This window comes from Sphingomonas sp. FW306-1B-B10E (genome assembly GCF_058782005.1).
This window is the reverse complement of sequence record NZ_JBYSXG010000005.1, coordinates 56,541-114,211: the sequence shown is the minus strand read 5'-3', so window position 1 is coordinate 114,211 and position 57,671 is coordinate 56,541. Positions and strand designations below refer to the sequence as shown.

Annotated in this window: 46 protein-coding genes (2 of these 46 cut by a window edge); 25 read left to right on the top strand and 21 right to left on the bottom strand. The window is 66.3% G+C overall.

What is annotated here, in order from left to right; translation table 11 throughout:
* From AC3WJI_RS03625 to AC3WJI_RS03595, 7 genes are all read right to left on the bottom strand, one after another.
* A protein-coding gene (locus AC3WJI_RS03625) for a TonB-dependent receptor domain-containing protein (protein ID WP_492755879.1) crosses the window boundary here: on the bottom strand, positions 1-2,283 show its 5' portion. 756 nt of this gene lie to the left of the window's left edge; the window shows 2,283 of its 3,039 coding nt (coding positions 1-2,283); the start codon lies at positions 2,281-2,283; its stop codon lies beyond the left edge, outside the window.
* 25 nt (positions 2,284-2,308) lie between these two features.
* Positions 2,309-3,307: a glycosylasparaginase gene (locus AC3WJI_RS03620; protein WP_492755878.1), complete on the bottom strand. Its 999-nt coding sequence runs from the start codon at positions 3,305-3,307 to the stop codon at positions 2,309-2,311.
* Positions 3,308-3,533: 226 nt separating this feature from the next.
* Positions 3,534-5,447 carry an alpha-L-fucosidase gene (locus AC3WJI_RS03615; protein WP_492755877.1) on the bottom strand — a complete coding sequence of 638 codons (1,914 nt, stop codon included), beginning with the start codon at positions 5,445-5,447 and terminating at the stop codon, positions 3,534-3,536.
* A 10-nt stretch (positions 5,448-5,457) separates the two neighbouring features.
* Positions 5,458-7,728 carry a GH92 family glycosyl hydrolase gene (locus tag AC3WJI_RS03610; RefSeq protein WP_492755891.1) on the bottom strand — a complete coding sequence of 757 codons (2,271 nt, stop codon included), beginning with the start codon at positions 7,726-7,728 and terminating at the stop codon, positions 5,458-5,460.
* Between the two features lie 38 nt (positions 7,729-7,766).
* Complete coding sequence (locus tag AC3WJI_RS03605) at positions 7,767-10,328, bottom strand: glycoside hydrolase family 3 C-terminal domain-containing protein (RefSeq protein ID WP_492755876.1); 2,562 nt, start codon at positions 10,326-10,328, stop codon at positions 7,767-7,769.
* Positions 10,325-11,155 (bottom strand): glycoside hydrolase family 2 protein, encoded by an 831-nt coding sequence (locus AC3WJI_RS03600; RefSeq protein WP_492755875.1) that lies wholly within the window; start codon positions 11,153-11,155, stop codon positions 10,325-10,327. Before AC3WJI_RS03600 ends, AC3WJI_RS03605 begins: the two co-directional genes overlap by 4 nt.
* Entirely contained in the window at positions 11,044-12,903 is a 1,860-nt protein-coding gene (locus AC3WJI_RS03595; RefSeq protein WP_492755874.1) for a glycoside hydrolase family 2 protein, read from the bottom strand. The genes AC3WJI_RS03600 and AC3WJI_RS03595 overlap by 112 nt, the downstream gene beginning before the upstream one ends.
* Positions 12,904-13,219: 316 nt before the next feature.
* Between AC3WJI_RS03595 and AC3WJI_RS03590 the strand changes: the two genes are divergently transcribed.
* From AC3WJI_RS03590 to nusG, 6 genes are all read left to right on the top strand, one after another.
* On the top strand, positions 13,220-13,957 hold the full coding sequence (locus AC3WJI_RS03590) for a GntR family transcriptional regulator (RefSeq protein WP_492755873.1): 738 nt from the start codon (positions 13,220-13,222) through the stop codon (positions 13,955-13,957).
* A gap of 20 nt (positions 13,958-13,977) precedes the next feature.
* Positions 13,978-16,884, top strand: a complete 2,907-nt coding sequence (galA, locus tag AC3WJI_RS03585; protein WP_492755872.1) for a beta-galactosidase GalA — start codon at positions 13,978-13,980, stop codon at positions 16,882-16,884.
* 105 nt (positions 16,885-16,989) lie between these two features.
* Positions 16,990-17,571, top strand: a complete 582-nt coding sequence (locus AC3WJI_RS03580; protein WP_492755871.1) for a YqaA family protein — start codon at positions 16,990-16,992, stop codon at positions 17,569-17,571.
* A 97-nt stretch (positions 17,572-17,668) separates the two neighbouring features.
* Positions 17,669-17,935, top strand: a complete 267-nt coding sequence (locus AC3WJI_RS03575) for a hypothetical protein (protein ID WP_492755870.1) — start codon at positions 17,669-17,671, stop codon at positions 17,933-17,935.
* Positions 17,936-18,181: 246 nt separating this feature from the next.
* A complete protein-coding gene (gene secE, locus AC3WJI_RS03570; RefSeq protein WP_492755869.1) occupies positions 18,182-18,379 on the top strand; it encodes a preprotein translocase subunit SecE in 198 nt (65 codons plus the stop codon).
* Positions 18,380-18,393: 14 nt separating this feature from the next.
* Positions 18,394-18,933: a transcription termination/antitermination protein NusG gene (nusG, locus tag AC3WJI_RS03565; protein ID WP_492755868.1), complete on the top strand. Its 540-nt coding sequence runs from the start codon at positions 18,394-18,396 to the stop codon at positions 18,931-18,933.
* A 71-nt stretch (positions 18,934-19,004) separates the two neighbouring features.
* Here nusG and AC3WJI_RS03560 read toward each other — a convergent pair whose 3' ends face one another.
* Both AC3WJI_RS03560 and AC3WJI_RS03555 read right to left on the bottom strand, forming a co-directional pair.
* Positions 19,005-19,229 (bottom strand): hypothetical protein, encoded by a 225-nt coding sequence (locus AC3WJI_RS03560; protein WP_492755867.1) that lies wholly within the window; start codon positions 19,227-19,229, stop codon positions 19,005-19,007.
* A gap of 154 nt (positions 19,230-19,383) precedes the next feature.
* Positions 19,384-21,894, bottom strand: coding sequence for a TonB-dependent receptor domain-containing protein (locus AC3WJI_RS03555; protein ID WP_492755866.1), 2,511 nt, complete (start codon positions 21,892-21,894; stop codon positions 19,384-19,386).
* A 272-nt stretch (positions 21,895-22,166) separates the two neighbouring features.
* Here AC3WJI_RS03555 and rplK point away from each other — a divergent pair, with 272 nt between their 5' ends.
* From rplK to AC3WJI_RS03535, 4 genes are all read left to right on the top strand, one after another.
* A complete protein-coding gene (gene rplK / locus AC3WJI_RS03550; RefSeq protein WP_492755865.1) occupies positions 22,167-22,598 on the top strand; it encodes a 50S ribosomal protein L11 in 432 nt (143 codons plus the stop codon).
* A gap of 4 nt (positions 22,599-22,602) precedes the next feature.
* Entirely contained in the window at positions 22,603-23,295 is a 693-nt protein-coding gene (gene rplA / locus AC3WJI_RS03545; protein WP_492755864.1) for a 50S ribosomal protein L1, read from the top strand.
* A 149-nt stretch (positions 23,296-23,444) separates the two neighbouring features.
* Entirely contained in the window at positions 23,445-24,119 is a 675-nt protein-coding gene (locus tag AC3WJI_RS03540) for a PilZ domain-containing protein (RefSeq protein WP_492755863.1), read from the top strand.
* A gap of 44 nt (positions 24,120-24,163) precedes the next feature.
* Positions 24,164-24,568: a GFA family protein gene (locus tag AC3WJI_RS03535; protein WP_492755862.1), complete on the top strand. Its 405-nt coding sequence runs from the start codon at positions 24,164-24,166 to the stop codon at positions 24,566-24,568.
* Between the two features lie 7 nt (positions 24,569-24,575).
* Here AC3WJI_RS03535 and AC3WJI_RS03530 read toward each other — a convergent pair whose 3' ends face one another.
* On the bottom strand, positions 24,576-25,088 hold the full coding sequence (locus AC3WJI_RS03530; RefSeq protein ID WP_492755861.1) for a L,D-transpeptidase family protein: 513 nt from the start codon (positions 25,086-25,088) through the stop codon (positions 24,576-24,578).
* 175 nt (positions 25,089-25,263) lie between these two features.
* Here AC3WJI_RS03530 and AC3WJI_RS03525 point away from each other — a divergent pair, with 175 nt between their 5' ends.
* The 5 genes from AC3WJI_RS03525 to AC3WJI_RS03505 all read left to right on the top strand — a co-directional run bounded on the left by AC3WJI_RS03525 (position 25,264) and on the right by AC3WJI_RS03505 (position 29,300).
* Positions 25,264-26,484 carry a pectate lyase gene (locus AC3WJI_RS03525; protein WP_492755860.1) on the top strand — a complete coding sequence of 407 codons (1,221 nt, stop codon included), beginning with the start codon at positions 25,264-25,266 and terminating at the stop codon, positions 26,482-26,484.
* Positions 26,485-26,736: 252 nt separating this feature from the next.
* Positions 26,737-27,252 carry a 50S ribosomal protein L10 gene (gene rplJ / locus AC3WJI_RS03520; protein ID WP_492755859.1) on the top strand — a complete coding sequence of 172 codons (516 nt, stop codon included), beginning with the start codon at positions 26,737-26,739 and terminating at the stop codon, positions 27,250-27,252.
* Positions 27,253-27,308: 56 nt separating this feature from the next.
* Positions 27,309-27,686, top strand: a complete 378-nt coding sequence (gene rplL / locus AC3WJI_RS03515; protein ID WP_492755858.1) for a 50S ribosomal protein L7/L12 — start codon at positions 27,309-27,311, stop codon at positions 27,684-27,686.
* Positions 27,687-27,873: 187 nt separating this feature from the next.
* On the top strand, positions 27,874-28,224 hold the full coding sequence (locus AC3WJI_RS03510; RefSeq protein ID WP_492755857.1) for a DUF3060 domain-containing protein: 351 nt from the start codon (positions 27,874-27,876) through the stop codon (positions 28,222-28,224).
* A 143-nt stretch (positions 28,225-28,367) separates the two neighbouring features.
* Positions 28,368-29,300 carry a DUF808 domain-containing protein gene (locus AC3WJI_RS03505; RefSeq protein WP_492755856.1) on the top strand — a complete coding sequence of 311 codons (933 nt, stop codon included), beginning with the start codon at positions 28,368-28,370 and terminating at the stop codon, positions 29,298-29,300.
* Between the two features lie 13 nt (positions 29,301-29,313).
* Here AC3WJI_RS03505 and AC3WJI_RS03500 read toward each other — a convergent pair whose 3' ends face one another.
* Complete coding sequence (locus AC3WJI_RS03500; RefSeq protein ID WP_492755855.1) at positions 29,314-30,039, bottom strand: hypothetical protein; 726 nt, start codon at positions 30,037-30,039, stop codon at positions 29,314-29,316.
* Positions 30,040-30,094: 55 nt separating this feature from the next.
* Between AC3WJI_RS03500 and AC3WJI_RS03495 the strand changes: the two genes are divergently transcribed.
* Positions 30,095-30,493, top strand: a complete 399-nt coding sequence (locus AC3WJI_RS03495) for a hypothetical protein (protein ID WP_492755854.1) — start codon at positions 30,095-30,097, stop codon at positions 30,491-30,493.
* A gap of 138 nt (positions 30,494-30,631) precedes the next feature.
* On the opposite strand, the gene AC3WJI_RS03490 is transcribed toward AC3WJI_RS03495, so the two are convergent.
* The 4 genes from AC3WJI_RS03490 to AC3WJI_RS03475 all read right to left on the bottom strand — a co-directional run bounded on the left by AC3WJI_RS03490 (position 30,632) and on the right by AC3WJI_RS03475 (position 36,974).
* Complete coding sequence (locus AC3WJI_RS03490; RefSeq protein ID WP_492755853.1) at positions 30,632-32,041, bottom strand: M16 family metallopeptidase; 1,410 nt, start codon at positions 32,039-32,041, stop codon at positions 30,632-30,634.
* Positions 32,041-33,435 (bottom strand): M16 family metallopeptidase, encoded by a 1,395-nt coding sequence (locus AC3WJI_RS03485; RefSeq protein ID WP_492755852.1) that lies wholly within the window; start codon positions 33,433-33,435, stop codon positions 32,041-32,043. The genes AC3WJI_RS03490 and AC3WJI_RS03485 overlap by 1 nt, the downstream gene beginning before the upstream one ends.
* 105 nt (positions 33,436-33,540) lie before the next feature.
* Positions 33,541-35,463: a CocE/NonD family hydrolase gene (locus AC3WJI_RS03480; RefSeq protein WP_492755851.1), complete on the bottom strand. Its 1,923-nt coding sequence runs from the start codon at positions 35,461-35,463 to the stop codon at positions 33,541-33,543.
* Positions 35,464-35,630: 167 nt separating this feature from the next.
* The gene (locus AC3WJI_RS03475; protein WP_492755850.1) at positions 35,631-36,974 is read right to left on the bottom strand and encodes a hypothetical protein; all 1,344 of its coding nucleotides are present in this window, start codon (positions 36,972-36,974) and stop codon (positions 35,631-35,633) included.
* A gap of 371 nt (positions 36,975-37,345) precedes the next feature.
* On the opposite strand from AC3WJI_RS03475, the gene rpoB reads away from it, so the two are divergent.
* The 4 genes from rpoB to map all read left to right on the top strand — a co-directional run bounded on the left by rpoB (position 37,346) and on the right by map (position 46,964).
* Entirely contained in the window at positions 37,346-41,500 is a 4,155-nt protein-coding gene (gene rpoB / locus AC3WJI_RS03470) for a DNA-directed RNA polymerase subunit beta (protein ID WP_492755849.1), read from the top strand.
* A gap of 74 nt (positions 41,501-41,574) precedes the next feature.
* Positions 41,575-45,855 (top strand): DNA-directed RNA polymerase subunit beta', encoded by a 4,281-nt coding sequence (gene rpoC / locus AC3WJI_RS03465; RefSeq protein WP_492755848.1) that lies wholly within the window; start codon positions 41,575-41,577, stop codon positions 45,853-45,855.
* Positions 45,856-45,987: 132 nt separating this feature from the next.
* Positions 45,988-46,200 (top strand): ParD-like family protein, encoded by a 213-nt coding sequence (locus AC3WJI_RS03460; protein WP_492755847.1) that lies wholly within the window; start codon positions 45,988-45,990, stop codon positions 46,198-46,200.
* Positions 46,197-46,964, top strand: a complete 768-nt coding sequence (gene map / locus AC3WJI_RS03455) for a type I methionyl aminopeptidase (RefSeq protein WP_492755846.1) — start codon at positions 46,197-46,199, stop codon at positions 46,962-46,964. Before AC3WJI_RS03460 ends, map begins: the two co-directional genes overlap by 4 nt.
* 8 nt (positions 46,965-46,972) lie before the next feature.
* Here map and AC3WJI_RS03450 read toward each other — a convergent pair whose 3' ends face one another.
* Positions 46,973-47,791 carry a Crp/Fnr family transcriptional regulator gene (locus tag AC3WJI_RS03450; protein ID WP_492755845.1) on the bottom strand — a complete coding sequence of 273 codons (819 nt, stop codon included), beginning with the start codon at positions 47,789-47,791 and terminating at the stop codon, positions 46,973-46,975.
* A 263-nt stretch (positions 47,792-48,054) separates the two neighbouring features.
* Here AC3WJI_RS03450 and AC3WJI_RS03445 point away from each other — a divergent pair, with 263 nt between their 5' ends.
* Both AC3WJI_RS03445 and AC3WJI_RS03440 read left to right on the top strand, forming a co-directional pair.
* Positions 48,055-48,561, top strand: coding sequence for a DUF1993 domain-containing protein (locus AC3WJI_RS03445; protein WP_492755844.1), 507 nt, complete (start codon positions 48,055-48,057; stop codon positions 48,559-48,561).
* Positions 48,561-49,424, top strand: coding sequence for a 2-dehydropantoate 2-reductase (locus AC3WJI_RS03440; protein WP_492755843.1), 864 nt, complete (start codon positions 48,561-48,563; stop codon positions 49,422-49,424). Before AC3WJI_RS03445 ends, AC3WJI_RS03440 begins: the two co-directional genes overlap by 1 nt.
* Positions 49,425-49,460: 36 nt before the next feature.
* On the opposite strand, the gene AC3WJI_RS03435 is transcribed toward AC3WJI_RS03440, so the two are convergent.
* From AC3WJI_RS03435 to modA, 3 genes are read right to left on the bottom strand one after another with little or no spacing between them, the layout of a single operon-like run.
* Positions 49,461-50,072 (bottom strand): ATP-binding cassette domain-containing protein, encoded by a 612-nt coding sequence (locus tag AC3WJI_RS03435; protein ID WP_492755842.1) that lies wholly within the window; start codon positions 50,070-50,072, stop codon positions 49,461-49,463.
* Complete coding sequence (gene modB / locus AC3WJI_RS03430; RefSeq protein ID WP_492755841.1) at positions 50,062-50,751, bottom strand: molybdate ABC transporter permease subunit; 690 nt, start codon at positions 50,749-50,751, stop codon at positions 50,062-50,064. Before modB ends, AC3WJI_RS03435 begins: the two co-directional genes overlap by 11 nt.
* 25 nt (positions 50,752-50,776) lie before the next feature.
* Positions 50,777-51,532, bottom strand: a complete 756-nt coding sequence (gene modA / locus AC3WJI_RS03425) for a molybdate ABC transporter substrate-binding protein (protein WP_492755840.1) — start codon at positions 51,530-51,532, stop codon at positions 50,777-50,779.
* Positions 51,533-51,629: 97 nt separating this feature from the next.
* Here modA and AC3WJI_RS03420 point away from each other — a divergent pair, with 97 nt between their 5' ends.
* Positions 51,630-52,409, top strand: coding sequence for an SDR family NAD(P)-dependent oxidoreductase (locus AC3WJI_RS03420; RefSeq protein WP_492755839.1), 780 nt, complete (start codon positions 51,630-51,632; stop codon positions 52,407-52,409).
* 18 nt (positions 52,410-52,427) lie between these two features.
* Here the strand turns inward: AC3WJI_RS03420 and AC3WJI_RS03415 are convergent, their stop codons facing one another.
* Positions 52,428-54,935, bottom strand: a complete 2,508-nt coding sequence (locus AC3WJI_RS03415) for a DegT/DnrJ/EryC1/StrS family aminotransferase (RefSeq protein ID WP_492755838.1) — start codon at positions 54,933-54,935, stop codon at positions 52,428-52,430.
* A 144-nt stretch (positions 54,936-55,079) separates the two neighbouring features.
* Between AC3WJI_RS03415 and AC3WJI_RS03410 the strand changes: the two genes are divergently transcribed.
* Positions 55,080-55,616, top strand: a complete 537-nt coding sequence (locus AC3WJI_RS03410) for a hypothetical protein (protein ID WP_492755837.1) — start codon at positions 55,080-55,082, stop codon at positions 55,614-55,616.
* A 26-nt stretch (positions 55,617-55,642) separates the two neighbouring features.
* Here the strand turns inward: AC3WJI_RS03410 and lepA are convergent, their stop codons facing one another.
* On the bottom strand, positions 55,643-57,436 hold the full coding sequence (gene lepA / locus AC3WJI_RS03405) for a translation elongation factor 4 (protein ID WP_492755836.1): 1,794 nt from the start codon (positions 57,434-57,436) through the stop codon (positions 55,643-55,645).
* A gap of 31 nt (positions 57,437-57,467) precedes the next feature.
* Between lepA and AC3WJI_RS03400 the strand changes: the two genes are divergently transcribed.
* On the top strand, positions 57,468-57,671 hold the 5' portion of the coding sequence (locus AC3WJI_RS03400) for a hypothetical protein (protein ID WP_492755835.1). Its footprint extends 159 nt past the window's final position; the window shows 204 of its 363 coding nt (coding positions 1-204); its start codon is at positions 57,468-57,470; its stop codon lies beyond the right edge, outside the window.

The window sequence follows — 57,671 nt, the reverse complement described above, 5'->3', positions numbered from 1 at the left end:
GACCAGCCCCGGCAGGAAGCGCGGCTTGAGCACGACACCGAAGGTCTTGGTGTATGCAGTCTCGGGATCGACGGTAAAGCCGCCGGCCCGATAGGTGCAGCCGACATCGGTCGGGCAAAGCAGGGTCGCGCTGCCGTACAGATTGCTGGCCAGACCGGTGGCGGCGCATGCCTCGCGCGATGCGGTCGGGGCGCCATAGACGTTGACCGGACGCCCGGTCACCGGATCGATCGACGTGCTGACGATCGTCGGTGCGCAGATGTCGTTATACGCGGTGGTGATCCGGCCATAGCTCGAGTTCGAGCCCTGGAACGCCTCGACCACGGTCGGTGCGCGCTGGGCGCGGTTGATCGAGCCGCGGAAGGTGATGTCCGGGATCGGCGCCCAGATCGCCTCGGCCTTCCAGGTCGAGAACTTGTCCGGGTTGCTGCTGTACTTCGACAGGCGATAGGCGCCGTTGAGCTGGAGCAGATCGGCGAACGGCTTGTGCTGGACGATCGGCGCCTGGAGCTCGACGCTGCCTTCCCAGACATGCTGGGAGAGATAGCGATCGGCGTCGTCGCTGATCGTCGTGCGCCAGATCTCGTCGGCGTGGCTCTTGAGCTGATCCTCGCGATATTCGGCGTTGAGCGCGATCGCGAGGCCCTCCTCCGCCCACGGGCTCTTGATGCCGTAGGTGCCGAGGTCGCCCTGGACGGTGAGGATCCCGTTGTAGAGCGTGTTGGTCGTGGTCGACGTGCCGTAGGTGTTCTGAATCAGATAGTTGAACAACGTGGTGTTGTTGACCGTCGAGCCTGCGCTGAACGGATCGAAGGGCACGCAGCCATTCGCGACATCGTTGACGCAAGAGATCACGCCGCCGTTGTTGACCGTGTTGAGCGCGTTGTTGACCCGGGCATAGGTCGGGCCCGCCGACCAGCTGGTGTCCATCTTGTTGCGGGCATAGACGCCGCCCAAATCGTAGCTCCAGCCCTGCGCGAACTGGCCGCGGACGCCGCCGGTGATGCGGGTGCCCTGGTTGAGATAACGGTCCTCGAGATCGGGAACCCCGGTCAGGCGCGTGCGCAGCTCGATCGGTACGGTGGTGGCGGTGCCCGCGTTCGCGCCGCAGATCGTCGTCGCCTGCGATGCCGACAGGAACGGATTGGCGCAGCTTACCAAATACGGGCCATTGTCATAGTTGGTCGAGCTGAAGACGCGTGCCGGATAAACGTTGGCCGACTTGTCGCGGAACCACATCACGCTCGAATAGAGTTCGGCAGCGTCCGAGATCTCGAACGAGGCAAAGCCGCCGGCATTCCAGCGCTCGTCCCGGCGCTGGAACGAATAGCCGTCATACGGATTCTCGGCAACGCCGGTCGAATAGGGCACAAAGCTGCGCGTGCCGTCCGGGTTGTTGACGTAAACGTTGCCGTTGTTCGGACCGCTGCGCGGCGAGACATAGCCCGTGCGGGTATAGGTCGAGACCGTGCAGCTCAGCGGGCCGTCCTTGACGGTCTCGGTCAGCTGGCAGCCCGAGGTCTCGCGCGCGCCGAACGGCACGAGATCCGCCTTGCGATAATTGACATAGCCCGAGATGTGGAAGCGATCGTCGAACAGCTTCTTGCCGGCGGTCAGCGAGAGATCGACGCGGCCGCCATCGGTGACGAAATTGTGGTTCGGCTGGGCGAAGCCGTACTGGCTGGCGACCTGCGAGATCAGGCCCGGCTTGTTCTGGTGCGCGTAGAAATTGTAGTTCGCGTTCGCCTGAAAGCCTTCGAAATTATTGTCCAGGATGAAGTTGACGACGCCGGCGACGGCGTCCGAGCCGTAGACTGCCGAGGCGCCGCCGGTGAGGACGTCGACGCGCGAGATCAGCGACGTCGGGATCATGTTGGCGTCGAGGCCGTTCATCGTGCCGAGGCGCTTGCCGTCGACGAGGATCAGGGTACGCTCGAAGCCGAGGTTGCGCAGCTTGATGCGCTGGCGGCCGTCCGAATCCTGGTAGTTCTGCTGGCTGTCCGGTGCGATCGACGGGATGCGGTTGAGCACTTCCTCGATGTTGACTGCGGCCTGGGCGCGGATCGAATCCGAAGTGACCGAAGTGATCGGCGATGCTGCCGCAGCATTGGGACGCGTAATGCGGCTGCCGGTGACCACGACTTCGCCGCTGTCGGCGTTGTCGTCCGCGGGCGTCGCGGCGGCGGCCGTTACCTGATTGCCTTCATCCTGGGCCATGGCAGGCATCGCAAAGACCCCCGCCACGCAGGTCGACGCCAACAGCAACGCATTCAACTTCTTCATGTGCATTTCCTTGTGACCCTGAACCTTATTTCGTGCCGCGTGGCCCTTTGAGGCTCTCCGCGGCGCGTACTTCCGTGCGGCCTTCGAGGTCGGTGACCGCGAAGGTAAATCCTGGCTGGAGCGCGAAGGCGCCGACTTCGCCGCGCGTGTCGATCGCGAGAAAGCCGACCTGCGCGTCCTTGACCGCGTCGCCGCGCAGTTGCGCGATGTGGAGCACCGCTTCGCGGCAGGCGGCGGCAGGCGACATGCCGGCGCGCATCGACGCGACGACGCGCGCGGTGCCGGCGATGCGGGTGACTTCCTCGCCGACGCCGGTCGCGGTGGCGCCGCCGACGCCCTTCTCGACAAACAGTCCGCAGCCCGCCTGGGGCGAATCGCCGATCCGGCCGCGCAGCTTGAACGCCATTCCCGAAGTCGTGCAGGCGCCCGCGAGGCGGCCGTCCGGCCCGCAGGCGAGCATGCCGATCGTATCGTGATCGAGCGCCGAGCCACGCTGGTTCTCGCTATTGGCGATCGGCTGGTATTTTGCGGTCTTGAGCCACTCGCGCCACGCCGCCTCGGCCTCGGGGGTGAGCAGCTTCACCGCCTTGAAGCCCTCGGCAAGCGCGAACTGGCGCGCGCCCTCGCCCACCAGCATCGTGTGCGGGGTCTTTTCCATCACCCGGCGCGCGACCGAGATCGGGTGCATCATGTCCTCGAGCGCGGCGACCGCGCCCATGTTGCCGGCATCGTCCATCAGGATCGCGTCGAGCGTCACATGGCCGTCGCGATCGGGATAGCCGCCATAGCCGACCGAATGGTTGGTCGGATCGGATTCGGGAACCTGGGCGCCGGCTTCGAGCGCGTCGAGCAACGTGCCCCGCGCCTTCCAGCGCGCATAGGCCGCAGCGTTGGCGGCGGCGCCGAAATCCCAGGTGGAGACGAACAAGGCGCGCGAAGCAGCCTTGGGTTCGGCGATCGCAGGCGCGGCGGCAGTCAAGCCGGCAAGGCCCAGTCCGATCGCTCCTCGACGCGAAGTCTCCATCCCCGATCCCTTTCGATCGCCGCTTCCGGCGGCGCCCGTTGGCAGACGTGGCGGGTGCCACATTGCTGAAACACAATTCTCACAGGTGAAACATAATTTCAATACCAAAAACAAAATTGGTTTTATGAAAATGTGACTGCGATAGGACCAATGGTTTGCACGCAACGCAGATCGCCGCGACCCCACAGGGGGTCACGGACGTATCCTTCGATCAGCAGCTGTGCGGCTATGGCTTGACGGTGAATCCGCCGATCCCAGCGATCGCCAGGCGTGGCTCAGGCAACGCGGTCTCGTCGAAGCTGAGGCGCAGATAGCGTGCGGCGCGTGGCGTCGCGAAGGGAACGCGCTGAGTCGACAGCGCATAAGCGATGTTGCTGAATTCGCCCGTCGCCGCGGGCTGCCAGCTGTTCCCGTCGGCGCTGGTCTCGGCGATATAGTGCTTAGGCGGCGACGCCTTGGACATCACGTGCCGCGACGGCGTGAGGCTGAACCCGGCGAGTCGCTCGGACTTGCCGAGGTCGATCGTGACGCTGGCCGGTGTGGATGCGCTCGGCGCGGGCAGCACCCAGACGCTCGCCGCGTCGTTATCGAGCAGCTTTTCCGCGCCGGTTGCGCTCGCCTTGACGATCCGCCAGCGCGTCACGTCGAGCACCGAGGAATCGCTCGACACGATCGCCGGCACCGGCACCGGCGCGACCGAGCGGAACAAGGCGAATTCGCTGATCGCCGGAGTCGCCGGGGCCTCGATGATGCGCAGCCGCACGCGCCGCGCCGCGACCGGCGCGAGCAGCCGGATGATCCGCTGCGCCGAGATGCATTCCTGCTCGGCGAGCGTCCGCCATGTGCCGTCGATCTCGGCATCGACCGCGAAGCGGGTGACGCGCACCCCGAGCGGCAGATATTCGCGGAGACGGATCACGTCGAAGCGCGTCCCCGGCTTGAGATCGAGCGTCAGCACCGGCGCGGTCACTCCCTCGGGACTGGTCCAATAGGTCTCGCGATCGCCGTCGAGCACGCGCGCCGGCGCGAAGCCCGGGCGGCTGTGGCTGGCATGGGCGACGGCGCCCTTTGCGAGGTCGCGGGCGAAGGTCGCGCGGATCGCATCGCCGAACGATTTGAGGACGCGCACGTCCTGATCGGGGATGCGGCCGCGGCGATCGGGGGGAATATTGAGGTTGAGATTGGTCCCCCGCCCCACCGATTCGTCGTACAGCCGGATCAGCCGCTCGGGGCTCTTGACCTTTGAATCCTCGTCGGAATGGTAGAACCAGCCCGGGCGGATCGAGACGTCGGTTTCCGCCGGCCACCACAAGGCACCGCCGCGCACCCCCGAATTGCCCTCGCTCTGAACATAGGGGTGGTTCGGCATCGTCGGCCAGCACGGGTCGCCGGCGACGCCGTCCTCATTGCCCACCCAGCGAATGTCGGCGCCGAGCGGATCGAAGGTGCAGGCGTTCGGCTGGAGCTTGTGGACCAGCGCCACGATCGACGGCCAGTCATAGTAACGCGGCGCATCGATCTTCCGCGCCTCGCGCGCGCCGCCATAATAGCCGTCGCCGCCATTGGCGCCGTCGAACCAGACCTCGAACAGCTCGCCGTAGCGCGTGCAGAGCTCGGTCAGCTGCGCACGGTAGTAATCGACATAGGCGGGCCGGCCATATTCGGCATGATTGCGGTCCCAGGGCGAGAGATAGAGCCCGAAGGGCAGCTTCGCGCGCTTGCACGCGTCGGCCATCTCGCGGACGATATCGCCCTTGCCCTGCTTGTACGGGCTGTTGCGGATGCAATGCTCGGTGAGCCGGGTCGGCCACAGGCAGAAGCCGTCATGATGCTTGGCGGTGAGGATCAGCCCTTCGAGCCCGCCCGCCTTGACCGCCGCGACGATCTGGTCGGCATCGAAGTCGCTGGGATCGAACAGCTTGGGGCTCTCGTCGCCATAGCCCCATTCCTTGTCGGTGAAGGTGTTGATCGAGAAATGGACGAAGGCGTAGCGCTCGCGGCCGTGCCAGCGCCACTGGCGCGGGCTCGGCACCGCGCCGAACGGCCTGGGCGCCGCGGCCTGGGCGAACGAGGGCGTGGCGGGGAGCGCGCTCGCGGCGAGCCCGGTTGCGATCAATGTGCGCCGCGAAAGCTCGGTCATTTGGTCCTCATCAAGCGGGAGTGCGGCCGAACGACGGCGGCCGGTCGGCAGCCGCGCGGCCAAAGGCGCGATTGGGCGTGCGCGACATGGTGAAGCGCAAGGTGCCGCCCTTGATCAGCTCGGCATGCGGGATCCAGCTGCGCGTCCAGGGGCGGCCGTTCCAGCGCACCGCAGCGACATAGGGCGTGTCGGGGCGGTTGCCCGGCGCCTCGATCACCAGCCGGCGCCCTTCCCCGACGCGCAGCTCGGCACGCTCGAACAAGGGTGAGCCGAAAACATAGGCGGCCTCGACCGGGTCGACCGGGTACAGCCCGAGCGCCGAGAAAACGAACCAGGCGCTCATCTGGCCGCAATCGTCATTGCCGATGATCCCGTCGGGATCGTTCTTGTACATCTCGACGCACAGCCGCCGCACCATCGCCTGGGTCTTCCACGGCGCGCCGGCATAGGCATAGAGATAGGGCGCATGCTGGTCGGGCTCGTTGCCATGCGCATATTGGCCGACCAGCCCGGAAATGTCGGGCGGTGCGTTGGCGGGCAGGGTCGAGGGCGCGTTGAAGAGGGCGTCGAGCTTGGCCTCGAACTTGGCGTCGCCGCCGAGATGCGCGATCAGGCCGTAGATATCGTGCTGGTTGAGCACGGTCGCCTGCCAGCCATTCGCCTCGGTATAATCACGCCAGTCAGGCGTGGGCATATGGCCGAGCTGGATCGGATCGTAGTTCTTCCACCAACTGCCATCGGCGAAGCGCGGACGGGCGAAGCCGATCCCGGCATCGATGACATTGCGCCAATTGCCCGAGCGCTTGCGCAGCCTCTCGGCGTCTGCGCCCGCCCCTGCCGCGCGCGCAAGCCGTGCCGATGCCCAATCGTCATAGGCATATTCCTGCGTCCGGCTGACGCTCTCGTTGACCTTGTCCGCGGGGACATAGCCGAGCCGGTCGTAAAGATCGCGGCCACGGCTATTCTCCTTGTCGGGCGCGGCGAAGTCGAAGCTGCGCTTGCGGATCGCCGGCCAGGCGGCGGCGTAATCCGCCTCGATGCCCTTGGCATGCGCCTCGGCCAGCGGCACCACGCCATGCCAGCCGATCATCGTGCCGGTCTCCTTGCCCTGCAGCGGCCATACCAAGGGCCCGAATGGCGATTGCGCGGTCTGGCGGATCAGGTCGTCGATCAATTGCTTGGTTCGCTCAGGCGCGACCAGGGTGAGCAGCGGGTGCAGCGCGCGATAGGTGTCCCATAGCGAGTAGCTGCTATAGGCAGCACCGTCGGCGGGCGCATGTTGCACCTTGCCGTCGAGACCCGGGTAGCGGCCATCGACGTCCGAAATCAGGGTCGGCGCAACCTGCGCGTGGTACAGCGCCGAGGCCAGGATCGTCCGCTGATCTTCGGTGCCACCTTCAACGCGCACCGTGTCTAGCGCGCCGCGCCAATAGTCCGCCGCGACGCTGCGCACGCGATCGAAGTCCCAGTGCGAGGTCTCGGCCTGCAGGTTGTTTCGCGCGCCTGCGACGTCGACCGCCGAGATGCCGCAGCGGATCATCACCGTACCAGCATCGTCATAATGGAGCACCGCCTTGAGCCGCTTGCCGGCGACCCGCGTCGATCCGGCGGGCTGCGCGACATCGCCGTCGCCGATCAGAGTGACGCGATCGGGCCTTCGCGAAAATTGCATCGCGAAGAAGATCCGCCGGCCCTTGGCCCAGCGGAACATGCGCCGCGTGCCGGTAAGCGTGCCCTCCTCGTCGAACGCGAGCATCGCCTCGTCGATCAGCGGCCGCGCGCCGGGGCGGTCGGCGACCAGATGCGAGAGGTCGACCAGCAAATGCCCGGCGCCCTTCGGGAAGCTATAACGGTGCCAGCCGGTGCGTTCGGTGACGGTCAATTCGGCGGCGACGCCATTCTCCAGCCGCACGCGATAATAGCCCGGCTCGGCATGTTCGTCGGCGAAACGCTGGCGATACCCGCTGCCGGGCTTGTCGGCCTCGCCTGATTGAAGCCGGACCGGTCCGGTGCCGGGCACGACGAGGACATCGAGCATGTCGCCGATGCCGGTGCCCGACAAATGGGTGTGCGAGAAGCCGAGGATCGAGCTGTCGCCACGATGATAGCCCGAGCAGGTCTCCCAGCGCTCGACCCCGGTGTCAGGGCTCAACTGCACCATCCCGAACGGCACGGTCGCGCCGGGATAGGTGTGGCCGGTGCCGCCGGTGCCGATGAACAGATTGGGCTCGGCGAGCCGAAACGGCGTGCGCGCGCGGGCCGGCAGCGCGATGGCCGCCATGCCGAAGGCAGTGGAGGCGAGCAGCTGGCGGCGCGTGGTCACTTGGGCAGTTCCTGCGCTTCGCCGCTCAGCGTGAAGTCAGCCCATTGGCCGGGCCCGTCGCCGGGCTGGCCGCCGCCCACCCACAGGCGATAGGCGCCCGGCACCACGCGCCGCGTACCGTCACGCGCGACGCTGCTGATGCTGCGCGAGTCGAGGGTGAAGCTGAGCGTCTGCGCCTTGCCCGGCGCGAGCGCGACGCGGCGGAAGCCGACGAGCTGGCGCTGGAGCACGGGACTAGTGAACGATCCGCCCTTCACCGCGGGCGGGATGAGATAGGCCTGAACGACCTCCTCCCCTGCCCGCGCGCCGCTGTTGCGGACAGTGACGCGGACCTCGACCGGCGCGTCGGTGCGTGCGCCCTTGGTGGAGAGCGCGCGATAGGCGAACTCGGTATAGCTCAGCCCGTGCCCGAAACCCCAGAGCGGCGTGCCGGTGAAGAAGCGGTAGGTGCGCTCCTTCATCCCGTAATCGACGAACGCGGGCAGATCCGACGCCGACTTGTAAAAGGTGACCGGCAGGCGCCCTGAGGGATTGTTGATCCCCGCCAGCGTCTCGGCGATCGCAGTGCCGCCCGCCTCGCCCGGATACCAAGCAGTGAGGATCGCGTCGGCCATCGCGGGATCGACCGCGACGGCGCTGCCGTTGGTCAGCACCAGCACCACAGGCTTGCCGGTGTCGCGCAGCGCCTGGAGCAGCCGCTGCTGGACGAGCGGCAGGGCGATGTCGGTACGGTCGCCGCCGACGAAGCCTGGGACGGTGACCTGGAGCGCCTCGCCCTCGAGATCGGGCGACAGGCCGAGCACGGCGACGACCACGTCCGAATCGCGCGCCGTCGCGACGGCCTGATCGAGCAGTGGCTGGGCCGGCGGGAGCCATAGCAGCCGCAGCCCCTCGTCCTCGCCGAAATGGTCGAGCTCGAGCCGGAAATCGTGACGGCGCCCGTCGCTGACGAACGGAAGTTCGACCCGGCCCTTGCCGAGCGGCCCCTGGTGGAGCGGCTTGCCGTCGATCCACAGCCGCACCGCGTCGTGCTGGGTGCAATCCTTCCAGCAGGCCGGGATGTCGAGCGCCAGGGTGTAGCGCCCCGGCCCCGGCGGCACGAGCGCGCCGGTCCAGCGCACCGCGAAGCCCTTGGCGTCGAGCCCGGCTGCCGGCGCGACGCGAGTATAGTTGAAGTCGATCCGGCGATCCTGGCGCACCAATGCGGGCGTTCCGCTCACCGTGCTGCTCGCGAAATATTCGGCCTTGAGTCCCGGCTTGCCGTCGGCGGCGAACGCGGTCTCGGGCACCACCACCGGCGCGCCGTCGGCGAGCAGCGAGCCCTGGGCGTAGCGGACATTCTGCGCGCCGAACTGGCGGCGGATACCCTCGAGCGGGGTCACCGGATCCCTGGCGGTGCCGTGATAATTGGCTTCGAGCACATTGAGGTCGTCGGCATCGGCCCCGATCACTGCGATGCGGCTGCCCTTGACGAGCGGCAACTGGCCCTTTTCGTTCTTGAGCAGCACGATCGCCTTGCGCGCAGCTTCGAGCGCGAGCGCGCGGTTGGCCGGCGTGCCGACGGCGCTCGGCGCGATCCGGTTCCACGGGCTGTCGGCGCCGAACAAGGTGCCGAGCGCCTGGCGGGCGGAGAGCGCGCGGGCGAGCGAGGTGTCGATCTCAGCCTCGGTCACCAGCCCGCGCTTCACCGCCTGCGGCAAGGCCGCGAAGGTGTTTCCGCAATTGAGATCGTTGCCGCCCTTGAGCGCCGCCGCGGCCGCGCCTGCACTATCGAGACGATAGTGATGGAACAGGTGGACATTGGCGACCGCGTCGCAATCCGAGACGGTGACGCCGGTAAAGCCCCAGTCGCCGCGCAGCCGGTCGATCATCAGCGAGGGCAATGCGCAGGCGGGAACGCCGTGGATCGAATTGTAGGCGCACATCAGCGAGCGCGCCTTGCCCTCGGTCACCGCGAGGCGGAACGCGGGGAAATAAGTCGATTCCAGATCCTGCGGGCTCGGATCGACGTCGAAGCCGTCGCGGCCGGCCTCGGGGCCGCTGTGCACCGCGAAATGCTTGGGCGTGGCGATGACCTTGGGGTGCGCCGGGTCGGGCCCTTGCAGCCCCTGAATGAAGGCGACGCCGAGGTGGCCGGTGAGGTACGGGTCCTCGCCATAGGTCTCCTGCCCCCGCCCCCAACGCGGATCGCGGAAGATGTTGATGTTGGGCGACCAGATCGTCAGCCCCTCATAAATCTGCCGGTCGGCACCGATCGGCCGCGCGTTGAACTTGGCGCGCGCCTCGGTCGCGACCACGTCGCCGACGCGCTGCATCAGCGCCGTGTCCCAGGTCGCGGCAAGCCCGATCGCCTGGGGGAAGACGGTGGCATATCCGTTGCGCGCGAGCCCATGCAGGCCCTCGTTCCACCAGTCATAGGCCGGGATGCCGGCTTCCTTGTCGGCGGGCGCGGTGCTCTGGAGCTGCGCGGCCTTCTCCTCGAGCGTCATCGAGGCGATCGCCTTGGCGACCGCATCGGGATCGGGCTCGGCGCCGGCGAGCAGGAACGGCAGGATCATGATTGCGGCCCCAGGGTCCGAAGAGTGAGGGCGCGCTTGAGCGCGGCGGCGGAGGCGTCCGAGCGGACCTCGATCGTCGCGCTTTCGCCGGGGAGGAGGTCAAAGCCGTCGTCGCTCGGCTGCGCCGCGAGAGCGCCGAAATCGAGCATCACCGCGCGGGCGAGCGCCCCCGCCGTGATCGTCACGCGCTTGCCCTCCCAGCGCGCGGTCAGCGCCGGCGCGGGATAGAGCATGTCCTTGGGCAACGCGCGCTCGACGATTACCCGCGATACGCTGCGCCCGTCGATCAGCAGCTCGGCGACCGCATAGCTCGCGCCGGCATCGGCACCGGCGAACAGGTCAGCGTCGGCAATGCTCGCCGCCTCCTGTGCACCGAGCGGGGCGAGCGTCACCGCCGAGCCCCTGGCGCCGAGCGGCTTACCAGCCATATCGAACGCCCGGATGCGCCACTCGGCCGCGATCGGCGTCGTCGCATCGGAGGCCAGGGCGACGCGCGTCGATCCGTCCTTGTGCTCCGTAAGGATCGCCTGCGGGGCGAAGAAACGGCGCGCGGCATAGTGCAGCAACTTCCACTGGCCGTAATAATCCACGCTCGCCCAGGAGATGCCCGGCCAGGTGTCGTTGAGCTGCCAGTATAGTGAGCCCAGAGTCACCGGGCGGCAGCCGCGGTGGTGCCGCGCCGCCATGTCGATCGCCTGCGCCTGGTTGACCTGGGTCAGGTAGACCAGATCGGCGAAGTCGGTCGGCTTGCGCAGGCGCTGGTCGAGATAGAGCCGGAGGCGCGCATTGCCCTCGCCCGCCAGGAACTTCTGGTGCGCCTTGAGCACCGGGCTGTCGATCGCAAGCGCACCCTTCCCCGCGAAGTCGCGGATCGTCGACAGATCGGGCATGCCCTGGAAGCCATATTCGGACATGAAGCGCGGGCAGCTGTCGAGATAGCGCTCGACCGGCTTCGACCCCGACCAGACGTCCCAGAAATGGCGGTCGCCGTCCTTGTCGGTGTCGGTCGGGCCGTCATAATCGGCCGAGGGCGAGCCGGGCCAATAGGGTGTGCCGGGCGCGTGCTTGGTGACCGCCTCGCGCAGGACGCGGTCGAACAGCACCGCCATGCCCGCGCCGATCCGCTCCTGCGCGTCGGCGCCCCCCCCCCCCCCCGCTTCTTGAACGCCTTGCGATCGGACCAATTCTCCCAGCCCGACAGCACTTCGTTGCCGCCCGACCAGCCGACCAGCGACGCATGCGGCTGGAGCCGCTCGACCTGCTGCTCGGCCTCGATGCGGACATTCTCGCGATAGGCCGCATCGGGCGGGGTGACCGATCCGCCAAACATGAAGTCCTGCCAGATCATCAGCCCCATCTCGTCGGCGATCCGGTAGAAGGCGTCGTCGAGATAATAGCCGCCGCCCCAGACGCGGATCATGTTCATGTTGGCGTCGCGCGCGCTTTCGAGGATCTGGCGGATCTGCGCCTCGGGGACGCGCGACGGAAAATTGTCGAACGGGATCAGGTTGGCGCCCTTGGCGAAGACCGGCACGCCGTTGATCCGAAAGCCGAAGCTGCCGTCCTTGCGGATGAATTCGGTGGTGCGCAGCCCGATCTTCTGGGTGACCCGGTCCTCGGTCGCGCCGCCTGCGTCGAGCGTCGCCTCGACGGCGTAGAGCGGCTGCGCGCCATAGCCGACCGGCCACCAGCGCTGCGGGCTGGCGACGGTCAGCGGCGCGCTTACCCAATTCTCGCCCGCGGCGAGGCTGGCGATGCGGCTGACTTCGACCTGCTTGCCGTCAGGTCCGGTGACGCGGGCACGCACCGTGACATTGGCGGGCGCGCCCGCAACGATCCGCCAGCGCGCGACCAGCCGCGCCTCGCTGTCGTTGAGCGCTTCCTGGTCGACGCGGAAATTGTCGATCCGCGCTTCGTCCCACGCCTCGAGCCGCACCGGCCGCCACACGCCGATATTGACCAGGCGCGGACCCCAATCCCAGCTGTAATGATATTTGGGTTTGCGGATATAGGGCGAGGTCTGCTTGCCCTTGGGCTCGTCGCCGAACGCCGAATCATATTCGCCCGGCAGCGGATTGGCCTCGGCGAGCACCATCGGCTGGAGCGTCGCGATCGGGGATGCGATGCGGACGATCAGCTCGTTGCGCCCGGCCCTGAGCGCCGCCTTGGCGTCGATTCGCCAGCGGCGATGCGCGTTGTCGGTCGTCAGCACTTGCCTGCCGTTGAGCGTCACCGTGGCGAAGGTGTCGAGCCCGTCGAACACCAGTTCGACATGGTCGCGCGCGAGCATCGCCGGGGTCACGTCGATGACTTTGCGGAACTGCCAATTGGTCAGCCCCGCCCATTGGATCGGCGCTTCGTTGATGCCTTTGAACGGATCGGGGACGCGCTTGGCGGCGATCAAATCCTGCTGGACGCTGCCGGGAACGCGGGCGGGGAACCACTTCGCCTCTTTGGGGTGCGCCTTGACCTTGTCGGCATCGACCGGATCGATCCGCACTTCCCATGCGCCGTCGAGCGACAGCGCATCGCGCGGCGAAGCCGTTGCGGCAACGCTCGCGAGGAGCAGGGGCAATAGAGCAAGCGATCGGGCGGCGCGCCGGCGAGGGCGATCTGCTTGGCGAACTCCGACAGACTGCATTCGCTCACTCCACTGACGCCGCAAAGGCTCGGCGCACGGCGATGTAACCAATATGGGTCCTGCGGCACAATAGGCGGGTTCGGCAATCTGCTCGCTGCATAAACGCGCAGGCTCAACGGCCCTGTGACATTGCCCCAAGAGCCACATACCAATATGAATCCATTGCCATGCCATTGCCCGATCCAGCTCGTTGCGATAGCGTTGTCATCAACCCGGGGCGACGGCTGCAGGGCACCGTAGGGGAGATTTGATGGCTTTTTCGGACCAGGTGGGGCGTTTCCGCGCGGACAATCCGTCCCCGCTCTACCTCCAGCTTCAGCAACTCATCCGCGACGCGATCGGCTCGGACGTCTTGACCGCCGGCAATGCGATTCCGCCGGAGCGCGACCTCGCCACAGAATATGATGTCGCGCGGATCACCGTTCGGAAGGCGATCGTCGGGCTGGTCGAGGAAGGCCTGCTGACCCGCCGCCGCGGCGCCGGCACCTTCGTCACGGGGCGGGTCGAGAAGAGCTTCTCCAAGCTGTCCTCCTTCACCGAGGACATGGCCGCGCGCGGGCGCAAGGCGAGCAGCAGCTGGATCTCGCGCGCGCCCGGCAAAGTGAACCCCGAAGAGGCGATGATGCTCGGCCTGTCGCCCGGCGCGCCGGTGCTGCGCTTCGCGCGCATCCGCTATGCCGATGACGAGGCGATGGCGCTCGAATTCTCGACGATCGCCGGATATTGCCTCGCCTCGGTCGAGGTCGTGCAGGACTCGCTGTACGATGCGCTCGAAAAGGCCGGCAATCGCCCGGTGCGCGCGCTGCAGCGGCTGCGCGCGGTGCCCTTCGGCAGCGAGCACGCCAAGATGCTCGGCGTCGATCCCGGCCATCCCGGACTGCTGATCGAGCGCCGCGCCTTCCTGCGCGACGGCCGGCCCGCCGAAGTCACGCGGTCCTATTATCGCGGCGACGCCTATGACTTCGTCGCCGAGCTCAGCGACCTCTAGTATCAGTTGGGAGTAACCTGATGGACCGCCGCGAACTTCTGCTCGGAGGCGCCGGCGCCTTGCTCGTCGTGCCCCAGCGCGCCGGGGCCGCGGCTTCGCGATCCGGCGACGGCGACGGCTTCCCGATGCCTGCGCCGCAGCGGCGCCTTCCCGCGCGGCTTCCCAATCCGGACCCGTCGCGTACCCTGCTCGAACTCGGCTGGCGCTTTCACGAAGGCGACATCGTGGCGCCGGAGCCGCAGGGCCACAATGCGACCTATCTGAGCGTCAAGGCGGGCAATGCGCCGGGCGCCGCCGCGATCGCCTATGACGATTCCGATTGGGCCGAGATACGCCTTCCGCACGATTGGGCGGCGGCGCAGCCCTTTGTCGAGACCGCCAACGTCTCGCAGGGCTATCGCCCGCGCGGGATCGGCTGGTACCGCCGCACGCTCCGCCTCGACCCGGCCGACCGCGGCAAGACGATCGAGCTGCATTTCGACGGGATCGCGACCAACGCGACGATCTGGGTCAATGGCAGCATCGTTGCGCATAATTGGTCGGGCTATAACAGCGTCCATGTCGACCTGACGCCGTTTGCGCGCTTCGGCGACGAGACCAACATGATCGTCGTGCGCGTCGACGCCAACGCCAAGGAAGGCTGGTGGTACGAGGGCGCCGGGCTGTATCGCCACGCCTGGCTGGTCCGCCGAGCGCCGGTGGCGATCGTCAGCGACGGGGTGCATTGCGATCCGCGCCGCGCGGACGATGGCAGCTGGCAGGTCCCCGTCGCCGTGACTCTCGCGAGCATCGAGAGCGCCGCCGCGGCTGTGACCGTCGAAGCCACGCTGCTCGATCCAGCGGGGCGGGAGGTCGCGGCCGGCCGCGCCGATCTGAGCGTTCCCGGGCTGGACCGGGCAGATGCGGCACTGGTCCTCGACGCCGGGCGCCCGACGCTGTGGTCGGTCGAGACGCCGACGCTCTACATCGTGCGCACGCGGGTGCTGCGCGGCGGCGTCGCGGTCGACGAGCGGCGCATTGCGGTGGGCTTCCGCAGCGTGCGCTTCGACGCCGACAAGGGACTGTTCGTCAACGACCTGTCGGTCAAGCTCAAGGGCGTATGCCTCCATCAGGATCATGCCGGGGTCGGGGTCGCCATCCCCGACGCACTGCTCGCCTGGCGGCTGGAACGGCTCAAGGCGATGGGCTGCAACGCGATCCGCATGTCGCACAATGCGCCGACGGCCGAACTGCTCGACTATTGCGACCGGATGGGCTTCCTCGTCATGGACGAGAACCGCATCTTCAATCCCGCGCCGGACTATCTAGCACAGCTCGAATGGCTGGTACGGCGCGACCGCAATCATCCCAGTGTCATCCTGTGGTCGGTGTTCAACGAAGAGCCGATGCAGGGCACCGAGGCCGGGGTCGAGATGGTGCGGCGGATGTCGGCGGCGGTGCGCCGGCTCGACGACAGCCGGCCGGTCACCGCGGCGATGAACGGTTCGTTCTACAATCCGGCGAACGTTTCGACCGTGGTCGACGTGATGGGGTTCAATTACTACCAGGCCGATTATGACAAGTTTCACCGGCTGAACCCGACCGAGCCGATCACCAGCTCGGAGGACACCAGCGCGTTCGAGACGCGCGGCGCCTTCGCCACCGATTCCGCCGGGCACGTGATCACTTCCTACGACACCGAAGCGGCAAGCTGGGGCGGCACCCACCGCGACACATGGAAGAATATCGCCGAACGTCCTTTCGTTGCGGGCGGCTTCGTGTGGACCGGGTTCGACTATCATGGCGAGCCGACCCCGCATGACTGGCCGACGATCTCGAGCTTCTTCGGTATCGTCGATCTATGCGGCTTCCCCAAGACCGCGTTCGACATTCACCGTGCGCATTGGATCGACGACCAACCCATTGTGGCGATCGCGCCGCACTGGACCTGGCCGGGCCGCGAGGGGCAGCCGATCAAGATATTCGTCAGCAGCAATGCCGAAAGCGTCGAGCTGCGGCTGAACGGCCGCGTGCTCGGGGTGCAGCAGGTCGACCGGATCATGGGCAATGAATGGACCGTGCCCTACGCACCCGGCCGGATCGAAGCGCGCGCGATGCGCGGCGGCAAAATCGTCGCCACGGCACTGCATGAGACTGCAGGGACGCCCGTCGCGTTGCGGCTCACGCCTGCGCGCACCGTGATGGCGGGCGACGACGAGGACACCCAGACGATCACGATCGATGCGGTCGACGCGCGCGGCCGGCATGTGCCGACCGCCAATCTGAAGACGCTGTTCGCGATCGAGGGCGGCACGATCCTCGGCGCCGGCAATGGCGATCCCAACAGCCACGAACCCGAGCAGTTTGGCAGTCAGCCGGGCAAGCGCTCGCTGTTCAACGGACTTGCGCAGGTGATCGTCCGCGCAGGGACCGGGCGGGGACGGATCACCGTCCGCGCCACTGCCGAAGGGCTCAAGCCGACATTGCTCGCGATCGATCGCGCCGATGTCGCGCCGCGGCCGCAGGTTCCGGCGACGCCGCTGGCGGCGCTGCAGGTCCGCGAATGGCGGCGCTCGCCAATACTGGCGGAACGGCCCGATCCCACGCTCGCCCCGGCCGACGGCGACAACAACAGCTGGGACATCGTTCGCAGCGGCCAGTCCACCCCTTCCGAAACCCGGCCGGGCTGGCGCGTCTATCGGACGCGGGTGACGCCGTGGAAGCGGGTCGCGGCGGAAGGCGGCGTGATTGCTTTCGACGCGATCGGCGGGCGCGCCGAATTGTGGATCGACGAGGTGCGCATCGCCGTCAAGGACAGCACCGCCACCGGGCCGCTGCGCGCGCGGATCGCGCCATCGGGCGGACCGCGCATCGTCGCGCTGCTCGTCGAGGCACCAGCGGGCCAGGCCTCGGGAATTCTCGGTCCGGTAACGATTGCGGCAAACTGAGGCGGCTGCCCGCGCCGGGCGCCGCCGCACCACCGTCAGGCGCATTTGCGGCTTTCGCTGCAGCTGCGAATACGGCAGGGACCGCGAAAGCTTTCGGGAGTTCGCATGTTTCGAGCGATGTACGATTGGGTGCTGCGCATGGCGCATCACCGCCATGCGCTGCCGGCGCTTGCGGCCATCTCCTTTGCGGAGAGCAGCTTCTTCCCGATCCCACCGGACGCCATGTTGATTCCGATGATCGTCGCGCGTCGCGACCGGGCATTCCGCATAGCGGCGGTGTGCACCATCGCCTCGGTGCTGGGCGGCATGCTGGGCTACTATATCGGCTATGGCCTGATGCAGACCGTGGGCGCGTGGCTGGTGCACGCCTATCATCTCGAGGCCAAGCTCGAGACCGCGATCCATGCCTATCAGAGCGAATATGGCGCGTGGATCATCCTGCTGAAGGGCCTGACTCCGATCCCCTTCAAGCTGGTCACCATCGCCAGCGGCGCGGCGAGCTTCAATTTCCCGCTATTCGTCTTGCTCTGCACGATCACGCGCGGCGCGCGCTTCTTCATCATCGCGGCATTGCTCAAGCGGTTCGGCGAACCGGTGCAGGCATTCATCGAAAAGCGCTTGAATTGGTTCGCCTGGGGGTTCCTCATCCTTCTGGTCGGAGGTTTTGCCGCGGTGGCAATGCTTTAAATCGACGATTGATCACTTGTGCCGCAGCATGCGATCTGGTTCATTCGTGGTTCAAGGTCGCCGAATCAAAGTCGCAACGCTTCAGAAGGGGACGAACATGTTCAAGAAACTTGCGGTGATCGCAGCCGCGTCTTCCATGATACTCGCTACTACTGCGGCGCAGGCGAACTCCGCCGCTGCGCTCAGCCTGCGCAATGCGCCCGTCGTCGAAGGGCGTGCGAGCACGGCAGCGGCCAAGGACAGCAAGCTGGTCCCGGGCGGTCCGCTGTTCGCCATCATCGGCATCGTCGCGGTGGTCGGCCTGCTCGAAGTCACCGGCGTCATCAACATCTTCGGTGACGACGACGATTCCGACAGCAACTGATCGCTGCGGAAAGGTTTGATCCAAACGGGAGGCGTCTCGGCCAGGTCGAGGCGCCTTCCTCGTTTGTGAGCTTCGCCGAGAGCACCCAGGCCGGGGCACTGGGCGGCTTGCTTTTGCCCCCTGCCCTCGCTAGATACCCGTCCCAATCCGACAGCGTGATGGGAACACGCCGGTCCTTCCTCGGAAGGAGCGGCGGCGGACCCATGCCTCGCCGAAGGGCCCATTTTTTCTGACGAGGAAGCCCCGGTGGCGAAAACCAGTCCCCTCGAGTTCATGCGGCAGGTCCGCGCCGAGACGAGCAAGATCGTCTGGCCGTCGCGCCGCGAAACGATCATGACCGGCGTCATGGTGCTGATCATGGCGACCCTGCTCGGCGTGTTCTTCCTCGGCGTCGACTCGTTTTTCGACTTCGTCGTCCGTTCGCTTCTCCGTCTGGCCCAGTAAGGAATACGACACGCATGGCGCGCTGGTACATCATCCACGCCTATTCGGGCTTCGAGGGCAAGGTCCGCGACCAGATCCTCGCCGACGCGACCCGCCTTGGGCTCGACCAGTTGGTCGAATCGGTCGAGGTCCCGACCGAGACCGTCACCGAGGTTCGCCGCGGCAAGAAGATCCAGTCCGAGCGGAAGTTCTTCCCGGGCTATGTCCTCGCCAAGCTCGAGATGAACGACGACGTCTATCACCTCGTCAAGAACACGCCGAAGGTGACGGGCTTCCTCGGCTCCTCGGGCAAGCCCCAGCCGATCAGCGAAGCCGAGGCCGCGCGCATCCTCAACACCAAGGAAGAAGCCGCTGCCGCGGCACCCAAGGCGCGCGTCCATGTCGATTACGACATCGGCGACACGGTCAAGGTCACCAGCGGCAACTTCGCGACCTTCTCGGGCGTGGTCGAAGAGCTCGACTTCGACAAGAGCCGGGTCAAGGTCTCGATCTCGATCTTCGGCCGCGCGACGCCGCTGGAGCTGGGCTTCGAGGACGTCGAACGCGTTAAGTAACCGCGCCTGACATCGGGTTTTGCGAATACGAAAGGCCGGGGCGAAAGCTCCGGCCTTTTGCGTTGGCGCTCTCAGCGCTCGCCGAGCATCGCTTCCTGCTGCTCGATCGTGGTGCCCAGAGCGAGTTGCCGCCACTCCGCACCGGTGAGACAGATCAACCGCGGCTTGTTCCAATTGGGCAAGGTCAGCCGGCGGCAGACTCGCGCGCCTCCGGCCGGATTTGGGCGTGGGGGCTCGGCAGCCGGCGGCGGAACGAAAGTGAGCTGGAGGACGCTTGCGAGCATTGCCGTCAACATGATTGCGCTTCCCCTGTGGGCCGTCACGCCCCCCCCCCAGATGCCGGAGCCGCCGTTGCCCATGGCTGAACCAGGATGCTTAACGCGCAACGGGTCCACGCGCGAAAGGGCCGGAGCGGATGCCCCGGCCCTTCCGTCTCAAGGATCTCCGCCCTCAGAAACTATAGCGCAGCGATGCCGAGACGGTCCGGCCGTTGATCGCGCGACCCGAACCCAGGCCGTTGGCCGGGATCGTGCTCTGCGAGATCTCGAAGAAGCCGATCTTGTCGAACAGGTTGTTCGCGTTGATCATCAGCTGGACGCGGTCGACCGGGCGGAACTGGACGAACCCGTTGACCACGGTGAAGCCCGGCATCTTGAGCAGGTTGCTGTCCTGCGCATAGCTGCTGGTCATGCCGGTGACGTTGGCGCCGATCGTGAACATGCCCGTCTCGAACTGCGGTGTCGCCTCGAAGGTCCAGGCGGGCTGGTGCCGCGGCTCCATGCCGGTCAGCGTCGCGTCGAGCTTGTCCTCGGTGATCTTCGCCTTGGTGTAGGTCGCGCCGGCAGTGATGCTGAACGGCCCCTGGCGATAGCCGCCCTCAAGCTCGAGCCCGTAAGCGCGATAGGCGCGGATGGTGTAGTTGCCCGAGCCGTTGAGCACGTTGTGATCGTCGGCAAAAGCGAGGAACGCCGTCGCATTGAGCGTCGCGCCGGCCTTGCGGAACTTCATGCCCCCTTCGAGCTGGCGGACCTCGTCATATTTGTCGCTGCTATTGGCGACGCTGCCGTCGGTGGTGCTCACGACCGGGGTGAACAGGATCTTGTCCGAATTGGCGCGCGCGCCGCGGCTGTAGCGGGCGAAGACCGACAGCGGCTCGGCGATGCGATAGTTCACGCCCGCCGAATAGCTGAGATAGCCGTAATTATAGTCCACCGGCGCGGGCTGGCTGAGCGGCAGCGTTGAGACACTGCGCTCCGGGACGCTGATCACGCCGTCGCCGTTCATGTCGAACGAGGTGAGGCCGACCCGGCCGCCGCCGAGGTCCGCGCCGAACAGCGAGCCGCGGACGCTGCCGCTATCATAGCGCAGGCTGCCGCCGATCGCGATCTTGCCGATGTGATAGTTGACCGAGCCATAGGGCGCGGTGATGTCGTACTTGACGTCGAAGATGCGGCGGAACTTGCTCGTGCGGCCGCGGCCAAAGGCATAATAGCCCGCCAGGGTCTGCGACACGTCGTTGGCGCCGACGATGTTGATCATCGCGGTCTCGCCGTCGCCGGCGATGTCGACGTCGATCGCCGAGTGCAGCCACTCGGTGTGGATCGTCTGGATCGCCTTGTAGAGGCCGGCGGTGACGGTGAGGTTGCCCTCGCCGGCCTTCCAAACGCGGGTGGCACGCAGATCGTTGGTGAAGTTGTCGAGCGAGCGCGCCCGCGTTTGCGCCATGTAGAACAAGGCGAGCAGGCCGTTGCCGTTGATCAGCGAACCCGGCGCGATCACCTGTCCGGCATTCGGACCGGTCGCATAGCTGGCAGTCGCGCCGGCGCCGCCCTGCGACGCCGCAAACGCCGCGACGGTGTCGGCGGCATTGGGGAACACGCGCAGGAAGTCGCCCGAATTGGCCGAGAAGCGCGCGCGCTCGCTCAGCGTGAACCCGCCAACATCGAACTGCGCCTCGAAACCGACCGACTTGGAGACCGGATGCATGCCGCCCGAAACCGAGAAGCTGGCGAGCTTGTTCTCGCCGTCGAGCGTGCGCACCGCGGTGATATAGGGCGACAACGCCGAATCCTTGCGGATGTCGAAGCCGGGCAGGTTCTCGATCACCGGTTTGTCGTTGGTGCCGGTCAGCTTGAAGTAATAAGGCGCGAAGGTCGGCGAGCGATCGTCGAGATACTTGGCGTAGAGCCGGACATAGCCGTTGCTGAACTGGCGCGTGACGTTGAGCTTGATCTGCCCGCCCTTATACCCGTCGAAACCGATGTTGCGCGGCCCCTCGCCCCAGCGATAGAAGCCGCCGACATGGAAGCGCAGGCTGTCGCTCAGCTTGCCGCCATAATCGACATCGACGCGGTTCTCGCCATAATCGAGCCCGCGGGTCAGCTGGATCGCGCCGCCCTGGACCTCGCCGGTCTTGGAAATCAGGTTGATCAGGCCGCCGGGCGAGTCCGAGGCGAAGGTCGATGCCGATCCGCCGCGGATCGATTCGATCGCGGCGAGGTTGAGATCGGCGCGCAGGAACACGTCGTTGCCGACGTTGAAGATGTCGCCGAATTCCACGACGGGGAGCCCGTCTTCCTGGATCTGCATGTACTTCGAGCCACCGGCTGCGAGCGGCAGCCCGCGTACGGTGTAGTTCGCATTGCCCTCGCCGATCCCCGATTCGATGCGCAGGCCGGGCATCGCACGCAGAATGTCGGCGAGCGGCCGCGGTCCGAGCTTCTCGGCTTCGCTGCCGCGAAGCGCGCTGGTCGAGGTCGCACTGTCGAGCCGGTCGCGGCCCTTGGCAACACCGGTCGAGAAGACATCTTGCGCGGGGCCCTTCGACGAGGCGATCTTGGGATCAGCGACAGAGACGTCGGCCTGCGCCGTAGAATTGGCGGAATCACCAGCAACCTGGGCGGCGGCCGGATAGGCAATCGCAACGGAGGTAAAAGCGAGCAACAGACAGCGCAATTTCACGGAACCCACCCCTAATTCTTTCCAACTATCCCTCTGATCTTGATTATAGGCGGGTGACTTGGCGGAGTGGTCTTTGTTGAAACATTCCGGACATACTGTGACACATGGATCACAGCCACCGTTGTCATAAGGGTTTGCGCTGCGGCCGGTTTTGCGCTACGGGCGCCACCTTCCAAAGCACCAGCTACGGAAACCTGCGGGAGGGCGCTTCGGCGTCCGGCTGAACCGCTAAACTTGATCGGGGCCTTTCAGGCTCCCTGAAAGAGAGTGACATGGCAAAGAAGATTACCGGCTATATCAAGCTGCAGGTGCCTGCGGGCTCTGCCAATCCGTCGCCGCCGATCGGCCCTGCTCTGGGTCAGCGCGGCGTCAACATCATGGAATTCTGCAAGGCGTTCAACGCCCAGACCGGCGACCAGGAGAAGGGCACGCCCCTCCCCACCGTGATCACCGTCTATGCGGACCGTTCGTTCTCGTTCGAGACCAAGACCCCACCGGCGACCTATCTGCTCAAGAAGGCCGCGAACCTCAAGTCGGGCTCGAAGGAGCCGGGCAAGACCAGCGCGGGAACCATCAAGCGCTCGGCCGTCCAGGCAGTTGCCGAGGCGAAGATGAAGGACCTGAACGCAAACGATATCGAGGCGGCCACGAAGATCATCGAGGGCTCTGCCCGCGCGATGGGCCTCCAGGTTGTGGAGGGCTAAAGACATGGCAAAGCTGACCAAGAAGCAGAAGACCTGGACCGTCGACGGCGAGAAGCTGCACGGTGTCGACGAGGCGATCGGCATCGTCAAGGCGAACGCGACCAGCAAGTTCGACGAGACCGTCGAAGTCGCGCTCAACCTCGGCGTCGATCCGCGCCACGCAGACCAGATGGTCCGCGGAGTCGTCACCCTGCCCAAGGGCACCGGCAAGACGGTTCGCGTCGGCGTCTTCGCGCGCGGCGCCAAGGCTGAGGAAGCCACGGCTGCAGGCGCAGACGTCGTCGGCGCCGAAGACCTGATGGAAGCCATCCAGGGCGGCAAGATCGACTTCGATCGCTGCATCGCCACCCCCGACATGATGGGGCTGGTCGGTCGCCTCGGTAAGGTGCTGGGTCCGAAGGGCCTGATGCCGAACCCGAAGCTCGGCACCGTGACGATGAACGTCGGCCAGGCGGTGAAGGACGCCAAGGGCGGCCAGATCGAATACCGTGTCGAAAAGGCCGGCATCATTCATTCGGGCATCGGCAAGGCGTCGTTCCCGGCCGAGGACCTGCGCGCGAACTTCGACGCACTGGTCGACGCCGTGATCAAGGCCAAGCCGGCAGGCGCCAAGGGCAAGTATGTGCGGAAAGTCGCGCTGAGCTCGTCGATGGGCCCGGGCGTCAAGGTCGACGTGGCGGAAGTCGCCACGGCCTGATCCACCTGACCGGAAATGTCGAGGGGGCCGGGAGCGATTCCGGCCCCCCTTTTCGTGAGCGGGACATTCCAGGCGGTCCCAGGGCGCGGAATTTCCGGAATGGCGCGGACGCGGCGATCCGCCTATCGGGTGCGCGATGCAGGTGCGCGATGACCATCGATTCTGACCCCATGCGGCACGTGGGCGGGGTGCAGGTGCGCCCGCCGCGCAAGAACCTGATGCTGGCCGCGACGATCGAGTGCGGCGGCACGCGCGCGCCGGTACGGATCCGCAACCTCTCAGAGAGCGGCGCGATGATCGATGGGGCCGCGCTTCCCGATCCCGGCGCCGCGCTGGTGCTGTCGCGCGCCGAGATCACCGTCGGCGCCATGGTTGTGTGGCGCGAGGCCGGGCGATGCGGGATCCGGTTCGACTCGGTGGCCGCCACGGTGGATGAGTGGGTGACGGGGAAGCGACCCGCCACTTTCGCAGGTCAGCAGGGCCAGGCCCGCGTCGACGCGATCCAGGTTGCAGCCCGCGCCGGCATGCTGCCGCCCGAACCCGTGCCTGCCCCGACAGGACAGATCGACACCGGCGAGCTCGACCGGCGCGTCGCCGAGGAAGTCATCCACGTCCAGCGACTGATCGACGCGCTCGGCGAGGAACTCGTCGAGGACCCGGTGATGCTCCAGCGCCATATGCGCCTGCTCCAGAACCTCGATCGCGCCAGCCAGATCCTCGAGCATCTCGGCGCAGTGCTCGCCGCGCCCGATCGCGCCGCCGCGGTGCAGGGAATTTCAATGCAGGACCTTCGCGAGCGCCTGCTGCGCAAACCTATCTTCTGACGTCGCAGCAAGGCACCAGCCCGGCCGCAGTGCGTTCTGGCGGCATGAATACGGAGCCCGACATTACCGGCGGATGCGCGTGCGGCGCGGTGCGTTTCACGATCCGCGGCACGGCGGTGCGCGCCGGCCTGTGCCACTGCATGACCTGCCGCAAGGCGCATGCCGCGGCGTTCAATCCCTTCGTCGTATATCTGCGCGAGCAGGTCGAAGTCCGCGGCACGCTCCAGTGCTGGCGAAGCACGCCAGGCTATGAGCGGCAGTTCTGCCCACATTGCGGGTCGCGCGTGCTCGGCGGCAATGTCACCGGCGACGAGGTAGAGGTCTCGCTCGGCAGCTTCGACGAAGTCGGGCGGGTCGCCCCGGAATATGAGAGCTGGGTGGTGCACCGCGAGCCCTGGCTGCCGCCCATCGACATTCCGCAAAATCCCGGCGAGCGGCCGAGCGGCTAGCGCACGCTCACGCCCCGTAGAATTGGGGCAGCCAGTTGCGCGTCACCGTGACGCGGTCGCCGAGCTTGGCGGCGCGAAACAGCAACGCCGCGAATTCGTCGGGCAGGCCGATGCAGCCGTGCGTGGCATAGCGGTTGTCGACCGTATCGCCGCTGCCGTGGAGTGAGATGCCGTCCCAGGTCAGCCGCATCATGTACGGCATCGGCGCATTGTAGAGGTTCGAAATGTGATGGAGCTGCTTCTGGAGGATCGGAAAGGTCCCCAGCGGTGTCGGTTTCTCGTCTATGCCGTAAATCAGGATGGTGCGGCCGATCTCGATGCCGGCGCGATAGACGTAGAGCGTGTCGCGCGCGACGTCGGCGACGATCTCGATCTTGCCCGCGGGCGCGCGCTGTGGCTCCCAGAGATACTCGCCCTCCTCCAGCGGCGTGTCCGGGGTCAGGATCGCATAGACGATCGGGCCCTTCGCCGCGGCCGCGGCGGCATCGGAGGGCAGCAGCAGCGACGCGAGGAGGAGCATGAACGCGCCTCCTGCCGCTCGCCGGAACCGGCGGAGGAGCAAGGATCGAGTCTTCATGCGCGACGATATTGCTGGCAAAACTCGGCCTGGCTAGCATGGTTTTTCGACTGTTCCGCAGGGGCACAGCTTGACATTTCGTTAAGCATGATCGGTGGCGGCGGCGGGAGAGCGGGTCTTGAGACTGAACCGGCGGACGTTCATGGGCGCGGCGATCGCAGTCGGGCATGCCCCGTTGCTCGCCCGGCAGCCTGGGCGCACGCCGATCACCGGCTGGACTGGCACCACGGGCGGCGGCCGCGGACGCGTGCTGCGCGTCACCAGCCTCGCTTCCGAAGGTCCAGGCACGCTGCGCGAGGCACTGGCGGCCCAGGGACCCCGGCGGATCGTGTTTGCGGTAGGCGGGGTGATCGATCTCGCACGCAAGAGCTTGTCGATCCGCGAACCCTTCGTCACGATTGAGGGCGAGACCGCCCCTTCCCCCGGCATAACCCTGATTCGCGGCGGGATCTCGGTGTCGGCGCATGACGTGGTCCTCCGGCACATTCGGGTACGGGCCGGCGCCGATGGCGCTCCTTCCAAGAGCGGCTGGGAAGTCGATGGGCTGTCGACCAGCGCCGCGCACGACGTGATCGTCGACCATTGCTCGTTCGCCTGGGCGACCGACGAGAACCTCTCTGCCTCCGGCCCGCGCTTCGCCGGCGGCGACAATGTCGAGGCATGGCGGCAGCACACCTCGCGACGGATCAGCTTCACTCGGAATATCGTCGCCGAGGGGCTCTCGCTCTCGAGCCACGCCAAGGGCGAGCATTCGAAGGGCTCGCTGATCCACGACAACGTCACCCAGGTGCTGATCGCGGGTAATCTCTACGCGCATAATTACGAGCGCAACCAACTGTTCAAGGGCGGTGCCCAGGCGCTCAGCGCGAACAACCTGATCTACGACCCCGGCAATCGCTGCATGCATTATGCGCTCAACGAGGAGGAATGGTCTGGCCACCCCTGGGCGGTGGGAAAGCTGGCGCTCGTCGGCAATGTCGTGCGCGGCGGCGCCTCGACGCGCGCCGACCTGCCCTTCCTGATCGTCGAGGGTCAGGGCGATCTCGAATTGTTCGAGCGCGACAACGTGGCGACGCTGGCCGACGGACGACCAATGCGGCGGTTCGGTATCATCTCGAACCGCGATCCCAAGGCGATCCCCCTCTCCCACGCGCCGTTCTGGCCGCCTGGTTTCAAGGCACGCCCGGCGCGCAAAGTCGAAGCCTGGGTGCTCGCCGAAGCGGGCGCACGGCCCTGGGACCGCGATGCGGTCGACAAGCGCATCGTCGCCGAGGTACGCAGTGGCGGCGGGCGGGTGATCGACGACGAGCGCGAGGTGGGCGGGTATCCTAGCGGTTGACTCCTCCCCGCATTTCGCTATGTGCGCGCCTTCGCAGATGGGGTTCGCCTTGCCTGCGTTCCGTCCGAGACAGCGAGTGACCGGAATATGCCGGTCTTGATTTCTCGCCAAGACGGGGACAGATTTTTCGACCGACGACCCGCCTCGCGCGGAGCGTTCGGGTCACGCCAGGGCTGCCCTGGCCGCGACGATCGTGCCCCTCGGACAATGTGTAACCGGAGCCTCTCGGGGCTCCTTAACGAGGAGACCGGCATGGATCGTTCCCAGAAGGCTGATGCCGTTGCCGAGCTGAATCGCACCTTCAACGAGGTCGGCGTGGTGGTTGTCACCCGCAATCTCGGGATGACCGTCAAGCAATCGACGGACCTCCGCAACAAGATGCGCGCAGCCGGTGCGAGCTATAAGGTCTCGAAGAACAAGCTTGCCAAGATTGCCGCTGCGGACACCGATTATTCGGTGATCGCGGACCTGCTCACGGGTCCGACGGCGCTCGCCACCTCCGCCGATCCCGTGGCTGCGGCCAAGATCGCGGTGGAATTCGCCAAGACGAACGACAAGCTCGAAATCGTCGGCGGCGCAATGGGCAGCCAGCTGCTCGATGCGGAAGGCGTGAAGGCACTCGCGACGCTGCCGTCGCTGGATGAACTTCGTGCGAAGCTCGTGGGGCTCATCGTGGCTCCCGCGACCAAGATCGCGACGATCACTCAGGCACCGGCCGCGCAGATCGCGCGTGTTCTTTCGGCATATGCGGAGAAGGAAGCCGCATAAGCGGCCCCTTTGTTCGAGATCATTCCCTAACCTATCTGATTGATTGGAGTTTAATCATGGCTGACCTTAACGCACTCGTCGACCAGCTCTCCGAGCTGACCGTTCTCGAAGCCGCCGAGCTCTCGAAGCTTCTCGAAGAGAAGTGGGGCGTCTCGGCCGCTGCAGCAGTTGCAGCGCCTGCCGCCGGCGGCGCCGGTGGCGCAGCTCCGGCTGCCGAAGAGAAGACCGAATTCGACGTGATCCTGACCGGCGACGGTGGCAAGAAGATCAACGTCATCAAGGAAGTCCGCGCGATCACCGGCCTCGGTCTGACCGAAGCCAAGACCCTCGTTGAATCGGCTCCCAAGGCCGTCAAGGAAGGCGTCAACAAGGACGAGGCCGAGAAGATCAAGAAGCAGCTCGAAGAAGCCGGCGCGACCGTCGAGGTCAAGTGAGCCTGCGCGCATAAGCGCGAAGGACTCATCCCCGCGCAGGCGGGGATCCAGCTTCTGCTTCATGGCAGAGAACGAAAGGGCGGCCCCGCGGGGGTCGCCCTTTTTCGTTGCGTCCGGATCGTTTCTCGAGGAACCCGGTCGCGGACTATGCGTAATGGTGCGACTGCGTAACGAAATGGAGATGTGCATGCGTGACTTGCAACGGGCTGCGTTCCTGGCGATCGCTTCGGCCGCGGCGTTCGCCGCCGTCCCCGCCTCCGCGCAGACCGAATTCAGCGGCGCGGGCGAAACTTCCGAGCTCGATTGCGCCGGCGGCAGCGCCACGATCGAAGGCGCGAGCAACGTCCTGACGATCACCGGGGCCTGTACCAGCCTGACGGTCACCGGTGCGAGCAACCGGATCACGATCGATCTCGCCAAGGTATCGACGGTGCGCGTCGAAGGCGCGGGCAATGAGATCCACTGGCGCGCGCCCGGCACCGCCAAGCCGCGCCTCAACGTCGTCGGCGCAAGCAACCGGATCTCGCGCCTGCGCTGACCGCGGCTAAGTCCGGGCGAAACATAAAATCACGTTCGAGCAATGTGCGGCAAGGCTTTCTGACCGCCGAGCCTTGCCGCGCGCTAGGCATCCGGGAATGAGGGTAGATCGATTCGCCCCCTCGCCGCCTGACAGGAACAGACATGCCCTCCGGACTTGTAGCTTTGCTCGACGACGTCGCCGGGATCACCAAGCTCGCCGCGGCGTCGCTCGACGATGTCGGCGCGGCTGCGGGTAAGGCGGGCACCAAGGCGATGGGCGTGGTGATCGACGACACTGCGGTGACGCCGCGTTATGTCGTCGGCCTCGCGCCCGAGCGCGAGCTGCCGATCATCGCCAAGATCGCGCTGGGATCGTTGCGCAACAAGCTGCTGATCCTCCTCCCCGCGGCGCTGATCCTCAGCGCCTTCGCGCCCTGGGCGATCACGCCGCTGCTGATGCTGGGCGGTGCCTTTCTGTGCTTCGAGGGTGCCGAGAAAGTGCTCGAGGCGATGGGCGCCGGTGGCCATGCCGAGGTCGAGGAAACCCCGATGGAGGCGGCGCATCTCGAAGCCTCCAAGGTCAGCGGCGCGATCCGCACCGACTTGATCCTCTCCGCGGAGATCATGGCGATCGCGCTCGCCGACGTCTCGCATGAACCGATCCTGACCCAGGGCGTGGTGCTGGCACTGGTCGGCGTCGGGATCACGATCGCGGTGTACGGCGTGGTCGGGCTGATCGTGAAGATGGATGATATCGGGCTTCACCTCGCGAAGCGGCGCTCGGCGGCGACGCGGGCATTGGGCCGCGGTCTGGTGAAGGGCATGCCGGTGCTGATGCGGGCGCTGTCGATCATCGGCACCGCGGCGATGATCTGGGTCGGCGGCGGCATTCTGGTCCACGGGCTCGAAGGGCTCGGGATGCACGAGCCCGCGGGTACGATCCATCACGCCGCAGAGGCCGTTGCGCACGCCAGCGGCGCGTTGGGCGGCCTGACCGGCTGGCTGGTGACGGCGATTGCCTCGGGTGTGTTGGGGCTCGTAGTGGGCGGTGTGATCGCCTTCGCGCTGCACCAAATCCACAAACTGAGGCACTAGACCGCGCGCGGATTCAGGCGGCGACGGCCTGACGCGGGAGGTAGCGCGTAGCGGTGAGCTGGCTCGCCTGCTGGTTGCGATCGAGCCAGATGGGGCCGAGCTTGCCCCCCTGCCCCGGCGTGCCGATCATGAAGTCCGCGCCGAAACGGCGAATGCTGATCCCCGCGCGCCACTTCACTTCGACCATCACCATCGGCACGAACATCGGCCGGCCGCGCATCTCGACGACATGGACCAGCTCGCGCGGCAGAGCGAGCCGAACCGGCATGCGCCCGCCGGCGCCCGCTGGGAGATCAAAGGGCGTTCCAGCAGCATCCGTGATCGGATTGGCGTGATAGCCGGCGATGTTGCGGTCCTGCTCGGGACTGGCGCTCATCATCGCCATCAGCACGCGGATATTCTCGGCGGCCGACGGCTGGAGGTTGCCGATCAGCAATTCGAAATCGAGCAGCACGTCGCGCTCGGTGACTTCGATACTGCCGGGACGAAGGAGAATCTCGAACGGCTCACTCGTCGGCACCGCGGGTGGTGCCGGCGGCGGCGGTGCCACCCCTAGCGGCGGCGCGACCGGGCGCGAGGGAGCGGCCGGTACGGGCACGGGTGCGGGCGCCGTTACGGCCGGCGCCTCATAGGGTTCGTCTTCGACGGCAGCGCGACGGCGGCGCTGGAACGCCCAGAATATGCCGAATGCCAGCGCAGTGGCGCCGGCGCCGGCCAAGGCCCATAGCCACCCCGGCATTGTCCCGGATGAAGCCGCGGCCTGCGATGCCGGGAGTGTTGGCGCGGGCGACGCGGTGGTGACTGGCACAGGGCTGGGCGACGAGGTCGGCGCTGCCAGCGGCGCAGGCGTTGGCGCAGCGATGGCAGAGGATGCCGGCGCAGGCGACGGCGTCGGCGTAGCGGCGGGGGCCGGCGTGGGACGTGCCGCGGGGGCGCGGGCCGGAGCCGTCGCGCGCGCTGCCGGGGATGCGCTGGGAACGGGGACCGGCAGCGGCGCCACGGTAGGCACTGGCGTCGGCGTCGCGGCGGGCGGCGCCAACGTGAAGCGTTCGGGCGCGACATTGGGAAGCGTGGTGTTCGGTCGCGCGGGCGACGGCAGCGGTACCGGGGTCGGCGTCGTCTGCTGCGCATGGGCGGAGGGCCCACTCGCGACGAGCGCCGCCGCAGCGGCACCTAGCCGAACGATCCGATAGTTCCCGCGCGTCACCACCGTGTCTCTAGCCGCTTCAAGCTGAATTGCACCTGCACGTGACGCGTTTTAGCGGCGCCCTGCCGCAGGTGAAGGGGAATTTGCTGCAAGCCCCTCCCCTTCAGGGGAGGGGCTAAGGCAATCACGGCACCGTTACGCGGTGGAACGGCACCTTTGCGAGTTCGGGGAGCGCCTTGAGCTGAGGCTCGACGGTCTTGAGGTCGCCGACCGCCACCAGCACGAGCTTGTCGATCGGGTAGCTCGCCTTAGCCGAGGCCATCATCGCCGCGGGCTCGACCGCGAGCACTTCGGGGACGTAGCGGTCGGTCCAGTCTGCCGGGAGCCCGAGCAGGTCGCGCGTCGCGAGCGTGTTGACCAGCGAAGGCGAGGTCGAGTTCGAGATCGCGAAAAGCCCGGCCATATAGGTGCGGATGCCCTTCGATTCCTCCTCCGGTGCCGGCTCGGTCTGCATCCGGCGGATTTCCTTGAAGACTTCGCCCAAAGCCGCGCCGGTGACGTTGGTGGTGACATCGGCATCGAACGTCCACAATGCCTCGTCGGGATTGAACGCGATGCCCGAGCCTGGCGAATAGGTATAGCCCTTGGTCTCGCGGATATTCGTGGTGATCCGCGAGCTGAACGCACCGCCGAGCAGCGAATTGGTCACGCGCTGCGGGATGTCGGCGTCGCTGCCGGCCACCGCGGCGTCGAAGGACAACCGCAGCGTGGTCTGCGGCGCATCGGGCCGGTCGATCAGGATGACCCGCGGACCAGGCTGGTGCGGCGCGGCGAGCTTGAGCGGTGCCGGCCCTGCTGCCCAGCCTGCGAAGGTCCGCGTGATCGCGGCCTTGACCGCGGCCGCATCGAACTTGCCGGCGATGTAGAGATGCGCGCGCTTCGCCCCGAACTGGCCGCGGTGGAACGCCTTGACCTGGTCGATCGTGTAGCCGGCGAACTGCGCCTGCCCCGGTACGACGCGGCCATAAGGATGGTTGGGTCCGTAGACCGTGCGTGCCAGCGCGATATCGGCGAGCGTGCCCGGCTCCGACAAGGCGACGCTCAGCTGGCGCTGGAGGTTAGCCTTGACCCTGGCGAGCTCGCTTGCCGGAAGATCGGGGCGGATCGCGACGTCGCCGATCAGCGCGATCGCCTGCGGAGTATATTCCGACAGCACGTTCATCGTGATCTGGGTAGTCTGCTGGCCCGCGCCGACGCCCAGGTCGCCCCCCATTTCGGCGGCGGCGGTGGCGAGCTGCCCGGCGCTGCGGCCAGCGGCGCCTTCCTTCATCATCGCCGCGGTGAGATCGGCGAGCCAGGTCGCCTCGCCTTCGACGGCATTGCCGGCGCGGATGCGCAGCGACACCACCGCCTTGGGCGCGATCCCGTAGGGGACCAGGGTCACATCCATGCCGTTGGGAAGCGTGAAGGTCTCGGTCGCGGGCAGCCGGAACGGCTTGGGCTCACCGACCGGCGGGGCCGGCGGGAAATCTTGCGCGAGCGCGGGAACGGCGGCAGTGAGCGCGAACAGGCTCGCCAGCAGGATGCGCTTCATCACTTGCCTCCCTGTGCGGCACCCTTGGCGCCCGGCTCGATCAGATAGACCGAGCGATTGGTCTTGCGCAGATATTCCTGCGCGGTCTTCTGGATCAGCGCCGGCGTGACTTTGGCGAAGCCGTCCTCGATGCGGTTGATCGCCTGCGGGTCGTTGTCGAACAGCGCATGCACGGCGAGCAGATCGACCAGCCCCACCCGGCCGCCGCCGTCGATCTCGCCATAGAGATCCGAGCGCATCTTGGTCTTGGCGCGCGCCAGTTCCGCCGCGGAGACCGGCGCGCTGCGCAGCCCCTCGATCACTTCGTCGACCGCCTGGGTGATCTGCGCCGGGCTGTGCGTCGGATCGTGCGTGAAGCTGAAGCTCCACAGCATCGGCCCGCGATAGTTGAACATGTTGCCGAGATCGCCGTTGATCCCGCCGCTGATTTCGCCGGCGATGCCGGTCTGCTGGACGAGCTTGGTGTAGAGCCGGCTGTCGTCGCCCTGTACGAGGATCTGGTCGATCAGCCCCATTGCATACCATTCGGGCGTGCCGCGCTCGGGCACATGATAACCCGCGGCGTAGCCCGGCTTGGGGGCGAGCGCGTCGACGCGGCTCTTGACCTTCTCGGCGATCTGGCGCGGCTCGGCGATGTCGGGCTGGACGACCGCCGGCTTCTTGGCGATCGGCCCGAAATAGCGCTCGACCGTCGCGCGGGTGGCGGCATAGTCGATGTCACCCGCGATCACGAGCACCGCATTGCTGGGGCGATAGAAAGCGTCGAAGAACGACTTGGCATCGGGCACCGTCGCCGCCTCGATCTCCTTCAAATCGCCGTAGAAATTGTGGCTATTGTACCAATTGGTGTTGGCCAGCATCGGCAAGTCGATCCACGGCCAGGTGCTATAGGGCTGGTTGAGGACGTTGACCTTGACCTCGTTGCCGACCACCCCCTGCTGGTTGGCGAGCACGGTCTGGTCGATCACCGGATTGGCCATGCGATCGGCCTCGAGCCACAGCATGCGGTCGAGCGCGCTCGACGGCAGCACTTCGTAATAATTGGTGAAGTCGAAGCGCGTCGAGCCGTTGTTGACCCCGCCCGAATTGGTCACGGTCTTGTCGAACACGCCCTTGGGCGCGTGCTTCGATCCCTGGAACATCAGATGCTCGAACAGATGCGCGAAGCCGGTGCGCTCGCGCGGCTCGACGCGGAAGCCGATGCCGTAATAGATCGCGATCGTCACCGTCGGGGCGATATTGTCCTTGGCGAGTACGACTTTGAGGCCATTGGCGAGGGTGAAATACTGCATATCGACGTGCAGTCTCTGCGCCGCGGCGGGCGCAGGCTGCGCGAACGCCGGGGTCGACAAGGCGCTGGCGGCGAGCGCGAGCGCGAGGCTCCATTGCTTCATTCGGGAGGACCTCTTCGAGAGAATCGAGATGTGTGTTGGCGTAGCACCACGCTGGGAGGCGGGGAAGCGCGCAGTCGTCCACCCCCTCACTACCGAAGCCGCCTTTTACTTCGCCATCGCCGCCGATTGATCGAGCGGCACCACCGGCAGCAGCACCGCGCTCGACTGCGCGCCGCCGTAGACAATCGACACCGTCGCCTTCTGGTAATCGGACTTCTTCGCAAAGAAGATGTTGTCGACATACTTTTGCGGGTTGCGGTCATAGACCGGGAACAGGCTCGACTGGACCTGGACCATGATCCGGTGGCCGGGCTGGAAGACGTGGTTCACCGTCGGCAGGCGGAACTTGTATTCCTGGACCTTGTTCGCCGGGATCGCGCTCGGATGCTCGAACGAGTTGCGATAGCGGCCGCGGAAGATGTCCATCGCTATCGGTAGCTGGAAGCCGCCCATTTCCTTCCTGGTCGCCATCTCGTCGGGATAGACATCGATCACCTTGACCACGAAGTCGCCGTCGGTGCCCGTGGTCTTGGCGAAGATGTCCGCCAGTGGCGCGCCCGAAACACGAACCGGGGCGGTCAGCGGATCGGTCATATAGGTCATCACGTCGGGACGCCCGTCGACGAAGCGCTGGTCGGTGACGAGATAGGTCGACCAGCGGCCATCGCTGAAATTCACCGGGCGCGGCAGATGCGGCACCGGCTTGGCGGGATCCGAAACGTAGCTGTCGGACCCTTGCCCGGGCTTATCGAAGCCAAGACCCTCGGCGGGCTTGAGATAGATAGGGGTCAGCTTCTCGCCGCAGCCCGCCTCGCAGGCGAGTGGCCATTTGTTCATATATTCCCAGCGGTTGTCGCCGGTATTGTAGAAGCTGGCCTTGGCCGGCGTGAAGGGTGGCGCGCCGTCCTTCAGATAGGCGTTGAAGAAAGGCAGCAGGATATCGCGGCGCGCCTGGAGGGCAGTGTCGCCTTCGAAGTTGAGCTGGCCGAGGGTCGAGCCGTTATAATTGAACTGCGAGTGCCGCCATGGACCCATGAGCAGGAAGTTCTTGTCGGCCTGAGCGGTCCTCTGAAGCGCTTCCCAGCTATGGATCGCGCCGTACATGTCCTCGTGGTCCCAGATGCCCTGCTCCCACAGGGTCGGCACGTTCGACGGGTGCGCGGCGAGCAATTTGTCGAGCGCCTGCCCCTGCCAGAAGGCGTCATAGGCGACGTGCTGGCTCATCTTGTTCCAGGCGGGCAGCTGGTCATAGCCGAACTGCTTGGCCCAATCGCCGGCGCTGCCGATGCGGCGGAAGGTATCGTAATCGTCCCAGTCGGGACGGTTAGGCGCCTTGCCTTCGCCCTTGTAGCCGGTCTGGCTGCCGATCCAGCCGATATTGGCAAGGCGGAACGCGCCGTAATGGAACCAGTCGTCGCCCATCCAGCCGTCGATCATCGGGCTCTCGGGTGCCGCGACCTTCAATGCCGGATGCGGGTTGAGCAGCGCCATCACCACGGTGAAGCCTTCGTAGCTCGAGCCGAGCATGCCGACCTTGCCGTTGCTCTCGGGGATGTTCTTGACCATCCAGTCGATCGAATCCCAAGCATCGGTGGTGTGATCGACCTTGGTCGGGTTGAGCGGACCGACCGGCGGACGCGTAATGACGTAATCGCCCTCCGAGCCATACTTGCCGCGAATGTCCTGGAACACGCGGATATAGCCGTCGCGGACGAACACCTCGTCGCCCTCGGGCAGCGCGTTGATCATCGTCGTGCTGTCGGTGCGCTTGACGCGGCCGGCCGCATTATAGGGAGTGCGGGTGAACAGGATCGGGGCGTTCTTGGCGCCCTTGGGGATGACGATGACGGTGTAGAGCTTCACCCCGTCGCGCATCGGGATCATCACTTCGCGCTTGATAAAGTCCGAGGCCTGCGGCGGGGGCGTGAACTTCGCCGGGATGTCGTTGAACGGCTGGGCCTGCTGCGCCAGTGCGGGCGATGCGAAGAGGGCGGTGCCGGCGAGCGATGCGGCGAGCAGCTTGTTCATATGGTCCCCTGTCTGAGGCGGCAGGGATAGACCTGGAAGGGTCACAGATGAAAGCACAATTCCGTCTCCCCAAGGAGAGCGGAATAGTAAAACGGCGGGCGAGGTGACCCTCGCCCGCCGTGCCCATCCCCTACCCCCCGATTGGGGAGGGTCTGGTAGCTCTCAGATCACGCGTGCTCGGGCGTGCCCAGCAGCTCGGCCTCGACATCCTCGACCATGTGCGGGCGGGTCGCACCGATCGGGCCGACGCCGTCGCTGACCGGGCTCGGGCGGCCAATCTTGAACTTGGCCGAGGTGCGGCCCTCGCTGCCGTCGGCGAGCGTGTAGCGCGCCTCGGCAACGACGACCGGGTTGAACACGCGGCCCATCTCGCCCTTCGGCACCGCGAGATGCGCGTCGACGCGAGTGCCGTCGCCGGCCTCGATCGTCACCGGCGGAACCGCGGTGTCCGCGGTACGCTCGGTCAGCAGATTGTCCATCTCGTTGCCCTCGGCATCGGCGAGCATGAAGGTCGAGATGCGGACGTTGCGGGCGGGAACGTCGCCGGCATTGCCGACGGTCAGCTCGACATCGACCAGTGCCTCGTCTTCGCTGGTGCCGGCACGGACCGGACGGAGGCCGAACTCGAGCCACGGGCGGTTTGAAACCGGCGCCGGGGCGTCGGTGACGCCGGCAAGGTCCTCGGTCGCAGGCTCGGCGAGCTCGGCCTCCACATGCGCCTCGGTAACATCATCGACCGTTGCGGGGATCGCGGCGGTCGCCGGCGTGAACGGGCTCACCTCCGGCTCGTGGCGCGGCTCGACGACAGGCGTCGCACGGACCGGCGTGGCAGCGATAGGCGCCTCATAGGCGCGCGGCGCGACCGGTGCCTCATAAGCGCGCGTCACGGGCTCTTCGTACACGCGCTCTTCGACCAGTTCGTCCTCGTCGCGACGGCGACGCATGAGCAGGAATGCCGCGGCGCCCGCGATCAGGACGATCAGGCCGCCGAGCAGCCAAGGCCAGGCGAAGCTCGATCCGCTGCGCGTCTCGGTCTGGGTGGTTGCGGTGTCGGCAGCGACCGGTGCAGCAGCTTCGGGTGCCGGAGCCGGGGCAGCAGTCGTGGGTGCGGGCGCCTCCGTGACGGGCGCAGGCGACTGGGCTACCGGCGCGGCGGGCGCAGCTTGGGGGGCGGGAGCCGGCGCGGCTTCACGGGCCGGAGTGGCTGCCGCGCGCGTGGTCTGGCGTACGGTCTGTCGCGTCTGGATCGCGCGCGGTGCCGAGCGCTCGGCGCGCGGTTCGGCCTCGGTCACCGTGCCGGGGCGCGGCCCGGGCGGCGGCGCAGGCTGGACGATCGGCGTCGACGGCGCCATCTCGACGCGCGCTGCCGGAGCAGGCGCCGGAGCCGGCGTCACTGCGATCGGCGGCGGCGTGACCGTCTGCGTCGGCGCCTCCTGTGCGAAAGCGGGGGTTGCGAGGAGCGCGGCGCCGATCAACAGCGCGGTGCGGGGGCGAGCGGTTTGGTTCTTCATCATATCGCAGGTTAAATGAGTGGAACCCGGAATCGGACCCCGCTTAGTGCGCCGATCCGTTGCCAATCCACGACGAATTACAGGGTTAATTCAAGGTTCAGCCCGCGAAATCCCGCACTTGCCAAAGCCAAAAAGGTTCCTTGGGCGGTTTGACATGCGCAGCCCCGGCCCCTATATCGCCGTCACACCACAGCACCGGGAAATGATGCGCAGTCGCGCAGTGCATCGATCGAATTGGCGTTGTGGCGTTCATAGGACGCTGAAAGCTGCCGAAACCCGAAGGGGAGTCGTGCAGCCTTTTCGCGTCCTTTCGCACGTCCCGGCCCCGGACAGGGGCACCGAAATTACGGCTGACGAGGCACAAAACACCCATGGCAACCAAAGCAATCGAGGGCGGCACGATGAAGCGCCGCATCCGCAAGGTGTTCGGCAACATCCACGAAGTGGTCCAGATGCCGAACCTGATCGAGGTTCAGCGCGAATCCTACGAGCAGTTCCTGCGCAGCGATCCCTCGATCGGCTATGTGTCGGGCCTCGAAAAGACGCTGCGGTCGGTCTTCCCGATCCGCGACTTCGCCGGCACCGCCGAGCTAGACTTCGTCAATTACGAGCTCGAGAACCCCAAGTTCGACGTCGAGGAATGCCGTCAGCGCGGCATCACCTATGCAGCGCCGATGCGCGTCACGCTGCGTCTGATCGTGTTCGAGGTGGATCCCGATACGGAAGCCCGCTCGGTCCTCGATATCAAGGAGCAGGACGTCTATATGGGCGACATGCCCCTGATGACGGGCAACGGCACCTTCTTCATCAACGGCACCGAGCGCGTGATCGTGTCGCAGATGCACCGTTCGCCGGGCGTGCTGTTCGATCATGACCGTGGCAAGACCCACGCGTCGGGCAAGTACCTCTTCGCGGCGCGCGTGATCCCGTATCGCGGCTCGTGGCTCGACTTCGAGTTCGACGCCAAGGACATCGTCAACGTCCGTATCGACCGCAAGCGCAAGCTGCCGGTCACGTCGCTGCTCTATGCCCTCGGTCTGAACAGCGAGGACATCCTCAATTATTTCTACAACCGCGTGACCTATGTCCGCGGTCCGAATGGCTGGCAGATCCCGTTCGCCGCCGAGAATTGGCGCGGCGCCAAGCCGATGTTCGACATCGTCGACGCCAAGTCGGGCGAAGTCGTGTTCGCCGCCGGGCAGAAGATCAGCCCGCGCGCCGCGAACAAGGCAGCCAAGGACGGGCTTGAGACGCTGTTGATCCCGACCGAGGAAATCTTCGGCCGCTATTCGGCGTACGACCTGATCAACGAGTCGACCGGTGAGATCTATATCGAAGCCGGTGACGAAGTGTCGGCCGAGAATCTCGAACTGCTCGACAAGGCAGGCATCGAGAAGCTCGAGCTGCTCGACATCGACCACATCTCGACGGGTCCGTGGATCCGCAACACGCTCAAGGTCGACAAGGCCGAGGAGCGCGAACAGGCGCTGTCCGACATCTACCGCGTCATGCGCCCCGGCGAGCCGCCGACGCTCGAGACCGCGGAATCGCTGTTCGCCGGTCTGTTCTTCGATCCGGAGCGCTACGACCTCTCGGCCGTCGGCCGCGTCAAGCTCAACATGCGCCTCGACCTCGACGCCGAGGACACCGTCACGACGCTTCGCACCGAGGATATCCTTGCGGTGGTCAAGACCCTGGTCGACCTCAAGGACGGCAAGGGCGAAGTCGACGACATCGACAATCTCGGCAATCGTCGTGTGCGTTCGGTGGGCGAGCTGCTCGAGAACCAGTACCGCGTCGGCCTGCTCCGCATGGAGCGCGCCGTTAAGGAGCGCATGAGCTCGGTCGACGTGTCGACCGTGATGCCGAACGACCTGATCAACGCGAAGCCCGCGGTTGCCGCGGTGCGCGAGTTCTTCGGTTCGTCGCAGCTCTCGCAATTCATGGACCAGACCAACCCGCTTTCCGAAGTAACGCACAAGCGTCGCGTCTCGGCGCTCGGGCCGGGCGGTCTCACGCGTGAGCGCGCGGGCTTCGAGGTTCGCGACGTCCATCCGACCCACTATGGCCGCATCTGCCCGATCGAGACGCCGGAAGGCCCGAACATCGGTCTGATCAACAGCCTCGCGAGCTTCTCGCGCGTCAACAAGTACGGCTTCATCGAGACGCCGTACCGCCGCATCGTCGACGGCAAGGTGACCAACGACGTCGTCTATCTGTCGGCGATGGAAGAGGCCAAGCACACGATCGCGCAGGCTTCGGCCGATCTCGACGCCGATGGCCGCTTTACCGAGGAGCTGGTCTCGTCGCGTCAGGCGGGCGAGTTCCTGATGGCGCTGCCCGAGCAGATCACGCTGATGGACGTCAGCCCCAAGCAGCTCGTCTCGGTCGCCGCATCGCTCATTCCGTTCCTGGAAAACGATGACGCCAACCGCGCGCTGATGGGCTCGAACATGCAGCGCCAGGCCGTTCCGCTGGTGAAGGCCGAAGCGCCTTTCGTCGGCACCGGCATGGAAGAGACCGTCGCTCGTGACTCGGGTGCGGCGATCGCCGCACGCCGCTCGGGCATCGTCGACCAGGTCGACGCGACCCGTATCGTCATCCGCGCGTCGGGCGATGTCGAAGCCACGCAGAGCGGCGTCGACATCTACACGCTGATGAAGTTCCAGCGCTCGAACCAGTCGACCTGCATCAACCAGCGTCCGCTGGTGAAGGTGGGCGACGTGGTCAATTCCGGCGACATCATCGCCGACGGCCCATCGACCGAGTTCGGCGAACTGGCGCTCGGCCGCAACGCGCTCGTCGCGTTCATGCCGTGGAACGGCTATAACTATGAGGACTCGATCCTCATCAGCGAGCGAATCGTGAAGGACGACGTGTTCACGTCGATCCACATCGACGAGTTTGAAGTGATGGCCCGCGACACCAAGCTCGGGCCGGAGGACATCACTCGCGACATCCCGAACGTCGGCGAAGAGGCTCTTCGGAACCTCGACGAAGCGGGCATCGTGTACATCGGTGCAGAGGTCGAGCCGGGCGACATCCTCGTCGGCAAGATCACGCCGAAGGGTGAATCACCGATGACCCCGGAGGAAAAGCTCCTCCGCGCGATCTTCGGCGAGAAGGCCTCGGATGTGCGCGACACCTCGCTACGCCTGCCCCCGGGCGTTGCCGGCACGATCGTCGACGTCCGCGTCTTCAATCGCCACGGCATCGACAAGGACGAGCGCGCATTGGCGATCGAACGCGAAGAGATCGAGCGCCTCAAGAAGGACTCGGACGACGAGCGCAACATCCTCAACCGTGCGACCTGGTCGCGCCTGAAGGAGATGCTCATCGGCCAGGTCGCGACCGCGACGCCGAAGGGCCTCAAGAAGGGCGCCGCCATCGACACCGACCTGCTCGACAGCGTCGATCGTCACGAATGGTGGAAGTTCTCCGTCCAGGACGACGCGATGCAGGCGAACTTGGAAGCGGTGAAGGGCCAGTATGATGAGGCCGTGAAGCGCATCAAGGACAAGTTCGAGGACCGCCGCGAGAAGCTCGAGCGCGGCGACGAGCTGCCGCCGGGCGTGCTCAAGATGGTGAAGGTGTTCGTCGCGGTGAAGCGCAAGCTGCAGCCGGGCGACAAGATGGCCGGCCGTCACGGCAACAAGGGCGTCATCTCGCGCATTCTGCCGGCGGAGGACATGCCGTTCCTCGCCGACGGGACGCCGGTCGATCTCGTGCTCAACCCGCTGGGCGTGCCTTCGCGCATGAACGTCGGTCAGATCTTCGAGACGCATCTCGGCTGGGCCGCGCGCAATCTGGGCCAGCAGATCAACACTGCGCTCGAGGATTGGCGCGAAGCCAATCCGGATGCTAAGGGCGGTGACATGCCTGAGGCGGTCAAGTCGCGGCTGCTCGAAGTCTATGGCGAGCATTACGCTGACGAGATCAAGGCGCGCAGCAGCGACCAGATCGTCGAGCTGGCGGGCAATCTGAAGACCGGCGTGCCGATGGGCACGCCCGTGTTCGACGGTGCACGCGAGAGCGACGTTTCGGACATGCTCGAACTGGCCGGGCTGCACAGCTCGGGGCAGTCGGAGCTGTTCGACGGCCGCACCGGCGACATGTTCGATCGCCGCGTCACGGTGGGCATCATCTACATGCTGAAGCTTCACCATCTGGTCGACGACAAGATCCACGCGCGTTCGATCGGGCCGTATAGCCTCGTCACTCAGCAGCCGTTGGGTGGTAAGGCGCAGTTCGGCGGACAGCGCTTCGGCGAAATGGAGGTCTGGGCACTGCAGGCGTACGGCGCGGCCTATACGCTGCAGGAGATGCTGACGGTGAAGTCGGACGACGTGGTCGGCCGCACCAAGGTCTACGAGGCGATCGTCAAGGGCGACGACACCTTCGAGGCCGGCATCCCCGAGAGCTTCAACGTGCTCGTCAAGGAAATGCGCTCGCTGGGCCTCAACGTCGAACTCAAGAACGACGAGCCGGGCTTCGATAGCGACGGCGTCGCGATCGCGGCGGAATAAGGGTTCGGGCGTCACCTGCGGGTGGCGCCCTTCCCTCCCCGCCCAGAGATTTGTCCTCCCATGAGGAAAACGAAATGAACGAACTGACCAACTTCGCGAACCCGGTGGCCAAGCCGGAGACCTTCGACCAGATCCAGATCGGCATCGCCTCGCCTGACCGCATCCGCAGCTGGTCGTTCGGCGAGATCAAGAAGCCCGAGACGATCAACTACCGCACGTTCAAGCCCGAGCGTGACGGCCTGTTCTGCGCGCGCATCTTCGGTCCGATCAAGGATTACGAGTGCCTGTGCGGCAAGTACAAGCGCATGAAGTACAAGGGCATCGTCTGCGAGAAGTGCGGCGTCGAGGTCACGGTCTCGAAGGTCCGCCGCGAGCGGATGGGCCATATCGAGCTCGCCGCCCCGGTCGCGCACATCTGGTTCCTGAAGAGCCTGCCGTCGCGCATCGGCCTGCTGCTCGACATGCAGCTCAAGCAGCTCGAGCGCGTGCTCTATTTCGAAGCCTATATCGTCATCGAGCCGGGCCTGACGCCGCTCGAGAAGTATCAGCTGCTCACCGAGGATGAGCTGCTCGACGCGCAGGACGAATATGGCGAGGACGCCTTCTCGGCCGGGATCGGCGCCGAGGCCGTCAAGCAGATGCTGATGGACCTCGACCTCGAGGGTGAGCGCAAGGAGCTGCTCGACGAGCTGGCGGTCACCAAGTCCGAGCTCAAGCCCAAGAAGATCATCAAGCGCCTGAAGGTCGTCGAGAGCTTCATCGACTCGGGCAACCGCCCCGAATGGATGATCCTTGACGTCGTTCCGGTCATTCCGCCCGAGCTGCGCCCGCTGGTGCCGCTGGACGGCGGCCGCTTCGCGACTTCGGATCTCAACGATCTGTATCGCCGCGTGATCAACCGCAACAACCGCCTCAAGCGCCTGATGGAGCTGCGTGCGCCGGACATCATCGTCCGCAACGAAAAGCGCATGCTCCAGGAAGCCGTCGACGCGCTGTTCGACAACGGCCGCCGCGGCCGCACGATCACCGGCGCCAACAAGCGTCCGCTCAAGTCGCTGTCCGACATGCTCAAGGGCAAGCAGGGCCGCTTCCGCCAGAACCTGCTCGGCAAGCGCGTCGACTATTCGGGCCGTTCGGTCATCGTGACCGGGCCTGAGCTGAAATTGCACCAGTGCGGCCTGCCGAAGAAGATGGCGCTCGAGCTGTTCAAGCCGTTCATCTACGCCCGTCTCGACGCCAAGGGTCTCTCGATGACCCTCAAGCAGGCGAAGAAGTGGGTCGAGAAGGAGCGCAAGGAAGTCTGGGACATCCTCGACGAAGTCATTCGCGAGCACCCGGTCCTCCTCAACCGCGCGCCGACGCTCCACCGTCTGGGCATCCAGGCGTTCGAGCCCGTCCTTATCGAAGGCAAGGCGATCCAGCTCCACCCGCTGGTCTGCTCGGCGTTCAACGCCGACTTCGACGGTGACCAGATGGCCGTGCACGTTCCGCTGAGCCTCGAGGCGCAGTTGGAAGCGCGCGTGCTGATGATGTCGACCAACAACATCCTCAGCCCCGCCAACGGCAAGCCGATCATCGTGCCGTCGCAGGACATGGTCCTCGGTCTCTACTATCTCTCGATGGAGAAGTCGGGCGAGCCGGGCGAAGGCATGATCCTGGCCGACATGCAGGAAGTCCACCAGGCGCTCAACGCCGGGGCGGTCACGCTGCACTCGAAGATCGTCAGCCGCGTTCCGCAGACCGATGCGGAGGGCAAGCAGTACCTCAAGCGCTATGAGACGACCCCGGGCCGCATGCTGCTGGGCGAGACGCTGCCGCAGTCGCACAAGGTGCCGTTCGAGACCGTCAACCGCCTCCTCACCAAGAAGGACGTGGGCGACGTGATCGACGAGGTGTATCGCCACACCGGCCAGAAGGAGACCGTACTGTTCGCCGACGCGATCATGGCATTGGGCTTCCGCCACGCATTCCGCGCCGGCATCTCGTTCGGCAAGGACGATATGATCATTCCGGACGCCAAGGTCGGTTTCGTCGATGAGACCAAGGCGCTCGTGAAGGATTATGAGCAGCAGTATCAGGACGGCCTGATCACGCAGCAGGAGAAGTACAACAAGGTGATCGACGCCTGGAGCCGTTGCGGCGACCAGGTGGCGGGCGCGATGATGGACGAGATCAAGGCAGTGCGGAAGCTTCCGAACGGCCGCGAGAAGGACATCAACTCGATCTACATGATGGCCCATTCGGGTGCCCGCGGCTCGCAGGCGCAGATCAAGCAGCTCGCCGGCATGCGCGGCCTGATGGCCAAGCCGTCGGGCGAGATCATCGAGACCCCGATCATCTCGAACTTCAAGGAAGGCTTGACCGTCCTTGAATATTTCAACTCAACCCACGGCGCCCGCAAGGGCCTCGCGGACACGGCGTTGAAGACCGCCAACTCGGGCTACCTCACCCGCCGTCTCGTCGACGTGTCGCAGGATTGCGTGATCATGGAAGACGATTGCGGCACCGAGCGTGCGCTCGAGATGCGCGCGATCGTCCAGGGCGGCAGCACCATCGCGTCGCTCGGCGAGCGCATCCTCGGCCGCACCACGGCAGAGGACGTGGCGGACAAGGACGGTAACGTCGTCATTCCGTCGGGCACCCTGCTGGACGAGGCGGCGGTCGCGCAGATCGAAGCCACCGGCATCCAGGGGATGAAGATCCGCAGCCCGCTGGTTTGCGAAGCGCGCATCGGCGTGTGCGGCAAGTGCTACGGGCGCGATCTCGCCCGCGGCACCCCGGTGAACATCGGCGAAGCGGTCGGCGTCATCGCGGCGCAGTCGATCGGCGAGCCGGGCACCCAGCTCACCATGCGCACCTTCCACATCGGCGGCGCGGCGCAGCTCAACGAACAGTCGAACCTCGAAGCGCCGGTCGACGGCACGATCGAGTATCGCGATCTGCGCATCATCGTCGACCAGCGTGGCCGCCGCGTGGTGCTCAGCCGCTCGGGCGAAATCGCGATCGTCGACATGGACGGCCGCGAGCTCGCGGTGCACCGCATCCCGTACGGCGCCTATGTGCTGATGGATGACGGCCACATCGTCAGCGCGGGCGACCGCATGGCGGAGTGGGATCCGTTCACCATGCCGGTGATCACCGAGAACCCGGGCACCGTGAAGTTCGTCGACGTGATCGACGGCAAGACGATGACCGAGCAGGTCGACGAAGCGACGGGCATCGCCCAGCGCGTCATCACCGAGAATCGCGGTGTCTCGGCCAAGAAGGAGGACCTTCGTCCGCGTCTGACCCTCACCGGCGAAAGCGCCGAGGAGGCCGGCCGCTACATGCTCGCACCGGGGGCAGTGCTCTCGGTCGAGGACGGTGCGCAGGTTCAGGGCGGCGACGTTCTGGCCCGTGTCAGCCGCGAGTCCGCCAAGACCCGCGACATCACCGGCGGTCTGCCGCGTGTCGCCGAGCTGTTCGAGGCACGTAAGCCCAAGGAAAACGCGATCATCGCGAAGGTCTCGGGTCGTGTCGTGTTCGGCAAGGACTATAAGGCCAAGCGCAAGATCGGCATCCAGCCCGAGGATGGCGGCGAGGTCGTCGAGTATCTGGTGCCCAAGTCGAAGGTGATCGACGTTCAGGAAGGCGACTACGTCAAGCGTGGCGACAACCTGATCGGCGGCAGCCCCGATCCGCACGACATCCTCGAAGTCCTCGGCATCGAGCCGCTCGCCGAATATCTCGTGTCGGAAATCCAGGAAGTCTATCGACTCCAGGGCGTGAAGATCAACGACAAGCACATCGAGGTGATCGTTCGCCAGATGCTGCAGAAGGTCGAGATCACCGAGAGCGGCGATACCACCCTGCTGGTGGGCGAGCAGCTCGACCGCGACGAGATGGACGAGCAGAACTCGAAGCTCGCTCCGGGTCAGGCCCCCGCACAGGGCAAGCCGATCCTGCTCGGCATCACCAAGGCGTCGCTGCAGACCCGCAGCTTCATCTCGGCAGCGTCGTTCCAGGAGACCACCCGCGTCCTCACCGAGGCGGCAGTCCAGGGCAAGCAGGACACCCTGCTCGGTCTCAAGGAGAACGTGATCGTCGGCCGCCTGATCCCGGCGGGCACCGGCGCGGGCATGAACCGCCTGCGTGTCGCGGCTTCGTCGCGTGACGCGGCGCTCCGCGTGGCACAGCGCAAGATGACCGAAGCCTCGCTCATCGCACCGAACAGTGCCGCGGAGGAGCATGAAGCCGAGCTCGCCCGCTCGGTCCGCGACTCCGGCGGCACCGGCGACGACGCGCTGGCCAGCGTGGTCCCCTCGGGCCACGGCACCGATGCGGATGCCGGCGAGTATCTGAACGAAAGCGAGTGATCGCGTTCGTTCGGCCGCTCAGGCGCTGAACAGAAAAGCCGCCGCCCGGGAGACCGGGGGGCGGCGTTTTTCTTTGGCTCTCAGCGCGCCGGGATATACGATCCATATACGAATCATATATGGAGACTATGCTTGGGCATCGTGAACATCGAGGACGATCTGCACGATCAATTGCGCCGCGCGAGCAAGATGGCCTGCCGCTCGATCAATGCGCAGACTGCATGGTGGATCAAGATCGGCATGCTGTGCGAGACGAATCCGCAGCTGAGCTTCACCGAGATCGTCGAGCGCGAGCTTAGTGCCGCAGGCGTTTCCGCCAGGCCGCTTGCCCTGAGCGACGCATGACCAAACAGCCCTACGAATTGGCGCTACTCGCCGAATCCGGCCGTCTGCTCGCCTCAGTCTTCGAAATGCTCGATCGTACTCCGCTCGCCGGCAAGTCGACGCTCGAGATCGATGCGATGGTCGAGCGCTTTATCACTGACCATCTGGATGCCAGGCCCGCGAGCAAGGGCCAGTATGGTTATGGCTTTGTGCTCAATTCCTCGATCAACCACGTCGTCTGCCATGGCGTCCCGTCGCAGTCAGACGTGCTGCGCGACGGCGACATCGTCAATCTCGACATCACGCTCGAGAAGAACGGGTACATCGCCGATTCGAGCAAGACCTATCTGATCGGCGACGTGAACCCCGCTGCCAGGAAGCTGGTCCAGACTACCTATGAGGCGATGTGGATGGGCATCAAGGCGGTCCGGCCGGGCGCGCGGCTCGGCGATATCGGCTGGGCGATCGAGCGCCATGCCAAGCGCAACGGCTATTCGGTGGTGCGCGAATATTGCGGCCACGGCATCGGCCGCGAGATGCATGAGAATCCGCAAATCCTCCATTTCGGCAAGCCCGGCACTGGGCTCATCCTGCGCGAAGGCATGGTATTCACGATCGAGCCGATGCTCAACCGGGGGCGCCGCGCGGTGCAGACCGAAGCCGATGGCTGGACCGTGGTGACGCGGGACGGCTCGCTGTCCGCCCAATTCGAACACACCGTCGCGGTGACCGCTACCGGCGTGTCGGTGTTGACGCTGCGGCGCGACGAGCGCGCGGCTGCATAATCCAGCGATCAGAAAGCCCCCTGCTCCACCCGTTCGCGCAGATGCAGATAGCGGGGGTTGAAGTCGCCGATCTCGCGGAGCCGCCGCCAGTCCGGAAAGCTGATGTTGCGTCGGTTGCGCAGGATCAGCCCTTCGCTCTCCAGCGCCTTGAGCACGCGATTGACGTGCACCGGGGTCAGCCCGGAAGCGTCGGCCAGTTGCTCCTGGGTCATCGGCAGTTCGAACCCGCGGTCGGGATGCACGAGCCCCTGTGCTTCGAGGCGGAGCGCGAACTCGCAGAGCAGGTGCGCAAGCCGGCTGCGCGCGTCCCGGCGGCCGATATTGAGAACCCATTCGCGGTATATCGAGGCCTCGATGAGCGTCGTGACCAGGATTGCGCGCCCGACCTCGGACCGCCCCAAGGCAATCGCGCGAAAAGCGGCGATCGGTACGTCCGCGACCTGCCCGCGCGTCAGCATCTGGACATTATGGTCCGAGACTTCGAGGAACAAATTCTGAAAGTCGAGCGCTTCGCCCGGAATATGGAGTCCCACGATCTGGCGCGCCCCCTCGCCCGTCATCTTCTGCCGATAGGCGAAGCCTGACAACAGGATGCTACAGGTCTGGGGCCCGTCCCCCTCGCGCACCGTGTAGGTGCCGGCATCGAGGCAGCGCAGCTTGTGCGGCAGCGCGATCAGCGCTTCACGATCCTCGCGATGCAGCGAGTGACTGGATTCTAGCCTGCGGACCAGCATTTGGAGCGGTTGATCGGCATCTGCCACTTTGCCTTCTCCCCGATAAGGGCGGGAGCTAGACATCTCTAAGTCACCACTACGGGAAAAGTTCAATTACGACATCGGATCATAACATAGGGCAGGATCGATCGCCACGCGTCTGCATTTTCTGTGCAAAGTGCTTTTCGAATTATCTCGACGATTTTGCCTATAAACACCAAAATTAATAATCAGACTCGAAAATGCTGTACTCAAATTAAGACAAACCTTGCACAACCGCTGATAATAAATAGATTTATTTTGCGATTTCCCGGCCGCGCTCCGATGGCCACGCTGCCCCGCTAGCCAAATCGCCGCCCCGCGTTTATTCCGCGCGCATGGCAACCGAGCTCTACGACCTCACGATCCCCGTCTTTCTTCGCGGCTTCAAGGCAATGGCAGCGTTTCTCGCAAAGGCGCGGGCATATGCCGACCAGCAAGGCGTGGCGCATGGCGATCTGCTCACGGCGCGACTCTATCAGGACATGGCGCCGCTCACCTCGCAGATCCAACGCGCGAGCGACGCCGCCAAATTCGCAGCCGCGCGTCTCGCAGGCATCGAGCCCCCGGCGATGCCTGACACCGAAGTCAGTTTCGAGGAACTTCAGTCGCGCATCGCCGCCACGGTCGACTTCCTCAATTCGGTGACGCGCGATGCGATCGACGGCCGCGAGGATTCCGAAGTCGAACTCAAGACGCCAGGGCGCAGCTTCCAGTTCAGCGGGCGCAGCTATGTCCTCGGTTTCGCGCTGCCCAATTTCTATTTCCACATCACAACCGCCTACGCGATCCTCCGCCACAATGGCGTGCCGCTCGGCAAGATGGACTATCTGGGCGGCATTTGATGGCACGGATCGCGGTGATCGGCGCGGGCGCCATCGGGGGAACGCTCGCCGCCTGGCTGGCGCAGAGCCACGATGTGACCGTCTGCGCGCGCAGCCCGCTCGCCGACCTTGAGGTGGAGGCTCCCGAGCGCACGATCCGCGCGGCGCCGCGCATCCTCACCGATCCGGCTGAGGCAATGCAGGTCGACTGGGTGCTGGCGACGACCAAGACCTATGATTGCGCCGCCGCTGCGGCATGGCTGCCCGGGCTGATGAGTCCCGACACGCATCTGGCGGTGATCCAGAACGGCGTCGAACAGCGCCAGCGCTTCCCAAGCGTTCCGCCCGAGCGGACCGTGCCGGTGATCATCGACCTTCCCGCCGAGCGCACCGCACCGGACCGTATCGTCCAGCGCCGCAACGGCACGATCCTGGTGCCGCAGGGCGCGGCCGGCGAGGCGCTGGCCGCCTTGTTCGCCGATACTGTGATCGAGGCGGCCACAACCGCCGATTTCGTCACCGCGGCGTGGCGCAAGCTCGCGATCAACTGCTCGGGCATCGTCAGCGCGATCACCCGGCGGGCGGCCGAAGTCGCCAACGACGAAGGCGTTGCAGAGGTGATGCGCGGGCTCGTGCGCGAATGCATCGCGGTCGGCCGCGCCGAGGGTGCGACCTTGCCAGACACGCTTGCCGAGCAGGTGGTCGGATGGACCCGCAAGGCGCATCCGGACTCGGTCAATTCGCTTCATGCCGATTTCGTCGCCGGCCGGCTAATGGAACTCGATGCGCGCAACGGCGTGATCGTCCGGCTGGGCGCAAGGCACGGCATCCCAACCCCGCTCAACCAAGCGATGGCGGCATTGTTGGCAGCAAGCGCGAGATAGTCCGTAGCGTTCCTGCAGGAGCAGGAGCGCGGCGAGTCAAATCTCTACGATCCTATTCCCCAGCCGTTCCGCCTCGTTCCGATCGTGCGTGACCATCAGGATCGGCAGACCGCGCTCGTCGCGCAATCGCTCGATCAGTTGCATGATTTCCTCGCGGCGCGCCCGATCGAGCGACGACAGAGGCTCGTCGAGCAGCAGGAAGCGCGGATTGGACAGCAATGCCCGCCCGATCGCCACGCGCCGCGCCTCGCCACCCGACAGCGTCCGCGGCCAGCGGTCGAGCAGCCCGGCCAGCCCGAGCAAGGCGACCGTCTCGTCGACATCGACGGCACCCTGCCCCGCCCGCCAGCCATAGAGCAGATTGGCGCGCACCCGGCGATGCGGGAACAGCCGCGCCTCCTGGAAGACATAGCCAGCGCGCCGCTGCTCGGGCGGCAGGTCCACCCCGGAGGCGGCGTCGAACAAGGGATCGCCACCGACGCGCACATGCCCGCGATCGGGCGTCATCAGCCCGGCGACCATGTTGAGCACGCTGGTCTTGCCCACGCCCGATGGGCCGAACAGCACCGTGAGCCCGTCGCCGCCCTCGATCCGGCAGGCGATCTCGGCATCGCCCAGCCGCTTGGCGAGATCGATGTCAAAGGACATGGAGCCCCCGGCCCGCGCGGCGCGCCACGACTTCGGAAAGGATCAACGCCGCAAGCGACAGCAGCACCGAGATTGCCGCCAGCCGCAGCACCAGTGCCTCTCCGCCGGGCGTCTGCAACGCGGCATAGATGGCGAGCGGCAGGGTCTGGGTCTCGCCCGGAACATTGGAGACGAAGGTGATCGTCGCGCCGAACTCGCCCAGCGCGCGCGCGAAGCCGAGTACCACCCCCGCGATCACTCCGGGCAGGCTGAGCGGCAGGGTGACGGTTCGGAATGTCCGCCACCGTCCCGCGCCCAGGCTGCGCGCGGCTTGCTCGAGCCGCCGGTCGACGCTCTCGATCGAGAGCCGGATCGCGCGTACCATCAGCGGCAGCGCCATCACCGCGGCGGCGATCGCGGCGCCGGTCCAGCGGAACAGTACGCTGATCCCGAACCAGCTTTGCAGCCATCCGCCGATTGGCCCCGTCGGCGCGAAGGCGAGCAGCAGCAGCCATCCGGTCACCACGGGCGGGACTACCAACGGCAGATGGACCAGAGCATCGAGCAGAACCTTACCGGGGAAGCGTCCGCGCGCGAGCAGCCAGGCCAGTCCAAACGCGAGGGGAAGGCTGGCGAGCACCGCCACGCCGCCGACCTTGAGCGACAAGGCAACGATTCCCCATTCGTCGGGACTCAGCATCGGTGATCCTGAATGCGTCGCGCCCTCATGCCGACGTGAAACCGTAGCGCGCGAAGATCGCCTTGCCGGCGCCCGACAGCAGGAAGCGCCGGAAGCCCTCGGCATCGGGACTCGTCGAACTGCGCAACCGCGCCAGAGGATAGCGGATCGGCGGATGGGTCTCGGCAGGCAGCATCCGGACCGCGCGCACCTGCCGCGAGGCGCGTGCATCGGTTGCGTAGACCACGCCCCATTCGGCCGCGCCGCGCTCGACCAGCGCCAGCGCGGCACGGACATTCTCGGCGCGCACCACGCGCGGCGCGACGGTGTTCCACAGCCCGAGCCGGGTCAGCGACGCCTGGGCATAGCGCCCCACGGGCACTGAGGCCGGATCGGCGAGCGCCACCCTTCCGCTCGCCAGCAGCCGCGACAGCGGTGCGGTGCCGGCGGGCCGTGCGCTCGCCGGCTGGACCACCACGATGCGATTGCCGACGAGGTTCGTGCGGGTGCCCGATACGATCAGCCCGCGGCGCTGGACATCGTCCATCCAGGGCTCATCGGCCGAGATGAACAGGTCCGCGGGGGCTCCGGCGGCGACCTGCCGCGCGAGCGCCGACGATGCCGCGAACGACAATATCGGCCGGGCATGGCCAAGCCGCGCCCAGGCATCGGCTGCGGCGTTCAGCGATTCCTGCATGCTCGCAGCGGCCAGCACAAGGGGCGCAGCTGGAGCCGCCAGGGCACGGGGCGCGGCTGCCGCCGTCGCCCCGAGGCTGAACAGAAATGCACGCCGGCCGATCATATCCGTCTCCTCACGCACGATGCTATGACCCAGTGGATATAGCGGGGGCAAGGACCCCTTTGACGCACCCGCGGGTTGAGCGTGCCGAGGAGATTGCATGACCCAATCAGGTCTGGCGCTAGTCACGGGGGGCTCGAGCGGGATCGGGCTCGAACTCGCGCGCTGTTTCGCCGCAGACGGGCATCGGCTGATCATCGTCGCGCGAGACCGCGACAAGCTCGATCGCGCCGCCGATGAGCTCCGCACCGCGGGCGCTGCGCAGGTCGACGCCTGGTCGATCGATCTGGGTGCGCCTGAAGGCGGTGCACGGCTGTTCCACGAGACCGAGCAATTCGCCGGCCTGCCCGATTTCCTGTGTCTCAACGCAGGATCGGGGGCTTGGGGCGATTTCGTCGGACAGAGCGATCTCTATCTCGAGCTACAGTCGATCGCAGTGAACATCACGTCAGTGGTCCAGTCCGCCAAGCTCTTCCTGCCCGCGATGGTCGCGCGCGGATCGGGGCGCGTGCTGATCACCTCGTCGGTCGTCGCACTCGGCCCGTCGCCGCGCCTTGCGGTCTATTCGGGGACCAAGGCGTTCCTGCGCAACTTCGCCGAAGCGGTGCGCGAGGAAATCGCCGATAGCGGCGTGACGATCACCGCGCTGATGCCCGATCTCACCCAGAGCGATTTCTTCGAACGCGCCAAGGTCGACCCCGATTCACTCACCGCGCGCGAGCCGAAGGCCGATCCGGCGACGGTCGCGCGCGCTGGCTATGAGGCGATGCTGGCGGGCAAGGACCATGTCGTCTCCCCGGCGCTCACCGGCAAGATCAAGGCTGCGGCAGCTCGCCTGCTGCCGGATGCACTCGTCGCGAAATTCGCCAGGGCCGATTAACCTGTCAGGCGGGACCTGCTAGGCGACTGCCTGCGCCTGCGTGTCGAGCAACTGGTCGACGATCATCTGGCCGATATCATTCTGCCACAGCCATAGACCATTGGCCTTGCCGCTGAAGCTGGCCTCACCCCCGAGGCGTCCGTCCGGGACGTGTCCCGACGCGAGACCGATCCCGAACACGCCGGGCACCGGCTGGCCTTCGGCATCAATGACGCGGCATTGCTGGTCGACCAGGCGAGGCCGCCCCGGGGCATCGGCGGCGAGCGCGATCCGCGTGCCGTCGGTATCGAACAAGGGAAGCGCGCGCGGGCGGTAGCCGAGCGCGCCGATCACCACGTCTGCGCCTGCCAGTTCAGCGCGCACGGCGGCTTCGTCCAGATCGCCGATCGATTTGAGCGCCATGCGCGGGTCCGGCGCGCGTCCGCCCACGCCGAGCATCCGCAGCACTAGCTCGCGCGCCTCTAGGCGGAAGCCGGCGAGCCGGTAGACGAAGCCGCTGACGGGACAGATGTCCTGGGGGCCGAAATCCCGGAACCCATCGGCATGCGCCGCCTCGACCGACGGGTAAAAGGGCCGCAGCGGACGGCGATGATAAAGCGATAGCGCTCCCGCGCCGAGCGGCAACGCCGGTGCTGCCTTGAGGATCAGCGCAGCCGCTGCAAGCGCGCTGGTCGAGCCGCCGACGATCGCGATGCGAGGCGCGGGCATGCCCGCGATCCGCGCGCGCAGCACGTCCAGCCCGCCGGTGCGCAGGAATTCGTCTCCGGTCATCAGCCGTTCGCCGGCCAGGTCGCCGAGCGCCGCGCCGGCGACCTTCTCGGCATAGACGTTGGCACGCATCTGATAGCCGCCGGTGGCGATGACGAGCTTCGCGGCGCGCATCACGCGCACTTCGCCGGTGACGAGGTTGCGCACCCGCGCCGCCCAGATGCCGTCGACGCGCCGCGCCTCGACGACTTCGCTCCGCGTCGCCACGGTGCCTCCCCGCCCCGCCACGATCGCGGCGAGTTGCGCGCCGGTTGCCTCGAGGAACGGCGTCGTTCGGGCGAGCGGAACGCCGAGCTTGCCGGCGTGCATCGCGACTTCCTGGCAAGCGCTGTGGCTCTCGAGCGCGGCGATGCCCTGATGGCCATTGCCCTTCACGGCGGTCAGGAAGGTCTCCGCGGTGCTGTCCGAGGTAATTGCATAGTCGCCGAGCCCGCCCCGGCCGAGCACCGCGTCGCGCTCGACCACCGCCAGCCCGGTCTCGGCAAGCCGCACAAGGGCGTCGCTCTTGCTCGCCGCGGTCAGCAATGCAGTGCCTGCCGGGCCGCCGCCGACAAGCAAGGCGGCATGAACATGCGCCCCACGCCGCTCGGCCTGCGGCAGTGCCTTGAGCCCGGAGGCGGCGCACGCATCGATCAATGCCGCGCAGATGCGCTCGACATCGCCTTCGGTCATTCCGTCGGTCACCGGCAGCGACAGCACCCGCGCCGCCACATCGTCGCACACCGGCAGCGGCTCGCTGAACCCGTGCGCACGGAACCAGGGCTGTTCGCCGAGATGCGGGCTGAAATAATGCGCCGCGCCGATCCCCTGGGCGGTCAGCGCCTCGACGATCGCCTGGCGATGCCCGGCAAAGGCGCGCGGCAGCAGCAGCGACTGGAATTGCAGCGCGGGCCGCGAGCCGTGCAATTCTTGGAACTCGAACCCCTTCTCAGCCGCGAAGCCGCCCAGCGTGCGGCGATAGACGGCGTCGAGCGTCATCCGGTGCGCCGCGACGCCTTCGATCTCGTCGAGCTTGGCGCGCGCGACCAGCCCGAGCACTTCGGGCAGTTTGGCGTTGATCCCCGGCCCCTCGGCCGATCGCCCGCCGGCAAAGCCGAAATTGCTCATCCGCCGCAGCGCCTCGATCAGCCCGGCGTCGCCCGAATGAACCAGGCCGCCCTCGGCGGTCGCGAACACCTTGGTCGCGTGCATCGAATAGACGATCGCAAAGGGCGCTCCCGCGCCGAACTGGTGCCCGTCCGAGTCGAGCGCACCCAGCGATGCGGCGGCATCGACTACCACGCCGACGCCGCGCGCGGCATATTCGCGGTAGCGCGCCAGGTCGATCCCGGCGCCAAAGGTCGCATAGGGGACCACTACGGCGATGCGGTCGCCATATTTCTCTAAGGCGCGCGCTTCGGCAGCGGCGCTCGCCGCCCAATCCTGCGGGTCGATGTCGCACAGCAAAGGCGTCAGTCCAGCCCATTCGGCGGCGTGCGCGGTCGCGGCGAAAGTGAAAGCGGGGATCAGCGCGAAATGCCCCTTGCCCGCGCGCGGCCCGGCGGCGTGGCGGATCGCCAGCATCAGCCCAAGCGTCGCATTGCCCACCGCGAGGCAATCGCCCTGCCCCGCGAACAACTGCGCGGTCGCCGCCGCCTCGAAGCCGCGCACCACCGGACCGCCATTCGAATAGACACCGCGTGCCTCGATATCGGCCAAGGCTTCGCCCATCAGGCTCAGCTTCGGCGGACGCGGCGCGATCAGCGGCAGCCGATCCATAGACTTCCCCCCAAACGTCATGCTCGCCGGCAGGGCCGGCATGGTTGCTGATGGTCTTAACCGCGTCGAACCTTCCATTTCGTAAAGCTTTTCCGGCGCGCGCCGGCGCATGGACGCGCGAAGCGCGGCGAGGTAGCGCAGGGCATGATCCTCGGCCCTCCCGAACAGCTCGATTCGGCGACGCTCGCTTTCTGCGCGACGATCTCGCCAGAAGCCCCGCTTTACGTGCCGGTCGACCCCGCGGCGGCGGCCAAGCCGGCGTATTGCTTCGATAATTCGGTGGCCCAAGCGGAAGCCCAAGGCGGCGAGGCGGTCTATGGCTGGGCGATCTGGCGCTGGCCGGGCCGATGGTTCGAGGCCGAGCATCATGCGGTCTGGCGTCGCCCCGACGGCAGCCTGCTCGACGTTACCCCGCAGGCGGGCAACCCGCCGCGCGTACTGTTCCTGCCCGATCCGTCGGCGCCCTATGATCCCACGACTTACCGCCCCAACATCATGGCACCCGACGGCCACGAAGCACTGGTCCGCGAATATATCGCGCTGGTCGCGCAGCGCGGCGCGATCACCCGAACCTATTGGGAGCCGGGGATGGACGTGCTGCCGCTCTTTTCTCCCGAGGACCAGCAGCGGATCGCGCCGCTCGACGCGCGGATGGCGGAGATACGCGCCGCGATCGCCTGAACCTCAACGAGCGCCAGACACGGCGCTTATTCCTCGCCCATCCGCAGCGCTGCGATAAAGGCTTCCTGCGGGATCTGGACCGAGCCGTACTCGCGCATCTTCGCCTTGCCCTTCTTCTGCTTCTCGAGCAGCTTGCGCTTACGCGTGGCATCGCCGCCATAGCATTTGGCGGTCACGTCCTTGCGCATCGCGCTGATCGTCTCGCGCGCGATGACCTTACCGCCGATCGCCGCCTGGATCGGGATCTTGAAGAGGTGCCGCGGGATCAGTTCCTTGAGCCGCTCGACCATGCCGCGTCCGCGCACTTCGGCGGTGGCGCGGTGGACGATCATGCTCAGCGCGTCGACCGGCTCCTCGTTCACCAGGATGCCCATCTTCACCAGATCGCCCGGGCGGTGGCCGATCTGTTCGTAGTCGAAGCTGGCATAGCCCTTCGAAAGCGATTTGAGCCGGTCGTAGAAATCGAACACGACTTCGTTGAGCGGCAGCTCGTAGGTCGCCTGCGCACGGCCGCCGACATAGGTCAGGTTCTTCTGAATGCCGCGCCGGTCCTGGCACAGCTTCAGGATCGAGCCGAGATATTCGTCGGGCACATAGATCACTGCCTGGATCCACGGCTCCGCGATCTCCTCGATCCGGGTGGGATCGGGCATGTCGGCCGGGTTGTGCAGCTCGATCTCGCCGCCGCCATGCGTCAGCTTGATCCGGTACACCACCGACGGAGCGGTGGTGATCAGGTCGAGATCGTATTCGCGGCTCAGCCGCTCCTGGATGATCTCCAAGTGGAGCAGACCAAGGAAGCCGCAGCGGAAGCCAAAGCCGAGCGCCGCGCTGGTCTCCATCTCGAAGCTGAACGACGCGTCGTTGAGCCGCAGCTTGGAGATGCTCTCGCGCAATTTCTCGAAGTCGGCCGCGTCGACCGGGAACAGCCCGCAGAACACCACCGGCTGGACTTCCTTGAAGCCTTCGAGCGGCGCCGCGGTCGGGCGCTTGGCGTCGGTCAGCGTGTCGCCGACACGGGCCTGGGCGACTTCCTTGATCTGCGCGGTGATGAAGCCGATCTCGCCGGGGCCGAGGTCGGGCAATTGCTCGATCTTGGGCGTGAATGCGCCGACGCGGTCGATCAGATGCGTCGTGCCCGCGGCCATGAACTTGATCTGCTGACCCTTGCGGATCGTCCCGTCGATCACCCGGACGAGGATGACGACGCCGAGATAGGGATCGTACCAGCTGTCGACGAGCATCGCCTTCAAGGGCGCATCGGCATCGCCCTTGGGCGCCGGGATCCGCTCGACGATCGCGTCGAGGATTTCGTCGATGCCGATGCCCGACTTGGCGCTTGCGAGCACCGCGTTGCTCGCGTCGAGCCCGATGATCTCCTCGATCTCGTTGCGGACCTTCTCGGGCTCGGCCGAAGGAAGATCGATCTTGTTGATCACCGGGATGATCTCGTGATCGTGCTCGATCGACTGATAGACATTGGCGAGCGTCTGCGCCTCGACGCCCTGCGCCGCGTCGACGACGAGCAGCGCACCTTCGCACGCGGCGAGGCTGCGGCTCACCTCATAGGCGAAGTCGACATGGCCGGGCGTGTCCATCAAATTGAGAACGTGGCCCTTCCAGTCGAGGCGCACGGTCTGCGCCTTGATCGTGATCCCGCGCTCCTTCTCGATGTCCATATTGTCGAGCACCTGGCTCGACATCTCGCGTTCGGAGAGGCCGCCGGTGCGCTGGATGAGCCGGTCGGCCAGGGTCGACTTGCCGTGGTCGATATGCGCGATGATCGAGAAGTTGCGGATCTTGGAAAGTTCGGTCGCCATGATCGCGCGGCCCTAGCAAAGGCGGCGCGCGATGCGAAGGGGGCAACCGGAGGCGGCGCTTAACGTGATCTTCACCACGCAGCCGCATGCCACGGCGATGCCGCGTGCCGTTTCGATACTCTCGCTCCAGCTGATCGCCGCCGGGGTGGCGCTTTCAACGATCGCGTTCGCGCCACCGGCCGAAGGCGAATTGCTGCTCGTGCCGCTCGCCGGCCAGAGTGCCGACAGCGTCGCC

Excerpts from the sequence above, each read along its gene's own strand:
- AC3WJI_RS03620 (WP_492755878.1), bottom strand. The coding sequence starts at position 3,307 with ATGGAGACTTCGCGTCGAGGAGCGATCGGACTGGGCCTTGCCGGCTTG.
- AC3WJI_RS03615 (WP_492755877.1), bottom strand. The coding sequence starts at position 5,447 with ATGACCGAGCTTTCGCGGCGCACATTGATCGCAACCGGGCTCGCCGCG.
- AC3WJI_RS03610 (WP_492755891.1), bottom strand. The coding sequence starts at position 7,728 with ATGGCGGCCATCGCGCTGCCGGCCCGCGCGCGCACGCCGTTTCGGCTC.
- AC3WJI_RS03605 (WP_492755876.1), bottom strand. The coding sequence starts at position 10,328 with ATGATCCTGCCGTTCCTGCTCGCCGGCGCCGAGCCCGATCCCGATGCG.
- AC3WJI_RS03590 (WP_492755873.1), top strand. The coding sequence starts at position 13,220 with ATGGCTTTTTCGGACCAGGTGGGGCGTTTCCGCGCGGACAATCCGTCC.
- galA (WP_492755872.1), top strand. The coding sequence starts at position 13,978 with ATGGACCGCCGCGAACTTCTGCTCGGAGGCGCCGGCGCCTTGCTCGTC.
- AC3WJI_RS03580 (WP_492755871.1), top strand. The coding sequence starts at position 16,990 with ATGTTTCGAGCGATGTACGATTGGGTGCTGCGCATGGCGCATCACCGC.
- AC3WJI_RS03575 (WP_492755870.1), top strand. The coding sequence starts at position 17,669 with ATGTTCAAGAAACTTGCGGTGATCGCAGCCGCGTCTTCCATGATACTC.
- nusG (WP_492755868.1), top strand. The coding sequence starts at position 18,394 with ATGGCGCGCTGGTACATCATCCACGCCTATTCGGGCTTCGAGGGCAAG.
- AC3WJI_RS03560 (WP_492755867.1), bottom strand. The coding sequence starts at position 19,229 with ATGTTGACGGCAATGCTCGCAAGCGTCCTCCAGCTCACTTTCGTTCCG.
- rplK (WP_492755865.1), top strand. The coding sequence starts at position 22,167 with ATGGCAAAGAAGATTACCGGCTATATCAAGCTGCAGGTGCCTGCGGGC.
- rplA (WP_492755864.1), top strand. The coding sequence starts at position 22,603 with ATGGCAAAGCTGACCAAGAAGCAGAAGACCTGGACCGTCGACGGCGAG.
- AC3WJI_RS03540 (WP_492755863.1), top strand. The coding sequence starts at position 23,445 with ATGACCATCGATTCTGACCCCATGCGGCACGTGGGCGGGGTGCAGGTG.
- AC3WJI_RS03535 (WP_492755862.1), top strand. The coding sequence starts at position 24,164 with ATGAATACGGAGCCCGACATTACCGGCGGATGCGCGTGCGGCGCGGTG.
- AC3WJI_RS03530 (WP_492755861.1), bottom strand. The coding sequence starts at position 25,088 with ATGCTCCTCCTCGCGTCGCTGCTGCTGCCCTCCGATGCCGCCGCGGCC.
- rplJ (WP_492755859.1), top strand. The coding sequence starts at position 26,737 with ATGGATCGTTCCCAGAAGGCTGATGCCGTTGCCGAGCTGAATCGCACC.
- rplL (WP_492755858.1), top strand. The coding sequence starts at position 27,309 with ATGGCTGACCTTAACGCACTCGTCGACCAGCTCTCCGAGCTGACCGTT.
- AC3WJI_RS03510 (WP_492755857.1), top strand. The coding sequence starts at position 27,874 with ATGCGTGACTTGCAACGGGCTGCGTTCCTGGCGATCGCTTCGGCCGCG.
- AC3WJI_RS03505 (WP_492755856.1), top strand. The coding sequence starts at position 28,368 with ATGCCCTCCGGACTTGTAGCTTTGCTCGACGACGTCGCCGGGATCACC.
- AC3WJI_RS03500 (WP_492755855.1), bottom strand. The coding sequence starts at position 30,039 with ATGCCGGGGTGGCTATGGGCCTTGGCCGGCGCCGGCGCCACTGCGCTG.
- AC3WJI_RS03490 (WP_492755853.1), bottom strand. The coding sequence starts at position 32,041 with ATGAAGCGCATCCTGCTGGCGAGCCTGTTCGCGCTCACTGCCGCCGTT.
- AC3WJI_RS03485 (WP_492755852.1), bottom strand. The coding sequence starts at position 33,435 with ATGAAGCAATGGAGCCTCGCGCTCGCGCTCGCCGCCAGCGCCTTGTCG.
- AC3WJI_RS03480 (WP_492755851.1), bottom strand. The coding sequence starts at position 35,463 with ATGAACAAGCTGCTCGCCGCATCGCTCGCCGGCACCGCCCTCTTCGCA.
- AC3WJI_RS03475 (WP_492755850.1), bottom strand. The coding sequence starts at position 36,974 with ATGAAGAACCAAACCGCTCGCCCCCGCACCGCGCTGTTGATCGGCGCC.
- rpoB (WP_492755849.1), top strand. The coding sequence starts at position 37,346 with ATGGCAACCAAAGCAATCGAGGGCGGCACGATGAAGCGCCGCATCCGC.
- rpoC (WP_492755848.1), top strand. The coding sequence starts at position 41,575 with ATGAACGAACTGACCAACTTCGCGAACCCGGTGGCCAAGCCGGAGACC.
- map (WP_492755846.1), top strand. The coding sequence starts at position 46,197 with ATGACCAAACAGCCCTACGAATTGGCGCTACTCGCCGAATCCGGCCGT.
- AC3WJI_RS03445 (WP_492755844.1), top strand. The coding sequence starts at position 48,055 with ATGGCAACCGAGCTCTACGACCTCACGATCCCCGTCTTTCTTCGCGGC.
- AC3WJI_RS03440 (WP_492755843.1), top strand. The coding sequence starts at position 48,561 with ATGGCACGGATCGCGGTGATCGGCGCGGGCGCCATCGGGGGAACGCTC.
- AC3WJI_RS03435 (WP_492755842.1), bottom strand. The coding sequence starts at position 50,072 with ATGTCCTTTGACATCGATCTCGCCAAGCGGCTGGGCGATGCCGAGATC.
- modB (WP_492755841.1), bottom strand. The coding sequence starts at position 50,751 with ATGCTGAGTCCCGACGAATGGGGAATCGTTGCCTTGTCGCTCAAGGTC.
- modA (WP_492755840.1), bottom strand. The coding sequence starts at position 51,532 with ATGATCGGCCGGCGTGCATTTCTGTTCAGCCTCGGGGCGACGGCGGCA.
- AC3WJI_RS03420 (WP_492755839.1), top strand. The coding sequence starts at position 51,630 with ATGACCCAATCAGGTCTGGCGCTAGTCACGGGGGGCTCGAGCGGGATC.
- AC3WJI_RS03415 (WP_492755838.1), bottom strand. The coding sequence starts at position 54,935 with ATGGATCGGCTGCCGCTGATCGCGCCGCGTCCGCCGAAGCTGAGCCTG.
- AC3WJI_RS03410 (WP_492755837.1), top strand. The coding sequence starts at position 55,080 with ATGATCCTCGGCCCTCCCGAACAGCTCGATTCGGCGACGCTCGCTTTC.
- lepA (WP_492755836.1), bottom strand. The coding sequence starts at position 57,436 with ATGGCGACCGAACTTTCCAAGATCCGCAACTTCTCGATCATCGCGCAT.